Below are 56,181 nucleotides of genomic sequence, written 5' to 3'. Positions count from 1 at the left end.
TTGCGTGCCGTGTGGGTGTACTGAAGCTCGTACCTGCGGCTCAATCGTCGTTTCCCCACACCTCGTCATGAGTGAAGACCTGTTCCCGGCCTGCTCTGACGTCTGCCAAGATCTGGGCGGCTTCGGCGTCCTCGTGCTCTTCGAGAAGTCGTTCGTAGTGTTCGACCCATCTTGCAGGAACGAGCACGTATCCGCTGAGGTCGTGACCGACTCCGGGGCCGCTTCCAGATTCCGTGGGCATCGCGCTCATGACGTTCTCTCCCCGTCTGGTCTTGGACCATCCCCGCGTGCGCAGGGAGCCCTGTCGATCATGCTGTGGCCTCCGCGCAGTGGCGGGACCATCCCCGCGCGCGGGGAGCACCGGAGTGGGGCCAAGCCCGCCTCCTGGCCCGACGCGGGCACGTTCCTGCGCCAGGTGTTCACCGCCCGGCTGGCCCCGGCGGGCATCCCGGTCCTGGTGCTCCGGGGTTTCGTCAGCCAGTCCCATCCGGACCTTGTACGAGCCCTGGGTCAACCGACAGGCGGTCGGCCTGGTCAACGCGCTTGACACGGAAGGCGTCCAAGACTGCGTCGGCGATCAGCGCAGGCATCTCACCGACCGGGCGGCGCACCCCGAGTTGCGCCTCGATCTCATCCGCGATCACATCGGCGAGTTCACGGGCGACCGCGCGCTTGTCCATCGCGCCATCTTCCTCTGTGCCGGGTGGGTAGGGGGCCCGAAAGGAGCTGAGGTCGATGGCGGCGCGAGCGCGGTTCATTACGGCGTCGTAGCCGTGAGCGTCAAGTCCTGGAAGCATGAGCGGCGCGAGCGCGTGCTGTATGTCGGACAGCACCTTCTGCTCGACCGGTCTCTCCGATTCGATCGAGGTCAGGTCGTACGCGAACTCCGCAAAGGCGATCAGTTCGTGTAGAACCGTCGCCTCGGCCTGCGACATGCACAGGGTCACGGACCCATCGGGGGCGTCGGTTGCACGCATCGCATCGCTCCTACCTCCGCAGGTCAGTGTGTTCCGTCCTGTCCATCATCGGGCGATTCTCTCAGCTGCTACTGACGAGCCGTCCCCCCGTCCCGCGTGCGGGTAGGAGCAACAGGTCACGGCCATCGGTTGCGGCCGGTGAGAGGCAGGAGGGACTACCGCCAAAACCTGTAGCGATCCTCGGCCCCGTACCAGCCGTCACCGTGGTCGACCACTTCACCGCTGAGACCGGCCGGGCCGTCATCGCGGAGGACTACGCGGCCTACGTCGCCGAATACGGTCAGCCCGCGTAGTCACTCGTCGTCGGGCTGACAGAGAACCCGATGGGTCGGCGCCGTCAGAACGGCCAGTGGCGTTAGCGGGCTGGCACGGCGCGGCTTACCGCCACTGGCCGCTCGGTTGCTGCTCAAGCCCCGACGCCGGGCCGGACAGCCGATGGACACCCGCACGCTCGCCGGCCGGATGCGCGAGAACGGGCTCCCGACCTTCCGCGGCCGCACCGCCGCCATCCGCCAGCTCGTTCTCCAGGCCCCGTCACCGGTCATCGCTCGGATGCTCGGCTAGCACCCCGAACACACCACCGCGCTGGCCGCCGAGGCGGGAAGCCCGTGGTCCCGCTACGCCCCTGACGACCACGCAGAGTGACTACATGCGGCGGGCAGAGGCGAATACCGACTACTCGATCACCGGCCTCCACCAGAATCGCCCCCCGTCACCGCGTCCGGATCCTTGCCAGCGCGGGTACCGCTCGGCGGACCCCTGGGGGTGGCGGGAGGCGATCCCGACGCACCGGCAGCCCGGTCGAGGGCTTGCCGTACTACGGCAGACATAGTACGTTTGAGGCACTAAAGAGCCAAGGATGAACAGGAGCGTTCTCATGATCAGCGCCGACGCCATCCGCGGCTACGTCGACCTCATGGTGCTCTCCCTGCTGCGCCACGGCCCGTCCTACGCCTACAAGCTCGCGCAGCGCATCACCGCGATCAGTGGCGGCGACTACGCCATCAAGCAGACCACCCTCTACTCGGCGGTGAAGCGGCTCGAATCCAGCGGCCACGTCAGTTCATCCGCCGACATCGCGCCCTCCGGCAAAGCGCGCACCTACTACCGCATCACAGATATGGGCCTCGCCCACCTCGACGCCAAGATCGAGGAGTGGCACAGCACGAAGTCCGTCGTCGACAGATTCCTCGACATAGCCAACGAAGGAGACGCCCCGTGAACGTCGTCACCTCCTATCTGGACACGATGTTCAGCGCCTATCCGCAGACTCCGCGCCTGCTCGAAGCCAAGGCCGAGCTGCAGGGCATGATGGAAGACGCCTACACGACCCTCGTCGCCGAGGGCCACACCGAGAACGAGGCGGTCGGTCGCGTCATCCGCGACTTCGGCAGCCTCGAAGAGATCGCGCCGGTCCTCGGTATCACCTCCGACATCGCCCCGGCACCGGCCGCCGCTTCCGCGTCCGCCGCCGCTGACGCCGGAACGGCCCCCGCGCCCCCTCGGTACCCGCCCGTGACCCTCTCGGAAGCCCAGGACTACGCCGACGCACAGCGCCGTACCCGCTTCCATGCCAGCACAGCGGTCATGCTCTTCGTACTCTCACCCGCAGCATTGATCGCGTTTCCGGTCGCCGCGGAGTCCGGCGTACTCGCCCTTGGCAACGCCACCGGGATGTTCATCGGAATCCTGGCGCTGCTCGTACTGGTCGCTGTCGGGGTGATGCTGCTGGTCACCGCCTCGCGCGAGACGGCACCCCACAGACGCATCACGGAGGACCACTTCTCCGTCAACCCCGAAGTCACCCGCTGGGCCGAGGCGCTGGCCGGACGGAACAACCGCGGGCGCACCCGCGCCCTGCGGGTCGCGATCGCACTCTGGATCCTGGCCCCCCTGCCACTCATCGCCGTCGCGCTCTTCACGGACAGCTCACCCCAGGGCGACGCCTGGACCGTCATCGGCATCGTGGTCGTACTCGCCATCGTCGCGGCCGGACTCGGGATACTGCTGCCCCAGACCTGGGCGCACGCCGTCGCCGGGCAACTCACCCGCGGCAGCGGCGGAGAGCGCAGCGTCGTCGGCGTGATCGCGGTGTTCTACTGGCCGCTCCTCGCCGCGATCTACCTCGCCTGGAGCCTCATCGGCAACGCCTGGGACGACTCATGGGTCGTGTGGCCCATCGGGGCGGTGCTCTTCGCCGGGATCGCAGCGGGCAGCCATGCGATCGCGAGCTATCGCAGGGCACGCTGACCCACCCCTGGCGCACGACCGGCTGTGCGGGGAACGCCTGGACATGCTTCGTCTCCCCGGTCGGCACGGCCGTCGCACAGAGCGGAGTGCTCACCCGAGAACGCGGGGACCACTCACCGGAACACACCGATTCGACGACGGCAGGAAGGTCAGCGGAATGGCACAGCCCCTTGAGCGGATCCAGGACGCAGGAAACGACGGCCCTGCGGTCATGACGGGGGAAGGGCGCGTTTCCTGGCATCGGCGCGGGGCGGTGTGCATGGGGTTGCACCTTCCGTAGCGGAATGTGGTCTGGTGGACCCACGTCCCGGTCCCTTGAGGAAAGGTCCCCGCTCGTGTACTCGTCCTTCATTCCACCCCGCCAGGTCAAGATCGGTGACGCGGCGGCCTTCGCCGGCACCACGCCACGGGCGATCCGCCACTACCACGAGATCGGGCTGCTCCCCGAGCCTGAGCGGGGCAGTGACGGCCGCCGCCGCTACGGGTACGAGGACATGATCCGCCTGCTGTGGGTCCTCAGGATGGCCGACGCCGGGATCGCCCTGAACGACATCCGTGACGCCTTCACCACCGGCACGGCTTCCACCGGCGCCGGCAGCGGAGACGGTATCTCGGGCATCCTGGAGCGGTTGGAGGAAACCCTCGCCGAGCAGGAGGCGGAACTGGGGCGGCAACGGACCGCCGTGCAGCGGATGCGCACCGAAGGCAGCCGGATGGGCCTGCTCTCCGACTTCGTCACCGACCGTCTCAAGGACCTGCCCGAGGGCTCCCTGCGGCAGGCGGACCTGGACACTCTGCTGGTCACTGAGCGGATCTTCGGCCCGCTCGGCGCGGCAGTCCAGGCCACCCGCTTCATCGCCCTGGCCACGCATCCCACTCTGCGGGAGGGCTCCGACCGCATCGATGACGCCGAGGAGGCACTCGACGACAGTGTCGCCGTCGATGATCCACGGGTGGCTCACGTGGCCGCCGAGCGGCACGCCTTCGAAAGCGCCCTGCAGGCCGTCATCGAGGAGTCCGGCCTGGATAAGGACGACGATGCCCTCTTCGACGCCTGGGACATTCTGCACCCCCCTCCCACCGATGACGAGGGCAACTTCATCCCCGCCAAGCGGGAGGCAGGCTCCATGAGCATGGTCAAAGCCATCAGCAAGATGCCCTACGACTTCTCCCCGGCCCGCCAACGCTGCATGGAACTGTCCATAGAACTGTCCGTCCAGGACTCACCCGCTACCTGAAACACGGCTTAGAAGCGAACCTAGAGGCCGGAACCATCCCCGCGTGCGCGGGGAGCACCACCACATTCAGAAGCGCAGCACCTTTGTCCGGGGACCATCCCCGCGTGCGCGGGGAGCACGTGGCACGCACCGTGGCCAAGCGGGGTCGCCCGGGACCATCCCCGCGTGCGCGGGGAGCACTCGGTGGTGACGTTCTGGGGGGTGTACTCGGAGGGACCATCCCCGCGTGCGCGGGGAGCACCTGGTCTGCCACGAGTGCGGGGCTGAGCGGGCGGGACCATCCCCGCGTGCGCGGGGAGCACATGGTCTGCCACGAGTGCGGGGCTGAGCGGGCGGGACCATCCCCGCGTGCGCGGGGAGCACATGGTCTGCCACGAGTGCGGGGCTGAGCGGGCGGGACCATCCCCGCGTGCGCGGGGAGCACATGGACACCTGTCGGGCCAGCTGACGCATGGGGGGACCATCCCCGCGTGCGCGGGGAGCACGAGCAGGCCGGCGTCGCCCTGTTCGGCACGCAAGGACCATCCCCGCGTGCGCGGGGAGCACTGATGACCCGGCAACCGGTGTCTCCGGCGGCGGGGACCATCCCCGCGTGCGCGGGGAGCACCCAACCGAACTTCGGAAGAGGGTTCGGACGAAGGGACCATCCCCGCGTGCGCGGGGAGCACATCACCGCGTCCAACTTCCCGTACGGGATGTCGGGACCATCCCCGCGTGCGCGGGGAGCACATCCAAGCTTGGATCCCGGGTATGTGTCGCTGCGGACCATCCCCGCGTGCGCGGGGAGCACCGGATCATCGACGGCCGTCCGGCCAGCTACTCGGGACCATCCCCGCGTGCGCGGGGAGCACAGTCAACGACCTGCGAACTTACCAGTGGCAAGCAGCCGTTTTTCCAACTTCTTCAGAAGCAGACAAAACGGACGACGCACTCAGCCCTGGGAAGACCATGTCCGCAGAATACCGGCAGGAGCGCATCACGCCCCTGCCGGTAACCCCTCAGTTCACGGAAACCGGCTCCGCGAGGAGCAACAGCACCTCGGATTCGGAAACCTCAGTCAGTCCGACAGGCGAGGCCACCCAGTAGGACAGAGTCTGCTCACCGAACCAGATGAGCAGGTGCGGGTGATGCCGCTGGAGAACTGCGGCCCGGGCGTGCTCGCGAGTGAACTCAGAGCGGTGGCCGCCCAGGCGGGGCAGGCGCGCGGCCCGACGCCGACGGCACGAAGGGTGCTCGCAGGCCGGGCAGAAGGGGCCGACCAGCGGGCGACGACGAGGCAGCGGCGGAAGCGGTCGGTGCAGCAGGTCGCTGGAAGGCCGGGGCACAGGGATAGGATGCGTCACTGATCCTGCTTTCTGAACATGTGGAAGTGTGTGGATTTTGGGATCTGAGGGCCCGGAAAGCGTTGGCGCGCTTTCTGGGCCCGTTTCGCGCCTGAGGCGCGATGCCTACTGCTGGGTGTTCCAGAGGCTGCCGGTCAGGTCGTAGGCCAGGAAGAACCAGACCTGGCGGTAGTCGCAGATGCCGTTGTCGCCCCAGGAGGAGGCGAAGGCGTCAATCATGGCCAGACCGCGCCCGGACTCAGCAGCCAGGTCCAGCCCCTTGGGGTTGGGTACCAGGTGGCAGCACTGGCCGAGAACGGCCTTCCTACCGTCGCGCGAGCCCTGATCGCGGCAGGTCAGGCGCAGACCGGCGCGGGTGCGCTGGCAGGTGAGGGTGTAGACCCCGAAAGGCTGCCCGGAACGCGAGTGGCGCAGGGCGTTGTTGGCCAGCTCGCTACCCAAAAGGGTGAACAGGTAGCGGTAGTCGCGGTCGCGTTCGGCGGCACAGGTGTCCAGGAACGCGCGCACCAGCGGCATGAACTGGGTCGAGCCGCCGAAGTCGTAGCGGCGCATCTTGTAGTGGGCGCGGTCGGAGCGGCCGGTGAAGTAGTGGCGGCACCGGGGCGGAACCAGCTCGGCAAGAGGCACAGTCACCTCGGGCAGGGCGGGCATGGGTGCGGTTGCGGGCATGACGAACAGACTCCTTGCACGTGTGGAGCAACAACAGTGGTCGGCGTGCCCGCAGGTGTGAGACCTTCGCGTTTCCCCAGATGAGGGATGGGGCACGGCGTAGCCTGATCGACAACACTCTCTGTGAGATGACGATCACTGCATACGGATCCATAGTGGATCGCGCATCCACCAGTGTCAACCCAAAAAAGTGGTATCCACAAAAAATCTCAGCTAGGCTTCCCGCATGCCAACTCCATACAGCCCCAGCATCCGACGGCGTCGTCTCTCGTCCGAACTCCGTCGGCTTCGCACTGAAGCAGGCTTCACGCTGGCCGAAGCCGCCAAGCAGGCTGGCCTGGGCCGATCGAACCTCGGCAAGATGGAACAGGCTGAGTCCAGAACCGTCCCCACAGCGGCCCTGGACAAGCTGTTGGACCTCTACAACGTGCACGAAACGCAGACGCGAGAGGCCATGCACGCACTCGCCCAAGACGCCAAGCAACGTGGCTGGTGGTCGAAGTACAAGGGGCTCTTCGACGACGACCGTGCGCTTCCTGACTTCGAAGCGGAGGCCTCCACCATCCGGACCTTCGAGGCTCTGTGCATCCCGGGTCTACTACAGACACCCGAGTACGCTCATGCGCTGTTCGAGGGTGGGCGGTACACCTCTCTGCCCGCGATCGAACGGAGAGTCGCCTTCCGGATGGCTCGAAGGGAAATCCTGACCCGAGTACGACCTGCGCATTTCCGTGCCGTACTCGATGAGGCAGCCCTGCGACGGGTCATCGGCGGACCGGATGTCATGCATGCGCAACTCATGCACCTGTTGCACATGGCAGAGATGCCACACGTCGACGTGCAGGTCATTCCGTTCCAAGATGGCTCCCACGCAGGCCTCACGGCCCCATTCGCAATCCTGGACTTCCCAGATCCACGAGACAGTTCCATCGTCTACGTTGGGACGATCGCCGGCTCTGTCTTCTTCGAGCAGGAAGACGAAGTAGAGCGCTATAACGTGACCTACGGGGACCTACAGGGGTCCGCGTTGAGCACCAAACAGTCTGCCGCTCTCATCAAAACGGCAGCGGACTCACTGAGAGAGTGACCATTGACTTACCTGAAGTTCCGGAAGAGCAGCTGCAGCGGTGTCAACGGTGACTGTGTGGAAGTGGCCCACATCCCCACAGACTTCCGGAAGAGCAGCTACAGCGGCCACGACCAGAACTGTGTGGAGGTCGCCGACCTGCCCTGCGGCGCGGCCGTCCGGGACTCCAAGAACCCGACCAAGGGCCACCTCCCCTTCCCGGCCACCGAGTGGGACGCCTTCCTCACCATCGCCCGCACCGGACACCCGTAGCCCTCACAGCACCGCTTCTCATCCTCGGCGCCCCGTCCAGACCACCCAGGCCGGGGCGCCGAATCATCTGCGGGCCAGGCTGCGGTACTCCCCCGCGATGCGTTCCAGGTGCCCGACCGCCTCTTCCCCGAAGCAGGCCAGTTTCTCCAACTCCCCGAACAGCTCCACGTACGTCGCGATGTCGGCGGCGCCGGTGAGAGTGGCCGTGGCCGTCTCGGTCGCCACCACAACAGCGTCCTCGTCGTAGATGTCAAAAGCATGGCCTGGGAAAACATGGACCGGGGTCGTCCAGGGGACAAGGCCGACCACGGCGTTCCCTCCCCTGGCTGCGATCGCGGCGATCTCCTCGATCTGGTCCACCATGATCGAAGCCGAACCCACCTGCCAACGCAGAGCACCTTCGGGCATGATCAGTTCGTAGCGGGTCGTGCCTTCGGTCAGAGCCCTGTGCCGTTCCTGTCTGGCCTCAACGGACGCCGCGGCTTCCTCCTCGGACACCTTGTCTCGGGGGTCGTCGAAGACGCAGCGTGCGTACTCCCGGGTTTGCAATGCCCCAAGGACGAGGGCTGGCTCGAACGACCGGACCAGGGAAGCAGCAGCCTCCATCCGCGTGGCCCGGCGTTGGAACTGCGAGACGCCCCGGGCCATGATCACCCGGCTGGAAGCCTCCTCACGCAGGGCCTCGGCCTGGGCGAGCAGTTCCGCACGCTTATCAGCAGGAAGCTCGTACACCCGACACAGCGCCGCCACGTCGTCCACCGAGGGCAGCAACAGTCCGCGTTCGATCTTGGAGATCTTCGACTGGGACATGCCCGCCGCCCGGCCTGCCCGAACGCCGCTGATAGCAGCACGGGCCCGGCCTTCGCGCAGCGCACGGGCGAGTCGGTCGCGGCCTTCGGCACCGCGACCGACAGGACTGTTCTGCGGAACCGTCATACAGGCCGGTTCGCTCTCCATTCCTCGGGATGACGCGCCCACCACCGCTCGAAGGGTTCGGCGGCGGCCAGAGCGGCGTCCCTGGCCTTCTGGTATCGGTCCAGGCTACCGACGAGTTCGGCCCCGATGAATTCGCCCGCCTCGCCGTAGTGCATGCGCAGAGGGTACGTGTCGTCGATCAGCCAGAAGTCGTGGTCCACCACCTCCGCCGGAAGCTCACACTCGGCAAGGTCCAGGACGTGGATCTCCTCACCCGCCTCGGCATTGAGCACGTAACCCCACTCGCACTCGTACCGGAGGTAGTCGTTCAGGGGAGTCCTGAGGACCCGGACGCGGTACTCGCGGATACCGGCTTCCCTCTCCGCCCGCAGTACTTCCAGCCAGGCGTTCTTGCGTTCCCAGTCGGGGTCGGCCTCACCCGCCTTGAACCGGGCGAAATCGTCCCCGTCGGAATCGACTTCGTAGTGGTCCAGGGCCTCAAGGCGGAAGGCCGATGTGGTCAGGTGTTCGTCGAAGAACGCCTCCAGCTCAGTCTCCGTGAACACGCGCGGCCTCCTTCAGCAGAGACAGGGGGATCTCCACGGCGCTCTCCCCCTCGGGGAGGGTGATCTGGGCGAGGTCGCCAGCCGCGAGGGTGTAACCCTGCACGACGACCGTCCCGCGGTCGCTGGCGTAGACAGTGGGGCAGGTACGCCGGTTGTTGCACTCACCAGCGATCCGGGTCAGCTTCATGTGCTTCCTCCAGGGGGTCGAAGTGATTCCATCATGACAGGAATAATTCATACTGTCACCCCCTTGTCACGCCACGCTTATTCCAGTACCAATGGAATAGATGCTGTTGGCGCCATCGCCAGAGCACTCCCCGCCCCGAGGAGCGAACCCATGCGATCCACCGACCTCCATGCCAAGCACGAGGACAACTCCACTCATGACGGGCACAAACCCGACCGGCCCGTGCCACCGCCGACGCCCAACGACGGCGGGTCCGGCGGCGGCAAACACGAACGGGACGGCAAGTAGTGCTCCCCCAGCACGAGAAGCTGGTCGCCCGCCTCACCCAGGCGGGCGGCCTGGACCAACGCTGGCACGGTGCCTTCGCGGCGGTGGAGCGCCACCGGTTCCTGCCCGGCCGCATCACCGCTCCCGACGGCACCACCGTGGACCGGGACGGTGACCACGACGGCGATCGGGAACGGTGGCTCGAACTGGCCTATGACGACATCCCGGTCATCACGCAGGTGGACGACGGCACCGGGGAGGGATCCGGGTACCCGACCAGCTCCGCCTCGCAACCCTCGATCGTCGCCGACATGCTTCACCGGCTGGACGTGTTCCCGGGGATGCGCGTGTTGGAGGTCGGAACCGGCACGGGGTACAACGCGGGACTGCTCTCCCACCGGTTGGGCGGTGAGAACGTCACCACCGTCGAGATCGACGCCGACCTCGCCGAACAAGCCCGTGTACGACTGCTCGACGCGGGTTTCGCGGCACACGTCGTCACCGGCGACGGCACACGGGGATGGCCGAAGCGAGCACCCTATGACCGGGTGCTCAGCACCGCGGCGGTCCAGCGGGTGCCCTATGCCTGGGTCGCCCAGAGCAGGCCCGGCGGGCGGATCCTCACCCCCTGGGGAACCGCCTTCCACAACGGGGCCCTGGCTGAGCTGCGGGTGGGGCCGGACGGCTCCGCACGGGGTCACTTCGCAGGGGACGTGGCGTTCATGTGGGTGCGCGACCAGCGAATACCCAGGCGTGTCGTCGAGACCCACGTCCGCCCCGAGGAGCAGGAGTTCACGCTCAGCCGCACCGGACTACACCCCTACGAGCCGATCAGCGACTTCAGCGCGAGCTTCGCCATCGGGTTGCACATGCCCACCGTTCTGAACCGGGTCGAGTACACCGACGAGGAACAGCGTTTCACGGTCCACCTGGTGGATCCGGGCACCGGCTCCTGGGCGTCCTGGCACGTCGACCCCGACCGCGGGGAGACCGGTTACGAGGTCCACCAGCACGGGCCTCGACGCCTGTTCTCCGAACTGGAGGCCGCCTACACGTGGTGGCAGGAGGAGGGGCGGCCCGAGCACACGCGGTTCGGACTCACCGTTTCAGCAGAACGGCAGAGCGTATGGCTGGACCACGAGGGGCGTCCCGTTCTCACCGCACCCTGACTGGTTCTCTTCGTGCCCAGCGGCAACGTTTGTCGATGAGTTTGGGCGACACCCCTGCTCATCGCCCTAACGTGTCGATGAGTTCCAGCGACACCAGGCCCTGCGGTGGGAGCGTCGATGTGCCGCCCGCTGTGAAGGGGGCCCGAGGCCGTCGCAGTCCAAGACCGGGCTGTACGCAACCATCCGACGCGACGTGCGAACGGGCATGACCGTCCGCGGCGTGATGCGCAAGCACGGCGTCTCCACCACCGTCACCAAAGCGCTCGCCTCGGCCCGACCCGAGCCAGGAAAGAAGCTGCCTCCGCGCCCGTCCCGGCTCGACGCCTGCAAACCGCTGATCGATGCGATGCCGCGCGCTGTCCTGGACGCCCCCCGCAAACAGCGCCACACCTGCACAAGGGTCTTCGGCCCAGTGCCAGCGCCGCCCGATTGGAACCACAGGAATGGCACGTGATCTGCGCCACGAACTGGGGTGCTCGGCTTGAGTATGCCGCAGCGGCACGGATTCTAATTTGTCGCGCCGCCTCAGACACGGGGTTCGTGCGGGCCGTCGGAGGAAGAACGCCGTGCCGTCATCGACCTCGTGGCCGGGGCGCCCCGCAGGCTCGAACGTCGGGCTCGCCCGGCGAGCCGGGACAACGCCTGCCTCCACCTACTCCGACCGGGAAACGGTCGACCACGACGACAGGAATCGACATGCCCACGACGACACCCTCAACCCGACCCCGACCCCGACCCGTCGCCGGCACCGTCGCCCTCTGGGCGTTGCAGGTGCTGCTGGCCGTCGTGTTCGCGGTCGTCGCCCTCCCGAAGGCGATGGGCGACCCCATCGCCGTCGCGCCGTTCGAGCTGATCGGGCTCGGCATCCCCGGCATGGTCGTCGTCGGCTGGCTGGAGCTCGCCGGGGCGCTCGCGCTGCTCGTTCCCCGGCTGTGCGGCCTCGCCTTGCTCTGCCAGATCCCGCTGATGATCGGCGCGACGGCCCTGAGCGCCATCGTGACCCCGGACCTGGTCGCCATCCCTGCGGTCACCCTGGTCCTGGTCTGTGTCGCGGCCTGGTTCCGCCGACACGACACCGCCGCCCTGGTCCGGATGGTGCGTCGCTGATCGGCGTCACACCTGCGGGCCCGACCGGCGAAGCCGGGTGCCGCGGCACCCCTCGGCCTTGAAACGGCCCTCGTCGGCCTTCGACCAGACGCCATGGCAGGGCCAGCACCGTTGGCGCCCCTTGCCCGCGGCGTTGGCGGTGACGCTCACCGTGTGCCCGCTGACCGCGGCCGATGCTCACTGACAAGTTGGTGGCCGATCCACTGACATTTCCGAAGCCGCCAACACTCTCGCCCGTGGCGCCGTTGCTGAACCTCATCGACATTTCGGTGACGAGAAGGCTGATGGTGTTGCTCGAACCCGGGAACAAGCGTTCCTGTTACCGATCGACGCCATCACCTGACCATGGGCGGCCCGTTCGCGCTCGGGGACCATCCCCGCGTGCGCGGGGAGCACAGCGGGTGCAGGTAGGCGATGTAGCCGCCCCAGGGACCATCCCCGCGTGCGCGGGGAGCACGGCGGTCCTGCGGGCGACGGCGATGCGTGACCGGGACCATCCCCGCGTGCGCGGGGAGCACGAGGACGACGACCAGGTCCAGGCCGACGCCGAGGGACCATCCCCGCGTGCGCGGGGAGCACCACCACGCCCCACGTGGTGGGGTCGACGGCGTGGGACCATCCCCGCGTGCGCGGGGAGCACTTCTTCGACTTCCTCGCGAGGCAGGCCACCCCGGGACCATCCCCGCGTGCGCGGGGAGCACCTCAAGGCCGCCCGCGGTGCTGGGTTCCGAGCGGGACCATCCCCGCGTGCGCGGGGAGCACCCCGCCGAAAGCGTCGCCGACCGTGGCGGCGAGGGACCATCCCCGCGTGCGCGGGGAGCACTCCTGGGAGAAAAATGGGAGACGCCAGCGGCCGGGACCATCCCCGCGTGCGCGGGGAGCACCGCATCCCCGCAGCGCTCCGGCTGGCCACGTCGGGACCATCCCCGCGTGCGCGGGGAGCACCGTCAATGGCGTCCCCGGCCAGCTCAGGGTCGGGGACCATCCCCGCGTGCGCGGGGAGCACGCGCCCGCGGACACAACCGTTCCGCGGGCGCCGGGACCATCCCCGCGTGCGCGGGGAGCACACGACCGCGCGGCCCGCCTCGACGGGCGCGCTGGGACCATCCCCGCGTGCGCGGGGAGCACAGTCAACGACCTGCGAACTTACCAGTGGCAAGCAGCCGTTTTTCCAACTTCTTCAGAGACGGACACCCGCACCACAATCCATCAAAGCACCCAAAACAACTCACCTCCCACCAAAGCGCCGCCTCTTCGACGCCTTGCTCCACCCGCTCTTCGGAGGCCTTCTGTTCTCCTCCTGCACCTTCTTGGGGCGATGCATCAGGGTGAGCCCCTCATGGTCCACCGGCTCCCAGTGATGCTCGAAGGTCTGGAAGGTGAACCCCTGCTCGGAGTCGTCGCTGTACGCCAGCAACGCCCTCCCGTTCCCCGCGTACTCCTTCACCTCCGCCCACAGCGCCTCCCGGATCCGGCGCGACGGGTTGCCGATGAACACCCCCGCCGATATCTCCATGAGCCACCGGGTCAGGAACCCGCGCAGCCCGGCCGGACAGTTCGTGAGCACGACGACCGTCACCAGACCACCTCGTCGGCGTAGCTGTAACCCGACTCCAGCAGCTCACCCCGGTCGCCCACCAGGCCGACCGTGTCCGCCACATCGTCGTTCGCGCCCTCGCCCGCACCCTCGGCCTCGCCCTGAGCCCCAACCGATCCTTCACCGAGCAACAGAGCCTTGATGTCGCGCACGCACCGCTCCAGCAGCCCCTCCTCGTTGATCCGGTCCCGCAGCAGCCTGCGCGTCACCCCGTCCACGTCCTCGTCCCCCTGCGCCGCCGCGTCGAAGGCCACGGGGATCCCGATCTCCACCTTGTACAGATCGGCCACGTCCATCACGAACCCGCGCTCGTGCCCCGAGTGCACGAACCCCAGTCCCGGACTGCACCCGAGTGCGGCCGTCACCGCGTGCGCGACCCCGTAGAAGCACTGTGCCGCCGCGGTGATGGCCTTGTTCGGCGGGTCCGAGACGTCGTGGTCGCCCGGCACGTACCGCCTCCCGCGCCAGGTCACACCGGTCCGCGCCGCCTGCTCCCGGTAACACGCCTTGACCCGGTCGCCCTCCTTGCCCAGCAGCGCCTGACGGCTCAGCGCCTCCACGTCCAGGTCCGGGAAGCGCATCCGGTACATCGCCCGCGCCACGTCGAGCCTGCTCCGCCGGTTCGCCCACGCCGTCGCCTGCGCCTCCACCAACCGGGAGGAGCGCGTCAGCGCGCGCCCGGCCGCGTAGTAGCGCACCCCGTGCTCCCCCACCCACACCACCGTCGCCCCGCACTCGCCGAGCAGGCTCATCGCCGAGTGGGTCACGTTCGTCCCCGGGCCCAGCAGCAGCGTGCCGATGGTCGCGGACGGCAGGTAGCGCGTCCCGTCCCCGTCCTCGGCGGTGATGGCGTTGGAGTCGCGGTGCACGACGCACCGTTCCAGGTACAGGAACGACAGCCGCTCGCCCACCCTCGTCAGCTCGCGCGGGCCCGAGGTCCTGCGCCTTCCCACGGTCCCCACGGTTCAGCCCACCGGCGCCAGGGTCATCAGCCCGCAACCGTAGGCCTTGGCCCGGCCCAGTCCGGCGCACAGCGTGCGGCGCAGCGCGTCGGGGTCGGTGACGGTCAGCCTGCCGTCGAAGGTCGCCGTGACCACGGGCACCTTCATCCGCTTGCCCCGCCGGTCCGGACGCGGATCCGCCTTGTCGAAGCCGCGCGCGTCGCGGTCGTGCACGACCAGTTCGTGCTCGTCCTGGCCCGGAAGGAGCTGCTGCTCAGCGTCCTTGCGCACGACCTCGAAGCCGCACCGCTCCTGCCGCTGGAGCAGCCATCCCGCCTGGTGGCGCGGGGTGACGTGCGCGGTGAGCTTGGTGGGCTCGCCGTCCTTGCGGCGGATGCTGTGCACGGGGTTGGCGGTGAGCCGGAACGCCCACGTCTGCCCGGCCTCCAGCCTCTTCAGGAACCCGCTGTACTCGTGGGTCTGCCACGTGTTCGCGGGATCGGTCGGCCACCCCGCCTGTTCCACCACGTGCGTCAGGTCGGGCCGGTTCGGGCCCACCACGTACAGGAACACCTCCGCGCGGGCGTTGCGGTCCACCCGCCACAGCACCCGGGGGCCGCCGGTATCGCTGGGCAGCAGGTCGGCGTAGGAGCCCATCACGGCCGCGTGCAGGGCCTGCGGCGAGGACAGCAGCTTCCTCGCTCCGGGGCGGTGGGTGTTGAACCGGAATCGGGTGAGGTACATCAGCTTCCTCCCAGGGCGGCCATGGGGTCGTGGTCGGGGACCGGCCGGCGCCGCGCGAACGGATTCGGCGCGTCGACCGAACCGGAGCGCACCGCGCGCAGGGCGTAGCGGCGGTGCGCCGGATCGAAGCTCAGCGGCAGGTCGCGCAGCGAGTCCGCCCGGCCGTCCCCGGGCGCCGCGTCCACCAGCGTGGTCAGTGTGATCTGTGCGTCCTGGCGGCGCCCCGTGCGCCGCCAGTACCAGGGGGCCGCCTGCCAGGGCTGGTCACGCAGCACCTCCTCGACGGTGCCCGCCACGGGTTCACCCAGGTCGACGGGGCGGGAGGGCGGGCACGAACGCCTGCCGAGGTAGGGCAGGTAGACGGGGTCGCGGACCGCCCGGTACAGCTCGGCGACCAGGCCCTCGGGGCCCTCCACGGCCGCGACGAACACGGCGTCGGACAGGTAGAAGCGCTCCGACACCGGCATGGACGTGTCCGTGTCCAGGTGTTTGGCGGTCTGGTAGTCGCGCACGCGGATTCCGGGCTGGTCCACCCGCACGCCGAAGCGCAGCGCCGCCAGGTCGGACAGGTCGGCGGTGCGGTCCCGGCCCAGGGCGGCGGCGAGCAGCCCGAGCACACCGCTCTTGGTGGGGGCGTTCTCCGTGCCCCGGCGGGCGAACCGGGAGGCGGAGCCCCAGGCCTGGAGCGGGCCCGCCAGAACCAGGGGCAGGACGCTCACCGCACTCATGCCCGCGGCGCCTGGCGCTGGGCGACGGCCGCGCCGACCCGCTCGACCAGTTCGGGGAGGGTGACCTCCTCGCCCAGGCCGGAGAGCTTGGCGGTGCGCTCCCCCACCCGCACCACCCAGGTGTCGACGTCGTCGGCCGCCCCGAACGCCCGCTCCACCTGCGGCACGTACTCGGCCAGGCGCGCGCTGGCCTGGGCCACGTGTCCCGCGCCCGCTTCCACCGGCTCCTCGAAGGCTCCCACGAAGCTGATCGGGCGCGCGCCGCGCAGCTTGACCACGACCGCGTCGGGCAGGGTGTGGTTGCCGAAGGTGTTGACCTTGCCGGTGGGCATCGACTCCACGAACCCGCGCACGAACGCCTCCACTGCCCGGCGCAGCGGTTCGGTGACCGGCTCGTCCTCGCGCAGCCCCTCCCCCAGGTTCCTGCGGAGCAGGTCCACGTCCACGGCGGCGTAGCGGTACAGGGTGGCGGAGTTGAACTCGACGGTGCCGATCATGCCCGCGCCGGTCTCCTCCTCGGGGTTGCGGTCGTCCACGGCCGTGTAGTAGTCGGACTCGTTCTCCACGGCGTGCACGCTGAGGGCGTGCGCGACCTGGGCGGCGGCGTCCACGTTGACGTCGGCGCCGTCGGCGACCATGCGGCCGAACAGGGCGATGTCCACCGAGTGGCGGGTGTCGGCGACCGCCTTGGCGCGCGCCTTGTTCTCCTTGTCCTTGAGGAAGGCCTTGATGTCCTCACGGCCCTCCACCGCGAGTCGGGCGAGCCCGTCGCGCTGGCGGGCGCTGAGGAACATCAGGTAGGCGGACTCGGGGGCGGGTTCCTTGGTGCCGTTCTTCTTGGCCGCGTCGGCCTTGCGCTTGGGCACCTCGATCTTGGAGCCGGTGGCGACCTGGACGGTCTCGGCGGCCAGGGCCAGCGCCGCGGCCTCCTCGATGGCCGGGTCGATCTCACGGATACGGGAGGCGACCAGCTCGGCGACGCGCTTGGTGCGGGTGCCCAGCTCCCGGGGGTCGAGCAGGGCGTCGAAGGCCAGGCGGGTGGCGCGCTTCCAGGCCTGGCTGGAGACCCGGGAGCGGCGGACGCCGCCGTAGACGGCCGTCTTGGGTGCGCCGGTGTCGTCGCGGTTGAGGTTGCTGGGCGGCACGGTCTGCAACACGTGCACGTCGAGAATGGTGCGGCTCATGGTGTGTCCTTGTCTTGTCGGTGCCCGCCCGCGGGCGCACTCGGGCGGGGCGGGGGCGAAGCGGGCTGGTGGTGCCGGACCCCGGAAAGGGCTCCGGTGGCGGTGGGGGCCTTGTCAGTCGGAGACGCCGGTCGCGGTCTCCGTGCCCTGGGGGCCGGTGGCGCCGTCGGCCTCGGTGCCGCCCGCGTCGGTGCCCTCCGAGTGCCGGTAGGCCTGGAAGCCGCGCCCCCAGGCCCGGCGCACGCGTTCGGCCCCGGGGCGGGTGCGGGCGTCGTGGAGCTGGTCGGCCAGGAGTCCGTAGTCGAGCGGGACGTCCTCGGCGCGCAGGAGCTGGACGATCCCCCGGAGCCGGTCGAGGCGGGTGGCGTGGTGCACGGCGCTCCCCGCCTGCACGAACCTCCTGCGCAGCGGCTCGTCGATGTCCCCGGCGGGCATGAGTCGGCGGACGGCCCCGCCGAGGTCGCGTCCGCGCCGGTGCATGCCCCTCTCGCGCTTGGACTGCTGGTGCAGGGCGTAGAGGGTCAGCGCCTCGTGCGCGGCGGCCTCGGCGTCCTCGGTGCGGGGGTCGGAGACGGAGAAGCGCTCGTAGAAGCGGTGGTCCAGGGTCAGCCCCACCAGTTCGGGCACGGCCTCGATGGGCTTGCCCGCGCCCCGGCGCAGCTTGGCCAGGGTGGCGACGGCGTCGGGGAGGTCCTTGAGGTAGCCGCCCTGGAGCTGGCGGACGCGTTCGTCGACCAGCTTCCCGACGTCCCTGAGTTCGGGCACGAACCCGGCGGTGCTCGTGGTGGTCACTGCTCCTCCTGCGGGGAGTGGTCGGTGTTGGTCAGCGGGAGCGCCCTGCGCAGGGCGGAGCGGAAGCGCAGGTCGGCCCGGGAGGCGGTGAGCCAGGCCGAGCCGTTCTTGGTGGCCACGACCCGGCCCGTCCAGGCGGCCTCCCCGGCCGTGTCCATGAGTTCGTCGCCGAGCCGGGACACGATCCGGTGTGCCCTGAGCTGCCAGACGCGGCGCTGCTCGTCCGGGTAGAGGGGGTCCTCTGAGGGGCGCAGGTCGCGCAACCACTTGCGGAAGGGCTCGTCCAGCTCCGCGAAACCCCGGTCGCGGGCGGCGGCCCGGGGGGCCTCGGTCTCCGCGCCCGCCGCCTCGGCCAGGGCGGTGGCCAGGTCCCCGAGGACCATGACCGCCTCCTCGGCGTCGTTGACCGCGTCGACCGCGGTCTGACCAAGGGTGCTGTCCTGCTCGTGCAGCAGGACCACGGGCATGGCGACGGTGTCGTCCACGATCTCGTTGACGACGGACTGCTTGGTGCCGTAATCAACTCCGACCAGGCGTGCGCGGACGAGGAAGCCCTTGTCCAGGTGCTCCTCCACGGTCAGGCGCGCGATCCAGTCCAACACCCGGGGGCGCACGATCTTCGCGGCCTCGCGGCGCTGTTCGGCGCCCCGGACGCGGCCGGTGACCAGGGCGGCGAGGCCGCGCCAGGCGCTGCGGGCGGGGTCGTGGTCCCGGGGCAGGTAGACCTGCTCCTCACCGAGCTTCTTCTCCTGCTCGGGGCTGCGCCGCCAGGCGGTCATGGGCTCCCGGTCGTGCTTGTTGCGCGGGGTGAGCGGGTCCCCGTAGGCGAGCAGGACCCCGTGGACGCTTTCACCGTCGTGGTGCAGCCGAACGCGTCGGCTCTGCCAGGTGTAGAGGTCGCGCAGGCCGTGGGGGCGGGTCTGGGCCTCCGCTCCCCCGAGTGCCTCGGCGGTGGCCGGGGCCCGGCGCCAGGCCGGGCGGTCGTCGGGGCGCGAACGCAGGTTGTCGGTGTCGCGGGGCAGCAGGTTGAGCAGGAGGGTCGCGCGCAGGTCGTCGCCCTCCACGTGGATCCCGCCGAGGTTCCCGGACCACCCCACCCCCTGCGGGTAGACCTTGCCGCCCTTGACCCGGGGGTCGCCGACCACTCCGGACTTGATCCCGGAGGTGTCGTAGGCGTGGGCGTGCAGGAGCCAGCGGGCGGCCTCGGCGAAGCCCAGGCGTTCGGCCCCGTGCGCGCGCATGGTGAAGAAGCGCGCGTTGTTGGGGACGTCGGCCACGATCGGGTCGAGGGAGGAGTACTCGCCCTTGGCCGTGCGCAGGTCCGGCACCTGGAGGAAGGGCGCGGTCGGGTGCAGCAGGTCGAGGCGGTCGCGGTGCTCGCCGAGGTAGTCGCGGACCCGGTCAGCCGGAAGGTCGCCGTCACCGTCGTTCCACAGGTCCGCCCAGTCCTCGATGTCCTCCGGGCCGTCGATCGCGTCGTGCAGGATCGCCAGGAGCAGCCGCAGAAGGGCGAAGTCCTGGGTGGGCACGTCGCCGACCAGACGCCGGATCCGCGCGGCCTGCTCGAAGACCTCGGTGAGGGAGAGCTCGGCCTCCGTCCCGTCGAGCCGCTGGACGGGGACCCAGGGGCGGCTGGTCAGGTCGAAGGAGGGCGGGGGCGTCGGTGGGGGCGCGGGTCGCGGTGGGGGTGGCGTTGGCCCGGAGGCGTCAGTCGGCACGGTGGACCTCCAGTCCGTCGGTCGGGGTGTAGTGCAGTCGGAATCCGGCGAGTTCGGCGCGGTCGTCCTCGTCCAGGAAGAGGACGAGCTCCTCGGCGATCCAGTGGGCGTCCTTGGTCTGCCAGGCGAGGACGAGGTCGGTTTCGAGTTCGGTGATGGCCCGGTCCAGTTCCTTGGGGAAGGTGAACTGGTAGGGCAGCCGGAGCGCGGAGGCCGCCAGGGCCCGCGCGGAGGCGGGCGGCGGCGCGGTGCCGGTGGGCAGGTCCAGTCCGCCGCGCCCGTCCGCCAGCCAGGGAACGGTGGTCACGGTGCCGTCGGCGGCGCGGCGGGCGACCAGGACCTCCAGGCTGTCGCGGGTGTCGCGGACCTGGGCCCTGCCGGCCTGGGTGTCCTCGGCCTCGCCGACCCCGGCCTCGACCCAGCCGATGAGCGCGCGACCGTCCCGGGCCGCCGGTTTGAGCAGGAAGGTCTCGGCCTTCTCGCCCTTGCGCGCCTGTTCGGTCTCGTATGCGTCGAGGGCCTCGGCCATCGCCTCCTGCCAGGCGCCGGGGGCGGGGTCCTGGTCGCCGTAGGCGTCCTGGACGAGAGGGCTGATGTCCTCGGGGAGGCGGACCGTGCGGGCGGAGTCCCCGTCCGCGGCACCGGACTCCAGGCGGGTGCGGAGCACGGCCAGGGAGCGGAGCAGGGGGTACTGCCCGTAGACCGTCCGCGAACCCCGCACGGGCGCGGGCGGCGCCTCGTCCCAGTCCACGCCGGTGACCAGGCAGCGGGCCCGGCGCACGCGCTCGGGCCGGTCGGACTGGTCCCGGCCGCGCGGGTGGCGGTGCAGGCGGCCCATGCGCTGGAGCAGGAGGTCGACGGGGGCCAGGTCGGTGACCAGGAGGTCGAAGTCCACGTCCAGGGACTGCTCCACGACCTGACTGGCGACCACGATGTGGCGGGTGGGGCGCTCCCCGCCCAGTTCGGCGACCTTGGCGGGCGGCCCGTAGTCGGCCACCAGGGCGTCGTCGTTGGCGGCGCGGTCCAGGGCGAGGAAGCGCGAGTGCGTGACGGTGACCGTGTCGGCGCCGAAGCGGGCGCGCAGGTGCGCGGCGGCCTCGTGGACGCGCGCGACGGTGTTGCGCACGACCAGGGCGCAGCCGCCGTCGGCCAGGGCGTGCTCCAGGCGCGCGGTGAGCGCGTCGAGGTCGTCGGACAGGGGTTCCACGACCACGTCGGTGGCGCGGCCGGAGGCGGCGGGGGTGTGCAGGCGGGGCGCGGCGCCGACCTCGGCCGTGGTGATGAGGGGATAGGCGCGAGCCTTCCCGATCTCCTCGTACCCCTCCCCCGAGGCGCCGGTGTAGGCCTCGGCCAGCTCGCGCCTGCGCCCGGCGGGCAGGGTCGCGGAGAGGACGACCACGGGGACGCCGTACCTGCCCAGCCAGGACAGGGCGCGGTCGAGGTAGGCGTTCATGTAGGTGTCGTAGGCGTGGGCCTCGTCGATGACGACCACCTTGCCCGCCATGGCCAGGTGGCGCAGGGCCAGGTGTTTGCTCTTGAGGCCGGTGAAGAGGAGCTGGTCGACGGTGCCGACGGCGAAGGAGGAGAGCATGCCCTTCTTGCGGCCCCGGAGCCAGCGGTGGGCGGTGAGGGCGGCGGGGGTGCGGGGGGTGCGGCCCGCGCCGGATCCGCCGTCCCCGGCGTCGCGGTCGGTGTCGTCGGCCAGGCGGCGTCCGCCGCCCATGAGCTGTGTGAACTCCTCGTTCAGGTGTGCCTTGGAGTGGGCGAGGAACACGGAGGCGGCCTCCTCCGGCATTCCGGGGAGGCGGTCGAGCCAGGTGAGGTAGCGCCCGAACATGGCGTTGCTGGTGGCCATGGTGGGGAGGGCGACGAAGCAGCCGCCCGCGCCGGACCGGGCCGCGAAGATCTCGGCCACGGCCAGGGCCGCCTCGGTCTTGCCCTCCCCCATGGGGGCCTCGACGATCATCAGGCCGGGGCCGGACATCCGCCGCGCGGCCTCGACCGCCTGCTCCTGGACGGGGCGGACGGTCGCACCCTCGGGCAGGGCGAAGCGTTCCGAGAAGAGCTCCGCCGCGGTGCCGCCGGGCTCCTCGGCCTTCCACTGTCGGGGGAGGCCGAGGAGGCGCCAGGCCTCGCGGGTGCGTTCGGGGTCGGTGCTGCGCCCGCCCGCTCCCGGGAAGAGGGGGAACAGTTCGGGGTTGCTGGCGATCCAGTCCGCGACGATGACCAGGGCGGTGAGCAGGACCTGCACGGTCTGCGGGAGCTTGAGGGAGTTCCAGTCGGAGAGGCGTTCGGCCGCTCCGGTGACGCGGGCGGCGGTGTCGAGGAGTTCGGTCTGGACGGAGGTCCAGGCGCGCTCGTGGCCGGGGGTGCGGAGGAGCCGGGGGCGCCGGTCGAGTTCGTCGATGGCCGAGTAGCCGGGCGGAACTCCGTGGTGGCCTCCGGCGACGACGGTGAGCTGGTGGGTGTCGCGGGCCTTCCAGCCGTGGTTCGCGACGAGCCAGTCCCGGAGGATGAGCTGTCCCGCGAGGCCGTGGGGGGCGAGTTCGCGGTTGGCCATCTGCTTCTGGAGGGGCATCTCCAGACCCTCGCGGCGCATGTCGTCCGCGAGGTCTTCGACCTGGCAGGCGAAGGCGGGGGTTGCCTTGCCGATGTCGTGGGTGGCGGCGAGCCAGACGGCTAGGGTGCGGGCGTCGTCCTCGCCCTTGGGGAGTGCGCGGCTGACGTGGTCGCGGACCTGCGCGGGGAGCCACTCGTCCCAGAGCCTGGTGGCGACGGCGGCGCTGTCGGCCATGTGACGGTAGAGGGGAAGCCAGGCGTTGGAGTCGAAGTCGTGCTTGGCCCACGCGCGGCGAGCGGCCTCGGAGAGGCGGTCCTTCCAGGGCTGAGGGCGCCCTTCGTGCTTCATGGCGGCCATTGAACAGGTGTCCGACATGTCTTCGCAGCGAAACAGAGGGATTCGCCCTGTCCTCATCCGGCCAAGGAGGTTTGCCCGTCCGTGTAAACCAAGTGGCATGTGTGCCGGGTGTGCCCCGTGCGCACGGAAAGCACTACGCCGGGATCAACGACAAAGAGCTAAACCTGGGACCATCTCCGCGTGCGCGGGGAGCACACGACCACCTCGCCGGACGGCAGCGCCACCAGGGGACCACCCCCGTGTGCGCGGGGAGCACATGTACACGCCGTTGCAGCGGGCGCCCTTGGCGGGACCATCCCCGCGTGCGCGGGGAGCACTGGATCGACCGCCGCTTCACCGCCCAGGGTCTGGGACCATCCCCGCGTGCGCGGGGAGCACTCCGTGGAGGTGATGATCCACCGGCTTTGCTGGGGACCATCCCCGCGTGCGCGGGGAGCACGACAAAGCAGCGTAGGCGGTGTTCGCGCCCCGGGGACCATCCCCGCGTGCGCGGGGAGCACAGCAAGGCCACGCCGACGCGCACGTTCTTCTTGGGACCATCCCCGCGTGCGCGGGGAGCACCGACCCCGGCGACGGGCAACGCGATCGACGACGGGACCATCCCCGCGTGCGCGGGGAGCACTCCGTGGAGGTGATGATCCACCGGCTTTGCTGGGGACCATCCCCGCGTGCGCGGGGAGCACTGTGTGTGTGGGACCATCCCCGCGTGCGCGGGGAGCACTGTGTGTGTGGGACCATCCCCGCGTGCGCGGGGAGCACACGAGCACGGTCATGACCAACCTGCCGCCCGGGGGACCATCCCCGCGTGCGCGGGGAGCACAGTCAACGACCTGCGAACTTACCAATGGCAAGCAGCCGAATTTCCAACTTCCTGAAAAACAGACATGCACCACCAAAACCCCATAAGCAACAAAACCCCTCAATCGCCACCAGGCCACACGCCCCGAGACCACCTCGTCCCACAGCAACATAACCCGGCTCATCGGTTCCGACATCACCAACCAACAGAAGGGGATACCGCGGTCCCGAAGCTCCCGCAGACAACAGGTCCCGAAAACGCCCCGTCAAAGGCGCTTCCAGAACCGTCGGACCCCATCAAGATGCCTCGTGCTGGTCTCTCTCAGCGTCGACGGCGGGCGAACAGCGTGGAGTCGTGGGCGTCCACAGCGGTTCCGTCACGGGTCAGCTTCCGGGGCCGCTGCTCGACCACGAGGGCCTCGAAGTCGTCCGGCAGACCGGGCAGGAGTTCTTCGGCGAGGAACATGGCCCTGCGCTGCTTCTCGGTCATATGGGCGAACTCCTCGGACGGCGTGTGGCCGACGACGAGGAGATGTCCGCCGGGCGCGACGGCGTGAGCCAGCAGGCGGGTCACGTCCACCATCCCGCCGTCCGGCGCGTGCAGGTAGTGGCTGGTCACCAGGTCGTACGACCGCCCGTCCGCCGCGATGGTCCGCGCGTCGACCCTCCACCACTCGACCCGGTCGGCGACTCCGGCCTGCTCCGCGCGCCGGGCGGCCCGCGCCAGACCGTTGGCGGAGAAGTCCGCTCCGGTGACCATCCATCCCTGTCGGGCCAGCCAGACCACGTCGCCGCCCTCACCGCAGCCGACGTCGAGCGCGGTACCGGGGGTCAGCCCGGTCGCCGCCGCGACGAGCTGCGGGTTGGGGTTTCCGGTCCAGAACCTCTCCTGACCGGCGTACCTCTCGTCCCAGCCCTCGGGCTCGAACATGGCGGCTGCTTCTTCCTCCGTGAGTTGCGGGCGATGCTCGGTCACGGGGCTCCTTCCTGTCCGCGCTCCGGGTCGGGTCGCGGGCTCATCGGCATGTCCGGGTTCACGTCTCTTCAGGGCGTGGAGCCGTGTCGGTGTTCACCGAGTACGTGCTCGGCGGCTTGCGCCTCCGGCTCGGGGTGAACGGGTGCACGGGTGCACGGGTGCACGGCACAGGGTCAGCCCCGCGCCCAGCTCCGCCGGGCCGTCACCGGTGATCACCACGTCGCAGGGGTGCGTACCGCGATGGTGCACTCGCACCAAGGGGAGCGTCACGAAACTTTGCTGGAACAGCAAAACCCGGATCGTCGAAGGCGCCGAGCCAGGCGGAAACCGCCGGCACACCACGCTCCGGACAGCCGCCGGAAAAACCCGTCGCGCCCCGAGCGGTTTCCCCCGTAGCGTGCTCCTCGCCGAGCCGGACCGGTATTCCGGCGGGGGCTGTCACAGCTCTCCCGGGTCCGAGCGGGAAAGGCGAGGAGCCCGCAGGGTCGGCGACAGGATTTCCGCCGCTCGCGGGCCGTGGGTTTCCCGGGAGCGGCCCCGAAAGAGGTACCCGCGGTCGACCAGGAGGAAAGATGGCAGGCACCCAGGTCCGGGGCACGATCGCCCGTAACCCCGACGACGGGGAGCAGGCGTGAGCGCCGACACGAGCCGACTGTCTCCCTCGACGGCGCTGCCTCGCCCGGCGACGCGGTGGGTGCTTCCCTCCCTGGTCCGGTACTCCTTCTCCGTCGCACCGGGCACGGCCACCCTGACCACGGCGCTGGCCGTCCTCGCCGGTGCGGCCCCGGTCGGCATCACCATCGGCATCGGCGGACTGGTGGACGGGCTCACCTCGGCCATCGGCCAGGGGCTGGACACCCCGGCGGCACGGGAGTGCTACCGCTGGGTCGCCCTCATCGTCGTGCTGTTCCTCCTCACCCACATCGCCGAGTCGGCGCGCACGGCTCTGGGACGGGACCTCGGCCGCCGGGTCACCGGCCGACTGAGCGAGCGCGTGATGACGGCCGCCTCGGAGCCGACGACCATCGGCCACCTGGAGGACCCGGCCTACCTGGACCGGATCGGGCGGGCGCGGGGCGAGGGGACCATCGACATGCCGCCCGGGGAGGCGGTCTTCGGCCTCTCGGCCAAGGCCTCGCTGTGGGTGACCGGTGTGGGATCCGCGGTTCTGCTCACCCAGGTCACCTGGGGGTTGGGGCTCATCGTCTTCGCCGTCTTCGTCGTGCTCCACTCCCGGCTGGTCCGCAACTACCGGATCGCTGTCATCGAGACTGCGAACCAGACGGAGAAGCTGCGCCGCACCTCCTACCTGCGGGACGTGCCGACCACGCCGGGCGCGGCCCGGGAAGTGCGCCTCTTCGGCCTCACGGCCTTCTTCCGCGACGCCTACCACTCGGAGTGGCGCGTGAACATGGCGGAGGTCTGGAGGCGGCGGCGCGAGCACCGCGTGTTCGTCGTCGTGATCGTCGTGGTCACCGGCCTCACGGTCGCCTCGGTCCTCTACTACCTGGCGTACCGGGCCGCCACCGGAGGCACGACGGTGGGCGACCTGGCGCTCGGCGGCCTCGCCCTCCTGGCCCTTCTCCAGGTGCTCCGGACGGACGAGGACGACCTGCGCACCAGCTTCGGCTCCAAGGCGGCCGCCGAGGCGTTGGCCTTCCCGGTCGTGGCACCGCCGGGCGGGCCGGACACCGCTCGCTGGGCGGAGCCGGTCGCGACCGTCTCCTGTGAGGGGCTGCGCTTCCGCTACGGCGGAGCCGCGGGCGACGTGCTGCACGGCATCGACCTCGACATTCCCGCGGGTCAGTCGCTCGCCGTCGTCGGTCTCAACGGAGCCGGCAAGACGACGCTGGCCCGGCTCCTCGCCGGTCTGGACGCTCCGAGCGGGGGTCGTCTGCGCGTCGGTGGGACCACGGTCGAGGACGCCAACCGCCGCAGCTGGCAGCGTCAGGTGGTCGCTGTCTTCCAGGACTTCGGCCGCTACGAGCTGACCGTGCGGGACAACATCGCCTTCGGCTCCCTGGCTCACGCGGACGACGAGGAGGGCCTGCGGTCCGTGGCGCGGCAGGCCGGACTGCTGGAGTTCGTCGAGGGACTTCCGCACAGCTGGGACACGGTGATGTCCAGCGGGTACACGGGCGGGGTCGACGCGTCGGGCGGCGAGTGGCAGCGCATCGCCATCGCCCGGGCGCTGTTCGGCCTGCGGCACGGCGCACGGCTCCTGATCATGGACGAGCCGGCCGCGAGCCTGGACGCCCGCGCCGAGGCCCGGCTCTACGACACGTTCCACGAGCTCACCGCGGGGGCCACGACCGTCGCGATCTCCCACCGGTTCGCGACCGTGCGCAAGGCGGAGCGGGTGGTCGTGCTCGATCAGGGCCGGATCGTCGAGGACGGCAGGCACGAGGACCTGATCAGTGCCGGCGGCCGCTACGCCGAACTGTTCCACCTGCAGGCGAAGCGTTTCGAGGAGGCACCATCGTGATCAGCGCCCTGCGCTTCGTCCTCACGACCGGATACCGCACCGACCGGTTCCGTTCCCTGATCGTGGTGGCGGTGGCGCTTCTCGAACAGGCCACCGGGATCGGCCTCGCGGTGGCGATCGGACTGTTCAGCGAAGTGGCGAGCGGAGGCTCGGCCAGCGGCCTGGTGGTGCTCGCGCTGTGTGTGGCGGTCTTCGTCATGCTCACCCAGGGCACCTTCATCGCCGGTTACTTCACCCGCCTGCGCCTACAGGAGGAGATCCAGAACGAGGTCGAGCGCCGGTTCATCGACGTGGTCGGCACGACGCCGACGCTGGAGGTCCACGAGCGTTCGAGCCGCTCCGACAGGGCGGCGGTGGTCCGCGGTGCGCGGGGCGAGATCGGCCCGGGCTTCGACCGGCTGATGTGGCTGGCCGGAGCCGCGCTGGCCCTGATCACCTCGGCCGCCCTGATGGCCTCGGTCGTTCCGGTCCTGGCCCTGCTGCCGCTTTTCGCCGTCCCCGCGGTGCTGGCCACCCGAGCGGCGGACAGGAGGCGCGGTCGGGCCGTGGAGCGTGCCACGCCCCGGACCCGGCTGGCCGGTCACCTGTTCACGCTCGCCACGACGGCCGCACCCGGCCGCGAGACCCGCCTCTTCGGGCTGGCGGGTGAACTGCGGCGCAGGCACCGCGAGGAGTGGGACGCCGGAGGCCGGGACATCACCCGGACCGATCGGCTGGCCCGGGTACCGGTCGCGCTGGCCTGGCTGCTCTTCGTGCTGGCGTACGCGACCGCCGTCGCCCTGATGGTGCGGGCCGGGCTGTCCGGCGACGCCCCGCTCGGCCTCATCGTCGCGGCCGTCGCCGTCAGCAGCCAGATCACCGGCCAGGTTCAGAGCCTGCTGAACCTGTCCTTCTGGTCGCTGGAGTCGCTTCGGGCGACCCGGGCGTTCCTCGACGTGGTGGAGGAGGGCACCGCGGAGCGGGCGGCCCTCGTGCCGACCACGCCGGTGGCGGTGCCCGCCCGGCTGGAGAGCGGCATCAGGGTGGAGGGACTGGGTTTCCGGTACTGGAACCGCGATCAGCCCGCGCTGAGCGGCATCGACCTCGAACTCCCGGCTGGCGCCGTGGTGGCGCTGGTCGGCGAGAACGGCGCGGGCAAGTCGACGCTGGTCAAGATGCTCAGCGGCCTCTACCAGCCCGGTGAGGGGCGCGTCCTGGTGGACGGAACCGATCTCGCGCGGTTCGCCCCGGAAGAGTGGCGCGCACGGATCACGGCGGCCTTCCAGGACCCGGTGCACATCGAGATGTCCCTGCGGGACACGGTCGGGCTGGGCCGGATCGAGCATCGCGACGACCCTGAGCGGGTCATCGAGGCGCTGCGGACGGTCGGCGGCGACGCGCTGCTCGCCTCGCTGCCCGAGGGCCTGGACACCCGGCTCGGACGGAAGTCGTGGGAAGGCAAGGGACTGTCCGGCGGCCAGTGGCAGACGGTCGCCAACGCCCGGGCGGCGATGCGGCGGGCGCCGCTGCTGCGGATCCTGGACGAGCCCACCGCCAGCCTCGACGCACGGGCCGAGGAGCGGCTGTTCCAGCAGTACGCCGACCTGAGCCGCCAGGAGGGCGGTGTGACCGTCCTCGTCACGCACCGCCTCACGACCGCCCGGGCGGCTGATCTCATCGTGGTCCTGGACGGCGGTCGGGTCGTGGAGACCGGAACCCACGACACGTTGAGCCGGGCCGATGGGCTCTACGCCGAGTTGTTCCGCCTCCAGGCGCGGTACTTCGTCTGACCGGATCTGACCGGGTGTGCCGGGCCTGGAGTGACGAGGGAGGTAGCTGCCCCTGGTGCGATCGGGGCCATCCCCGCGTGCGCGGGGAGCACCCAACACCTGATGTGTCCACCCCCGAGGGCCGGGGACCATCCCCGCGTGCGCGGGGAGCACCTCTCTTCCTTCCGGGTCGAAGGGCTACCGGTGGGACCATCCCCGCGTGCGCGGGGAGCACGTCGGTGCCGGTGGTGACGCCGAGCTTGGGTGGGGACCATCCCCGCGTGCGCGGGGAGCACATGGACCAGCTGGTGAACCCCGCCGCGTGTACGGGACCATCCCCGCGTGCGCGGGGAGCACGCCTGGACAGGGGAAACAAAGGGCGGGTTGAAGGGACCATCCCCGCGTGCGCGGGGAGCACAGTCAACCACCTGCGAACTTACCAGTGGCAAGCGCCCGTTTTTCCAACTTCCTGAAAAGCAGACACCAACCCCATAAAACCCAAACGCCCCACAACTCCCCTAACGACCGTCAACCCCATACGCCGCGAGGAACACCCGCACTCCCTCCTCCGCATGCTGGCACAATTCCGCCTCCGTCGGAATGGCCTCGTCCCCCAGCAGCATCGCCCGGTTCACCGGCTCCGACATCACCAGCCAGTTGAAGTGGGACGCCGCACGCAGGGGATCCTCCACCGCCAGCAGCCCCCTCTCCCCCAACCGGGCGAAGCTCTCAGCGAGCCCGGCGATCGCCCTCTGCGGCCCGCACTCGTACAGCACCCGCGCCAGCTCCGGGAACCGCGCGACCTCGCCGATCACCATTCGCCTCAACTGCATCAACCGCGGCGTGAGCACCACCGTGAGCTGGCGGCGCGCGTAGTCCCGCAGGGAGGCCTCCACGTCCTCGACCCGGTCGGGATCGGGCGTCTCGTCGCGCACGGCGTCCCCCGCACCAGAGGTCATACTGGTGATGATCTCGACGAACAACCCCTCCTTGCTGCCGAAGTGCTTGTAGACCGTCTGCTTCGACACCTCCGACAGCGCGGCGATCTCGTCCATGTTCGTCCCGAGGTAACCGCCCCTGAGGAAGACCTCCTCCGCAGCGCCCAGGATGGCCCGGCGCTTGCGGGCCGAGCGACTCAACCCCTCCTCCGCTGGCGGGTTCACGCTGTTCAACACCTCTTCTTCGTCGTTCCAGATTTCGTTTCGACCCTTTTGTCCTATGGGTACTGTACGGTCTAGTCTCACACCACATGCAGTACTGGACGGTCCAGTGTGAAATCGGACCGAACGCGGTAGCACGTCAGAGGAAACGAGAAGCCACATGTACGTCAAGTTCGCCGAACTCCCCGTCTTCGACCAGGAGCGGGCCAAGGCCTTCTACACCGACCGCCTCGGCTGCACCGTGGCCGCCGACGCGCCCATGTCCGACGACGGGTGGCGGTGGATCGAGCTCGGCCTCCCCGGCTCGCGGACCCACCTGCACTTCCAGCGCCGCGCGGACGAGGACCCGTCCGCCGAGCCGGTCATGGTCCTGGTGACGGCGGACGTCGAGGGCACGGTCGAGGCCCTGCGGGCCGAGGGCGTGGAGATCGTCACCGAACCGCAGGAGGCGATGTGGCAGCCGGGGGTCACGGCCGCAGAGTTCCGCGACAGCGAGGGCAACCGCATCGTGCTCAGCGACAGCTGACCACCGGACACGGAAAAGGCAGGGAGACACAGACATGTCGCACCACCCGCACCACTCACCGGGAGCGCACACGCTGAAGGTTCCGGGCGCCAGGATCCACTACGAGGTCCGCGGTTCGGGCCCCGTGCTGCTGATGATCCCCGGCGGCCCGCAGGACGCGGGCGTCTACACCGCCCTGGCCGAGCGCCTGTCCGACCGCTACACGACCGTGGCCTACGACCCCCGCGGCAACTCGCGCAGCACGCTGGACGGAGAGCCCGAGGACCAGCGGGTGGAGGTGCACAGCGACGACGCCGCCAGGCTGATCGCCGAGCTGGACGCAGGCCCGGCCTACGTGTTCGGCAACAGCGGGGGCGCCCAGATCGGGCTCGACCTGGCCGTGCGCCACCCCGGGTCGGTGCGCGCGCTGCTCGCGCACGAGCCGCCCTGCCTCATGCTGCTCGACGACCCCTCCGAGGTGCTCGCCCGCGACCAGGACGTCTACGACACCTACCAGCGCGAGGGCGTGGAGGCGGCGATCGGCAAGTTCATGGCGATGAACGGCCTGGGCGAGGAGGCCGGGGGAACGCAGGAGGACGGCGGGCGCGAACCCGAGGGCGCGGCGGCGGAGGGGCCCATGCACGAGGACCCCGAGACCTTCGAGCGGGTCAGCGGCAACTTCGCGTACTTCCTGGCCCACGGGCTGATGCCGCTGTCGCTGTACCAGCCCGACGTGGAGGCGCTGCGGGAAGGGAGTGTTCCGGTGACGGTGGGCCTGGGCGACGCCTCCGCCGGGCAGCCCATCCACGACATCGGGCTCGCGCTGGTCCGGCGCCTGGGCACGGAACCGGTCGCCTTCCCGGGTGACCACGTGGGCTTCGGGACCCATCCCCGCGCCTTCGCCGAAGCCCTGCACGGCGCACTGGACGGCGCACCGAAGCAGCGCTGACCGGAAGTGGCCAGGGCCGGAAGTGGCCGGGACCGCCCGCGGTCCCGGCCACGCTCCCTTCCGACACCGGTCAGGGTTCCGGCCGCGCGGAACCGGGCCGGGGCCCGACCCGTCCGCTCCGGCCCGGTTCCCCGCCCCGCGCGGGGCAGGGCGCCGGGCCCCGTGTTCAGTCCCGTCGGGCTCCCTCCGGCCAGATGACCTCCACCGGCACGCCCCTCCCCCGCGCCGCCTCGACCGCGTCCCCGGTCCCGCCCCTGCCGTCGGCGGGCTGGCCGTCCCAGACCGCGAACAGCAGCTCCACCCAGTCCAGGACGGCCTCGTTGGCGTCCTCGTAGGCGGCGCGGTCCGCCCGCCGGTGCGGCATGTAGCGCACCAGCGAGGAGCTCACGAGCAGGTCGTCGAAACGGTCCAGGTTGGCGGGCTTGACCTTGGCCTCGCGGTAGTCGGCCGAGGGCAGCACGACCTCCAGTCTGCCCCCGACCTCCAGCACGGCCTCGGCGAAGAGCTGGTCTGCGCCGCGCGCCAGGCAGGAGACGCCGACGAGCCCGCCGTCGGCGTGGGGGCCGAGTGCCGCCACCAGAGCTTTGCGCACCAACGTCACGCTGTCACCGGAAAGATTCGAATGACCAGTGATTCCGATTCGAGTCACGTCATCCCTTTCACATTTCGCTGATGGTGCAGCAGCGTATGTGATAACTCGTCGCGGACCTCGGCCACGTGCGGGTTGCGGTGGTGCGTGGCGGACTCGGTGTACCAGTCGCGCAGGCGCCTGCGGACCCTGCCCGAACCCAGGGCGGGTTCGAGGGCCGCGGCCTGGCGGACCACCCGCGCGGCCTCGGCGGGCTCGTCGAGCAGCAGGTAGGTGCGGCCCAGCCCGATGAGGTCGAAGGCGCGGCCGCGCTTGCCCGAGGGGGCGCGCAGCTGGAGCGCCTTGGTGATGTAGGCGGCGGAGGACTCGGCGTGCCTGCGCCGGGCGCCCGGGTCCTCCTGGAGCACGGCGAGGTCGCGGTAGCGCGCGCCGACCACCCCGGCCAGTTCGGCGTGGTCGAAGCCGCCCACCCAGTCGGGCACGTCCTCCCCGTTCGCGCCCGCGAGGAGGTCCTCGGCCTGGATGACGGTGCGGCGGTAGGCCTCCGACCGTCCCATCCGGGCGTAGGACCAGCCCTCGCGCGTGCGCAGCATCGCCCGGACGAGCGCGGGCGCGCCGGTGGAGTCCGCGCTGTCGAGCGCGAGGCGGGAGATGTCCAGGGCGTCCTCGGGCCGGTGCAGGTCGAGCATCTGCCGGGCCATGTCGGCCAGGACCCCGACACCGTAGGGGCGGTGCTCGGGCCCGGCCTGGTGGAGCGCGCGCAGGGAGAGGGTGTAGTACCTCTGCGCGGTGGGGTGGTCCCCGGCGTCGAAGGACATCGAGGCCACGGTCTTGGACAGCTCGGCCATCACCGCGAACAGCCGCCCCTGCACGGAGGCGGGCTGGGGGGTCTCCACGAGTTCGGACACCTCCGAGAGCTGCCCGACGACGGCCTTGCGGCGCACGCCCAGGCGCCACCTGTCGTTCCAGTGCCGCAGTGCCACGGTGGCGGCCTCGATCCGCCCCAGCTCGGCCTCTCCGATGGTGCCGCGGACCAGGCCGGGGGCGGCCGGGCCGGGCAGCAGCCAGTGTTCCAGCGTCTCCGTCAGCGCGGCGCCCATCAGGAGCGCGCCGCCGACCGCGAATGCGTCTCTGCGTTTCATCAGGTCCTTCAGCGTGATGTCGACGATGTCCTGCGCCGTTCTGGACGCGGACCATAAATCGCCTTCGTGCACCGAGGATTCTGTCCAGGAAACGCCCTTCGAATACTCGTCGGCCGAATCCGCCAGGCCCAGGGTCCGGCGGGCCTCGGACGGCATGGCCAAGCCGTCGGCGATGCGCTGCCACGTGCTCAGCGCGGTGACCAGGCGTCTTCCCGCCATGATCGCACTCACGTGTGGCTGGGCCATGTCGACGGCGGAGCCGATCGTCTGCTGGCTGGCGCCGGTGTGCTGGCGGACGAGCCCGAACAGGGCCCCGGCGTCGTGCTCGGCCAGCGAGCGCAGGACGTCGGCACGGGCCCAGAAAGCCCGTGACGGGGAAAGACGTGGACCGACCAGGGATTTCGTCATCTATACCGCCGGTGTATATCGGCACGGAATTCCGCCCACGCGGACGAACGGCGTTACATCTTCCGTAGTAATCCTTACCCGGAAACCCCCGTCCCCGTAATGGACGCAAGACCCTGGTTCGTCCATGCCGGGGACACCCCCCGAGGAGAAGAGCGGTGACCTCCACCCCACAGGCAGGGCACGGCGGCGGCGCGGGCCACGAGTCCGGAGCCGGTGTCGGTGCTGTTCACACGAGTGATGCGCGCGTCCGGCGACGTGGAAAACCCGGCCGGACCGGGCGCCCCGGGTGCGTCAGGCGGTGCGGGAGATGCGTGAGGTGCGGCAGATGATCCCCCCGCACGAGAGGATGGTCGAACGCCTCGTCGAGGAGGGCGGCCTGGCCGCGGAGTGGCGCGGTGCCTTCGCTGCGGTTCCGCGGCACCTGTTCCTGCCCGACGAGATCGCCGACCCCGACACGGGCGTGCCCGTCGACCGCTACCGCGGCGAACTGCGGTGGCTGGAGGCCGCCTACGCCGACGTCCCCGTCGTCACCCAGGTCGACGACGGAGCCCGCTACGGCCCCGGAGAGCCCACGTCCTCGTCCCCGGCGCCGTCCTCGGTGGCCGAGACCCTGCAGCGGTTGCAGGTCGTGCCGGGGATGCGGGTGCTGGAGGTGGGCACCGGCAGCGGGTACACCGCCGCCCTGCTCGCGCGGTTCCTGGGCGACGACGCCGTCACCTCCGTGGAGATCGACTTCGAACTGGCCGAACAGGCGCGGGTGCGGCTGATGAGCGCGGGGCTCACGCCGCTGGTGGTCAGCGGCGACGGCATGCGCGGCTGGGCGGGACGCGCGCCCTACGACCGGGTGGTCAGCGCGGTGACGGTGCAGCGGGTCCCCTACGCCTGGGTGGCGCAGTGCCAGCCCGGCGGACGCGTCCTGACACCGTGGGGCACCGCCTTCCACCACGGGGTGACGGCCGACCTCGTGGTCGGCCCGCACGGGACCGCGCACGGGAGGTTCACCGGGCACACCGACCGCATGTGGGCGCGCGCGGACCGGACCCCGCGCCACCTGCTGGAGACCTACGTCCGTCCGGACGACGACGAGCACACCACGACGTGCTCCCGGCTGCACCCGGGAGAGGTGGTCGGCGACTCCGACGGGGCCTTCGCGGTGGGGTTGCAGATGCCCGACGTGCACCGGATCGTCCGGCTCGGGGGCGGACCCGAGGACCCGCGGTTCACGGTGTACCTGCTGGACTCCTCGACCTGGTCGTGGGCCTCCTGGCACATCGACCCCGGGCACCGGGACCGGGGCTACGAGGTGCGCCAGCACGGCCCCCGGAGGCTGTTCGACGAGTTGGAGGCGGCCCACCTGCTGTGGGTGGAGGCGGGGCGTCCCGCGCACACCCGGTTCGGGCTGACGGTGTCGGCCGAACACCAGCTGGTGTGGCTGGACGACGAGGCCACGATCTTCGCCGCCACGAGGTGACGGGGCGGGCGGAGCGCCGGGCGGCCGGGACCACGGTCTCCGGGGTCTTCGCCCCACGAGGACACGAAGGCACGCGGACACGAGAGAACACGAGGACCCGACGAACCGCGGAGGCCGTTCCGGTGGGAACCGCCCGTGCGGCCGTCGCACGAACCGAGGAGAAGACAGATGACCGTCCTGCCACGTCCGCGTCGACCGATCGACCTGGACAGGCGCTGGAAGCGCCGCAGCTACCCCGCGAGCCTGGCCGCCATCCGCAGAGCCCGGGCCGACCTGCGCGCCGACCTGTCGCGGATCTCGGGCACCGACGAGGAACTGGTCGCGGCCGTGGTGCTGTGCGCCAGCGAGATGCTGGCCAACACCATGGACCGGGCCCAGCCCTGCGGAAGCGGGGCGGAGGTGGTGCGCACGCTCGTCCTGCGCCACGACCCCGGCGGCCGCCGCGTCCTGCGGCTGTCGGTGGCGGACCGGTGGGTCCCGGGCGCCCTGGCGTGCGTGCCGGACCCGGCGAAGACCGGCCAGGACTGGCGGGAGCTCGCGCTGGGTCAGGGGCTGCTGCTCATCGGCCACTTCTCCGCGCGCTGGGGAACCCGTCGGGTCGGTGCGCCGGGCGGGGGCCGGGGCCGCGTGATCTGGGCGGAGTTCGACCTCGCGCCGCGGTGGAGCCCGCGCAGGGTGGCGGCGTAGGAGGGTTCGGGCCCCGGGTTGGAGCTGGGCCCGGGGCCGGGACAGGAGCGGCAGGGCCGGAAGCGGTCCGGAGGACGGGTCCCGGCGAAGGACCGGGGCGCGGTCGCGGACCGGTTCGGTGTCGGAGCGGGAACGAGCGCCGGCCCGGAGGGCCTGACCGGGGAAGGGTCGGTCGGGCCTGTCCGTCGCCCCTTGCGTACCCGCCGGCCCCTTGCGCACCTGCTGGCCGCCGACGCGTACCGGTGGTGTAGGAAGGACCCCGTGACGAATCCTGGGGCCGCCCCCCACCGCGCGTTCGCGGAGCGCATGATCGAGATCCCCGCCGGAGAGATCGCCTTGCGGGACGAGGGAACGAGGACGGACTGGAGGGTCGGGGTCGGCGCCTTCCGGCTGGCGCCCTGTCCCGTGACCCGCGATCTGTACGCCGCTGTCGTAGGAGGGGTGCTCGGGAGCGCTGGGGTTGGCGGGACGCGTGAGGTCGATGGAGCGTCCGCGGGTGTCGCAGGTGCGGCTGGTGCGGCTGGTGCCGTGGGCACAGCGGGTGTCGCAGGTGCGGCCGGTGCCGTGGGCGGGCCGGGTGTCGCGCACGAGGCGGACACCGAGGACGCCGCCGGTCCGAGGACACCGGTGACCGAGGTCTCCTGGCTGGACGCCGTCCGGTTCTGCAACCTGCTCTCGCGGGCGGAGGGGCTCCAACCCTGCTACTCCGGTGGCGACGACCCCGACGCGCTGGACGTGGCCTGCGACTGGGACGCCGGGGGCTACCGCCTGCCGTCCGAGGCGGAGTGGGAGTACGCGTGCCGGGCGGGGAGCTCCGGCGTGCGCTACGGAGAACTCGACGACATCGGTTGGCACCGGGCCAACTCCGGCGACGGGGCGCGTGACGTCGCGACGCGGGCGCCCAACGCCTGGGGGCTGTACGACACGATCGGCAACGTGTGGGAGTGGTGCTGGGACGTCTACGACCCGGCGGTCTACGGCCCGTACCGCGTGTTCCGCGGCGGGGGGTGGAACGACCACCCCCGGGGCTGCCGGGCGTCGTGCCGCCGCAAGAGCCACCCGACCCTGCGCGTAGACGACCTGGGGTTCCGGCTCGCCCGCTCGCTGTGAACCGGGCGGCGTGCCCGGTCGGTGCAGGCCGGGATCCGCGTGCCCGACCAGAAGTCCCACGGCCGGGCACGCGGTGAACGGTCACGCCCCGCGCAGGGGCTCGTCACCGCCGCCATCACCCTGGCTGTCGGCTGGCACTGACTTTGTCCCCCGACGAACACCGGGCGTCCTCCCCCCGACCCGGAAAGGTGTCTCCCGTCACACGCGCGGATCCTTGAGTGTGCCGTGTCGGCATGGTTTCTCCTGGTTCGCAGCTCGCCTGTCTCACCGAGCACGAACGAGAGGAACGACATGGCACTGCCCGACCTGATCCCGGTCGAGGACTTCTTCAGCCCACCGGAGCGCGCCGGTGCGACGATCTCGCCGGACGGCACCCGCATCGCCTACCTGGCGCCGTGGAGGGACCGGCTCAACGTCTGGGTCCAGGGCCTCCACCCCTCCGGAGACCTCGACGGCGAACCGCGCTGCGTGACCGCGGACGAGGCCCGCAGCGTGCAGAGCTACCAGTGGACCGACGATCCGCGCTGGCTGCTCTACCTCCAGGACAGCGGCGGCGACGAGAACTGGCACCTGTTCCGGGTCGACCTGGACGCCGCCGAGCCCACCGCGGTGGACCTGACTCCCTTCCCCGGCGCCCGGGTCGTCAGCTTCGAACCGTCCCGGGGTCGGCCGGGGAAGCTGGCCGTCTCGCTCAACGCCCGCGACGCCGCCGCGTTCGACCTGCACGAACTCGACGTGGCCACCGGCGAGCTCACCGTGCTGGCCGAGAGCCCCGGCGCCGCAAAGGTCTGGACACAGGGCCGCGAGGGCGAACTGATCGCCACCGCGCTCAACGCCGACAACGACTTCGAGATCTCCCGCCACGACTCCGCGACGGACACCACGAGCACCGTCCTGGTGTACGAGGGCGCCGACTACCCGCTGGGCGTCTTCCCTGCGCAGGTCACACCGGACGGCACCGGGATGTGGATCGGCTCCAGCCGGGGCACCGACCGCACCCGCCTGGTGCGCGTGGACCTGTCCACGGGTGAGGAGACCGAGGTCGACAGCCACGCGACCTTCGACATCGATACGCGCGCGCAGGTCTTCCCCACCTTTCCCTCACCGCTGATCCGGGACCGGCGGGGCGAGCTGCTGGGGGTGCGCTACCTGGGTGAGCGCCAGGTCGTCCACGCCCTGGACCCGGACTTCGCCGAGGTGCTGGCCAACCTGGAGAAGCTGTCCGAGGGCGACCTGGCCGCGGTCTCCTGTGACGACAGCGGGCAGCGATGGGTCGTGGGCTTCACCCACGACCGCGCCCCGGGCGCGACCTGGTTCTACGACCACTCCACCGGGGAGTCCCGGCTGCTGTTCCGCCCCCACCCGCACCTGGACCCCGACGCCATGGCCCCGATGCGGCCGGTCACCATCACCGCGCGCGACGGGCTGGAGCTGCCCTCCTACCTGACCCTGCCGGTGGGCGTCGAGCCGAGGAACCTGCCGATGGTGCTGCTGGTGCACGGCGGCCCGTGGGCGCGGGACGCCTGGGGCTTCGATCCGACCGTGCAGCTGCTGGCCAACCGGGGCTACGCGGTGCTCCAGGTCAACTTCCGCGGCTCCAACGGGTTCGGCAAGGCCCACATGAAGGCCGCGATCGGCGAGTTCGCCGGAAAGATGCACGACGACCTCATCGACGCCGTGGACTGGGCGGTGGAGCGGGGCTACGCCGACCCGGACCGGGTCGCGATCTTCGGAGGTTCCTACGGCGGCTACGCCGCGCTCGTGGGTGCGGCGTTCACCCCCGACCGCTTCGCCGCCGCCGTCGACTACGTCGGCATCTCCGACCTGGCCAACTTCATGCGCAACCAACCCGTCTTCGTGCGGCCCGCGCTGGCCAACAACTGGTACCGCTACGTCGGCGACCCGGACATCCCCGAACAGGAGGCCGACATGCTGGCCCGCTCGCCGATCAGCCGGGTGGACCGGATCACCGCGCCCTTGTTCGTGGCGCAGGGGGCCAACGACGCCCGCGTCGTCAAGGCCGAGTCCGACAACATCGTCGCCGCTCTGCGCGAGCGCGGCGTGGACGTGGAGTACCTGCTCAAGGAGGACGAGGGACACGGGTTCGTCAACCCGGAGAACCAGCTCGACCTCCACCGCGCGGCCGAGCGCTTCCTCGCCCGCCACCTCGACGAACGCCGGGACTGAGCCCCGCTGGGTCGCGGCCGCACGGGAGCGGCCTCGGCCCAGCGCCTCACCGCGCCTCCCGGCCGGGCGGGACCGGTGACCGCGGGCCCCGGCGGGCCACCCGGCCGTTCAGGGCCGCTGGTCGGCCTGCTGGTCGGTCTCCAGATCCGCCACCGCCGCGCGGGAGAGGCGGTTGAGGACGTCGAGCTGGGCGGGGTTGTACAACTCGTTCAGCGCTGTGGCGAAGGCCTGGGCGGCCTTGTGCCGGTCGATGGCCGTCGGGGCCTGGGTGATGCGCAGCTCCGGGCGGTCGGACAGCAGGGCGCGGGAGGTGCGCGACAGCCGTTCGGTGAGCTCGCGGCGTGTCCGCTCGTCGGCGTCGGCGGGCAGGTCGTTGAACTCCTCGTCGGCGGGGCAGGAACCGTGGGCCCGCACCAGCTCGGCGAAGGCCCGCTGGGTCTGCGGTGTGAACAGGCGCGTTATGACCGCGGTCAGGGAACGGTCGGCCTCGGTCATCGCGGTCTCGGCGGCGGCCTGGGCCACGTCGGGCGGCAGTTCGGTCGGCCCGGGCGCGCGCAGGGCCAGGGCCAGCTCCGCGCGCATCCCCTCCAGGCGCTCGATGGCCTGGGCGAGTTCGCCGTCCAGGGCCCGCAGCTCCTGTTCGGGGTAGGCGTCGGCCTCGCCCATCTGGGCGATCTGCACCAGGGAGAACCCCAGGTCCGAGAGGCGTTTGACGCGCATGACCCGCACCAGGTGCTCGACCTTGTAGCGCTTGTAGCCGTTGGCGCCGCGCTCGGGCTCGGCCAGCAGGCCGACGTCGTGGTAGTGCCGCACCGTGCGCAGGGTCGTTCCGGCCAACTCGGCCAGTTGACGGGTGCTCCACGCCATGACGGCCCCCTCCGCGCTCATGGTCTGACGACCGCTGCTCCACCCGGAACGCTAGTGCAGGCTCCGCGGTCCCCGGACCGCACCGCGCGTCCCGCGGCGGAGGGTGCCCCCCGAGGGGGCCGCTGGACGCCGTGCCGCCGCAGGAGCCACCCGACCCTGCGCGTCGACGGCCTGGGATTCCGGCTCGCCGGATCGCTGTGAACCGGGCGGCGCGCCCGTCCGGTACGGCCAGAGAGCCGTGTGCCCGGCCGTGGATCTCCACGACCGGGCACACGGGGACCGGACACCGGGAACCGGTGCCCGGGGCGCTTCCGAGGAATACGGGCTAGGCCGGGCGGCGGGGGCCGCGGCGGCGCGAGGCCGACCCGCCGCGCGAGGCCGAACCGCCGCGCGGGGCCGACCCGCCGCGCGAGGCCGATCCGCGGCCGCCCTGGCGGCGCGGCTCCTCCCGCGGGCCGCTGGGCAGGGACACCGGGACCCCGGAGGGCTCCCGGGCGCCGGTCACCCGAGCCAGCTCGGGGTCGCCGGCGCTCACCTGGGCGACCTGCGCGTCGATCCGCGCCCGCTGCATCAGCCTGGCCATGTCACGACGCTCGTTGGGCAGCACGAGCGTGACCACGCTGCCCGTCTCACCCGCGCGGGCGGTGCGCCCGCCCCGGTGCAGGTAGTCCTTGTGGTCCGTGGGCGGGTCGATGTTGACCACCAGGTCCAGCCCGTCCACGTGGATGCCGCGCGCGGCGACGTTGGTGGCGACCAGCGCGGTCACCGTGCCCTCCTTGAACTGCTTGAGGGTGCGGGTGCGCTGGGGCTGGGACCGGCCGCCGTGCAGCGGTGCCGCGCGGACGCCGCTGTTGAGCAGGTGCTTGGCCATCCGGTCCACGGCGTGCTTGGTGTCCAGGAACAGGATGACCTGTCCGTCGCGGGCCGCGATGTGGGTGGCGGTGGTCTGCTTGTCGATGTGCGACACGTGCAGGACGTGGTGCTCCATGGTGGAGACGGCGCCCTCGGACGGGTCGACCGAGTGGACCACCGGGTCGTTCAGGAACCGGCGGACCAGGGTGTCGACGTTGCGGTCCAGGGTGGCCGAGAACAGCATGCGCTGTCCCCCGGCGGGCACCTCCATCAGGATCGCGGTGACCTGCGGCATGAAGCCCATGTCGGTCATCTGGTCGGCCTCGTCCAGGACGGTGACGTCCACCTGGTCCAGGACGCAGTCGCCGCGCTCCATCAGGTCGCGCAGGCGGCCCGGGGTGGCCACAACCAGCTCCACGCCCTGACGCAGGGCGCGGGCCTGACGGCTGATGGGCATGCCGCCCACCACGGTCGTCGTGCGCACGCGCAGCGAACGGGCGTAGGGGGTGAGCGAGTCGTTCACCTGCTGGGCGAGTTCGCGGGTGGGGGCGAGCACCACGGCCAGGGGGCGGTGGGGGTCGGCCACGCGGCCCTCCAGCCGGGCGAGCAGGGCCAGCCCGAAGGCCAGCGTCTTGCCCGAACCGGTCTGGCTGCGGCCCAGGACGTCGCGCCCGGCCAGCGAGTTGGGCAGCGTCGCCGCCTGGATGGCCGACGGTGTGGTCAGGCCCTGGCGGGCCAGCGTCGACTTCAGCGGCGCGGGCATCTCCAGGTCCTGGAAGGCGTGGACCGGGTCGAGCGCGGGGGTGGTGGAGACGGGGAGCGCGAACTCTCCGGAGGAGCGTCCCGCCTGGCGTCCGCCGAAGCCGCTGCGCTGGGGGCGGCCGCTGGACTGGTGGGGGCGCTGACGGCCGTAGCTGCCGGAGGGACGGCCGCGACGCGCGTTGGTGCGAGGTTGGTTCATATGGGGCCTTTCGCCGCCGACGCGTGCCTGGCGGGAAGCCCGCGGGGGGCTTCGGCGTGTGACACCGGGTGTGCGCCGGAAAGAGTCTTGGATCCACGGCCCGCACGGAGAACCCGGGGTCGTGGCGGAGAACCGGACCCGCGCCTGTCGGAGAACGACGGCCAGAAGAGCGGTCCGGGAAAAGCAAAACCGGGGAGGGGCCACCGCCGCGAGGGCGGGCCCCTGCCCCGGAAGGAGTCTCAGCTCAGTCAGATCAGGGTGATGTTGTCGGCCTGAAGGCCCTTGGCACCCTGGGTGACGTCGAAGTCCACGGCCTGGCCCTCCGCGAGCTCGCGGTAGCCGTTGGCCTGGATGGCGGAGTAGTGGGCGAAGACGTCGGGGCCGCCGCCGTCCTGCTCGATGAAGCCGAAGCCCTTTTCACCGTTGAACCACTTGACCTTGCCGGTCGCCATGGGAGTTCCTCTCGTTCGGGAGTATGAAGAAAACCGCGGTCTGACGATTTTCCCGTCACTGCGGCAATAACCCGAAAAAGATGTACATCCAACGGGAATCACGACTGCAACTCCACTGAATCTAGCACAGATTTTTCCAGCTGCCCCAGAGTGACCATGTGTCACATGGCACCGAAAAACGTGGTAACGATCCGCCTGGAAAACGTGTTGGCTCCGACTCCCGTGCGTACGGCCGGGCCCCAAGCGCGCACCCCTCACGCGTGGGAATCATGCGTCTGACCAGCGGAAATACCAGCGGCGAACCCCCGGCCCTCCGGTCCTACCGCGTGCGCGGGAAGGAAAATCCCCTGACCGGCGAACCCACCGGCGCCAGACCCCCGGCCCCCGACTTTTCGCACTCCGGACACGGATCCGTCCTCTCTGCGACCGCCGACGGCCGCCCGCGTGTCGCGCCACCGCCTCAGCGGCGCGGGGACAGCACGGCGGGCAGTCCGAAATGCCGGAAGAGCGCGGTGTCGAAGAACATCACCGCGTGGGAGACCGCGCCTCCCCCGGCTGCCAGCTCCAGCACCTGGATCCCGAACGCCCGGTGGGCGCCGTCGCCGCCCCGCATGTACAGCGCGAAGGCGTGCTGCCCGTTGGCGGCGGTCGGCACCAGCGCCAGGTCGCCCGGGCCGCTGGCCGGGCAGTGGGCGGCGATGAGGCGGCCGACGTGCTCGGCGCCGCGCACCCACGTGGCGAAGGGCGGCATCTCGAACACCGCGTCGGCGGTGAACAGCTCGGTGATCGCCGAGATGTCGTAGGACTCGAACGCGTTGACGTACCGGGCCAGGACCTCGCGCTGCTCCGCCCGGGGCTCGGCGACCTCCTCCTCGGTGGGGGTCACCCGGGCCAGCTGGGCGCGGGCCCGCTGGAGCAGGCTGTTGACCGCGGGGACTGAGACACCGAGGGTGTCGGCGACCTCGGCCGCGCTGTAGCGCAGCACGTCGCGCAGGATCAGCACCGCCCGCTGCCTGGGTTGCAGGTACTGGAGCGCGGCGACCAGGGCCAGGCGCACGCTCTCGCGCGCGGCCACGACCGCGCCGGGGTCGTCCGCGCCGACCAGGACGTCGGGCACCGGCTCCAGCCAGGGCAGCTCCGGGCGGTCGGCGAGTTCGCCCTCGGGCTCGGCGGTGGGCCCGCCGAGCCCGGTGGGCAGGGGCCGCCGCTGACGCTTGTCCAGGGCGGTCAGGCAGGCCGTGGTGGCGATCCGGTGGAGCCAGGTGCGCAGGCTGGATCGGCCCTCGAACCGGTCGTAGGCCTTCCAGGCGCGCAGGTAGGTCTCCTGCACCAGGTCCTCGGCGTCGTGCACCGACCCCAGCATGCGGTAGCAGTGCGCGAACAGCTCGCGCCGGTAGGGGTCGGCGAGACTCATGAAGTCCTGGTCGGACGCGTGTTCCACCACGACCGTCACGTTACGCCTCCTGTATGACGGAACACACGTTCCCGAACGGGTCGGCGAACCACGCCACCGTCGGGACGCCCCGCGAGATCCCCTTCCCGTCCTGGTCGAAGCCCTCGTAGCGGAGCATCCCGACGCCGCGGCGGGAGAGCTCGTCCACGACGGCGTCGATGTCGTCCACGGGCAGGTTGAGGACGGTGAAGCCCGCGGGCTCGTGGTCGGGCTTGGGGTAGACGAGGATCGCCCGCCCCTCCCCCAGGTCGATGCTGAGCAGGCCGTGCTCCTCCATGCCCTCGACGGGCCCGACCGAGAGCCCGAGGGTGGTGCCGTAGAACTCCCGGGCCCGGTCGGGGTCGGGGACGGCGAAGGAGCCGAAGGCCCTGGTGGTGTCGAACACGGTCTTCCCCCTAGCTCTCGCGCGCCATGGCGGCGCGGTGCTCGTCGCTGAGCTGGATGATCTGGACGTGGTTGCCGTCGGGGTCGACGGCGGTGCCGAACAGGCTGCCGTCGCGGTCCTCCAGGGGCGCCAGCCACCCGGTGCCCCGCGCGTCCACGCGGGCGGCGACGGCGCGGGCGTCGTCCACGTCGACGTTGAGGATCATGCGCGTCGGGTCGCCCGCCTTGGGGGCGACGTCGTCCCGGCGGTCGATGAGCAGGTGGAAGGTCCCCAGGCGCAGGACGCGGTAGCCGTCCATGTCGACGTCGTCCTGCGGGGAGAGGACGTCGGCGTACCAGTCGTGCAGGCGGTCGGGGTCGGTGGTGGCGAGCAGCATGCCGTCGAGGTTGGGGCGTTCCATGGTGTCCTCCGGGTGGTGTGGTGTGCGGGTCCGCGGCGTCCGGTCCGGGTCGTCTCAGGTCCGGCGCTCGGTGCCGCTCACCCGTACCGACCCGTCGGCGTCCGCGGACTCATCGGCCAGCGGCGGTTCTCCTGCCACCGTTTTCTCGGCGGGGTCCGCCTCCGGTTCCCCTCCCGTCAGCCGCCCGTCCGCCGGGCCGGGCGCCGGGGCGCTCCCGGGCCCGGCCGCGGGTGTGTCCGCGGTCCCCTTCCCCGAGGCGTCCACCGGTTCCTCCGCCGGTTCGCGCTCCTGAGGCGTCCCCGACGGCGCCGAGCGCAGCAGGACCACGGCGGCCGTCCCGAACACGGCCATGGCCGCGCAGCCGATCACCCCGACCAGGTTGATGCCGGAGGTGAAGGCCTCGCGCGCCGGACCGAGCAGGCTCTCGGCCAGGCCCGCGGGCAGCTCCGCTGCCGCGGCCACGGCAGCGGGCAGGGTCTGGCCCGCCTCCTCGGGCACGCCCTCGGGCACGGTCATCCCGGCGCGGTAGACCGCCGAGGCCAGGCTGCCCAGCAGGGCCACGCCCATGGCGACGCCGAACTCCCCGCTGGTCTCGGACATGGACGCGGCGGCCCCGGCCCTCTCCCTGGGCGCCGAGCCCACCACGATGTCGGTGACCAGCGCCGCGCCGGGGCCCAGCCCCACCGAGGCCAGCAGCAGCCCGGCGACCACGAGCGGTGTCCCGCCCTCGACGGGGACCAGGAACAGCAGGGCGAACCCCGACGCGGTCACGAACATGCCGCCGCCGATGACGTTGGCCCGGCCCACGCGGGCGGCCAGCGGCCCTCCGGCCATGGTGGCGGCGATCATCGCCAGCGCCGGGGGCACCTGCCACATCCCCGCGACCAGCGAGGAGTGTCCGGCGACCATCTGGAGGTACTGGCTGATCAGGAGGAACGTGCCGCCCATGGTGACCGCGCCCGCCATCATCACGCCCAGCGCGACGCCGAAGGAGGGCTGGCGGAACAGTCCGAGGTCCAGCAGCGGGTCGGGCAGGCGCAGCTGGCGGCGGGCGAACACCGCGCCCATGGCCAGCCCGAAGGCGAGGCAGACGAGCGGGCCGAGGAGCGGTCCGCCCTCGGCGACGGCCTTGAGGCCGTAGACGATCGGCAGGATGGCGGCCAGGGACAGGGCGACGCTGACCAGGTCCAGCCGCCCGGGGTCGGGCGCGCGGTGCTCGGGGAGCAGCAGGGGCGCGCACACCAGGAGCAGCAGCATGACGGGGACGCCGAGCAGGAACACCGAACCCCACCAGAACCACTCCAGGAGGAGCCCGCCCACGACCGGGCCGATGGCGGTGCCGCCCATGAAGCAGCTCGTCCACACCGAGATGGCCACGGCGCGCTGCCGCGGGTTGACGAACATGTTGCTGATCAGGGCGAGGGTGGAGGGCATGAGGGTGGCCCCGGCCACGCCCATGAGTGCGCGGGTGGCGATGAGCGCGGCGGAGCTGGGAGCGAAGGCCGCGGCCACGGAGGCCACCCCGAAGGCGGCGGCGCCGATCATCAGCAGGCGCCTGCGGCCGATGCGGTCGCCGAGGGTGCCCATGGTGATGAGGAACCCGGCGATCATGAATCCGTAGACGTCCATGATCCACAGCAGCTGGCTGCCGGAGGGCCGCAGGTCGGCGGCCAGGTGGGGCAGCGCCAGGTAGAGCACGCTCATGTCCAGGGAGAGCAGCAGGGTGGGCAGGGCCAGCACCCCGAGCCCGAGCCACTCGCGCCCTCCCGCGCGTGCGGGGGTCGGCTTCGCGCCGTTCATCGTCGTCTTCCTCGTCCGTCGGATCCGCACGGTGCGGTTCGTTCGTGTGTACGGACTCGGAAGGCGTCGGGAACTCATCGGCCCGGACCGGAGGCGTTCCGGGCGGTGCCGTGTCAGTGCCTCATCGCTGCCTCAGCGGCTCAGCCTCCGGTAGCGCCGCAGCGCCAGCGGCACGAAGACCATCATCAGTACCAGCGGCCACACCACCGCCATGAGCAGCGCGTTCTGCGCGATCCAGGAGTCGTTGGCCGCCACAGGGTTGCCGAACAGCTCGCGGGCCGCGATCACCGTCGCCGACAGCGGGTTCCACTCGGCCACCGGCACCAGCCAGTCCGGCATGGTGTCGGTGGGCACGAAGGTGTCCGCGACCATGGCCAGCGGGAAGACCAGCGAGAAGAACTTCATCGCCGCCTCCGGACTGCGCACCACCAGCCCCAGGTAGATGCCGATCCAGGTGAAGGCCAGGCGCAGCAGCAACAGCAGCCCCAGTGCCGCCAGCGCGGAGAGCGGGCCCTCGTGCCACCGCCAGCCGACCAGCAGCCCCATCCCGGCCAGCACCGCCAGGTCCACCACCGCGGAGAGCACGTCGGCCAGGCTCCGCCCGGCCAGCAGCGAGGCGGGGGCCATCGGCAGCGTGCGGAACCGGTCGACCACGCCGCGTCCGGCGTCGGTGACCACAGCGATCGTGGTGTTGCCGATCCCGAAGGCCATGGTCAGCGCGAACAGCCCCGGCATCAGGAACTCGCGGTACTCCTCGCCGGGCGCGTCCATGACCGCGCCCATGGCCTCGCCGAAGACGAAGCCGAACAGCAGCACGGCCAGGACGGGCACCATCAGCGTGCCGACGAGTTCGTCGGGCTTGTACACCAGGTGCAGCAGGTAGCGGCGCGCCACCACCCAGGTGTCGGCCACCGCCCAGCGCATCCGCGCCAGGGCCCCGGGCTCCTCCGGGACCGGCCGTTCCACCTCGGTCACGGACATCATGACGCCTCCTCCTCCGTGCCCTGGCGGCCCGTCAGGCCCAGGAACACGTCGTCCAGTGTCGGGCGGCGCAGGGCGATGTCCTCCACGTCCAGCCCCGCCTCGTCCAGGGCGCGCACCACCTTGGCCAGTCCCGCGCCCCGGCCGTCGAAGGGCACGGACACCCGCAGGGCGTCGGCGTCCACCTCGGGCAGCGCCCCGGCCACGCGGCCCAGGACCTCCGCGACCCGCGGGAGCGCGTCGGCGTCGGTGACCACGGCCTCCACCCGGCCGCCCCCGACCCGGGTCTTGAGCTCCTCGGGGGTGCCCTCGGCGATGACCCGCCCGGAGTCGACCACCGAGATCCGGTCGGCCAGGCGGTCGGCCTCCTCCAGGTACTGGGTGGTCAGCAGGACGGTCGTGCCGCCCTCGGCCAGGTCGCGCACGGACCGCCAGACCTCGGCGCGGCTGCGCGGGTCCAGGCCCGTGGTGGGCTCGTCCAGGAACAGCACGGCGGGGTCGGGGATCAGGCTCGCGGCCAGGTCCAGGCGGCGGCGCATGCCGCCGGAGTACTCGCGCACCGGCCGGTGGGCGGCGTCGGTGAGGCCGAACCGCTCCAGGAGTTCGGCGGCCCGCGCCCGCGCCGCCCGCGCCCCCAGGTGGTGCAGGCGGGCGAACATCTCCAGGTTGCGCCGCCCGTCGAGGACCTCGTCGAGCGCCGCGTACTGACCGGCGAAGCCGATGCGCGAGCGCACCCGCGCGCTCTGGCGCGCCACGTCGAACCCGGCGACGCGCACCTGCCCGGAGTCGAAGCGCAGCAGGGTGGCCATGACCCGTACGGCGGTGGTCTTGCCCGCGCCGTTGGGCCCCAGCAGCGCGTGCACCGCGCCGGGGGGCACCTCCAGGTCGAAGCCGTCCAGGGCGGCGCGTCCGCGGGCTCCGGGATAGGACTTGCGCACGTCCCGGGCCAGGATCACCGGGTCGGCGGCGCGGTGGCCGGGGGAGAGTCCGCGGACGGCGCCCTGCTCGGGGGAGGGCCCGCGGACGGCGCGCCGGTCCTCGGCGGGGTCCTCGTCCGCGGGGCGCCCGGGGGCACGGCGGACGGCACCGGCGTCAGCGGCACGGGGGCCGGCGCCGGGGAGCGCGGGGTCGCGGCGGACGGCACCGTCGGCATGGTCGTCAGCGACGCGGTGACCGGTGACGCGACCGTCGACGGGGCCGTCGCCGACGGCGGGGGTGCGGGAGGGTCTCACGACGCGGCCTCCGTGACCGGGGCCCCGGGCGCCGTGCGCGGGCGGGTCCGCTGGACGGGCGCGTCCGGCCGGGTGACCTCGGCGTGGCGGCCCAGGCCGATACGGGCGATGTTGCGCACCGACTCGCTACCCTCGGTGTAGTAGGAGCAGTGGCCGGGGATGGGGCCGGTGGCGAAGGCGGTGGCGCCGAACCCGGGGCGCAGCGGCGAGGGCCCGTGGCCCAGGTCCCGCCAGCGGCCCCGGGGGAAGAAGCGGATCCAGTCCGCGGGGCCCAGCGCCGCCCACAGGTTCCCGGTGAAGCCCAGGTCGGCGACGGAGTTCCCGCCCATGCCGGGGCTGCCCAGGGCCACGCAGTCGTCCACGCGCCCGTGCCGCAGGGCCAGTCCGCACACGACGGTGCCGTAGCTGTGGCCCACCAGCGTGATGCGGGCGGTGCGGGGCAGGAAGGACGTCAGGCGGGCCAGGTCCTCGGCTCCGCGTTCGGCGGGGCCCCGGAAGGCGGCCTCCGCGAAGCCGCGCGGGGTGTCGTAGCCGACCCAGACCACGACGGCGGAGCGCTCGCCGGGGGCGAGGGCCTGCATGGTGCGCAGGACCGTCCCCCCGTTGACCCGGGGCCGGGTGGGGCGGTTGGCGTCGAAGTAGTTGCCCAGGTAGTTGTCGTTGCCCGGGACCAGGACCACGATGTGGTCGGCGGCCGCCACGTCCCCCAGCGCCTCGACGATGCGCCCGTCTCCGGTCTCGTCGTGGGCCAGGAGCCGCAGGCCGTGCCACTCGCGTTCCTCGTAGCGCAGGGGTGTGGAAGGCGAAGCGTGACGTGGGCCCGCCGCGATCATGACTCTCCAGGGGAAGTTCGGGTGCCGACAGGTGGGGGACGGTGCTCCTCACGCTAGGTCCGCGACGGGGTCGGCCTCCATGGCGCTGTCCCCCCGAACCGGGTCTGGCGTCGACCACCCGGCTCCGTGGTGGTGGCACTACTCCCAGCCGTACAGTGCACGACAGAATCCGGATGTAACCGACAAATAAGACCGGACGCTTTCGGGTAGATGCGTGGGCAGACAGCCGTGAACTGGACGGACAGCGTCGAGCGGCCATACGGACACCGGGAGTGCCGTCGTCGTGCGCGCCGGTGTCCGCTCTCCGCGAGAGCCTGGAGGTACTCCATGCGAGCCGTGGTCTTCGAGAACTACGAGCGGTTCCCGTCACTCACCGACGTTCCCGAGCCCGAGCCGGGTCCGGGCGAGGTGCTCCTGCGGGTGGCGGGAGCGGGCGCCTGCCACTCCGACGTCAGCGTGTACCGCCATTTCAAGGAGGGGCAGGTGGGGGCGCAGAAACCGCCGTTCGTCCTGGGGCACGAGAACTCCGGTTGGGTGGAGGCGCTCGGCCCCGGTGTGAGCGAGCGCGTGCGGATCGGCGAGGCCTACATGGTCTACGGCCCCATCGGCTGCGGGCACTGCCGCATGTGCGCGCAGGGGAAGGACACCTACTGTGAGAACGCCGCGACCATGCCCTACGCGGCGGTGGGGCTGGGGCGCGACGGCGGGATGGCCGAGTACGTGACCGTGCCCGCCCACCACCTGGTCCCCCTGGGCGACGCCGACCCCGTCGACGCCGCGCCGCTGTCGGACGCGGGCCTGACCCCGTACCACGCCATCAAGCAGGCGCTGCCGCACCTGGAGGGCGGCGGTCGGCACGCCCTGGTGATCGGTCTGGGCGGGCTGGGGCAGATCGGCGTGCAGATCCTGCGGGCGCTGACCGGCGCGACGGTGATCGCCACCGACGTCAAGGCCGAGCCGCGCGCCTGGGCCGAGCGCAACGGCGCGGTCACCGTGGGGACGGGCGAACGCCAGGTCGAGGAGATCCGCGAGATCACCGGGGGCCGGGGCGTGGACGCGGCCTTCGACTTCGTGGGCATCACGCCGACCATCGCGACCGCGGCGGCGTCGATGGCCCAGGGCGGGCGCCTGACCGTGGTGGGGATCGCGGGCGGCACGCACGAGTTCTCGTTCTTCACCAACGCCTACGAGTCCTACATCACCAACACCTACTGGGGGACGGTGGGAGAACTGTGGGAGGTGGTGGACATGTACCGGGCGGGGCAGATCCGGCCGGAGGTCGAGCGGTTCACCCTGGACGACGCCCTGGAGGCCTACCGGAGGCTGGAGGCCGGGGAGGTCTTCGGCCGCGCCGTGGTGGTCCCGCACCAGGGCTGACCGCCCCGGGCGCTCCCGGGGGTCCGGGGTGCCGAGGCGCCGGGCTGCCGGGATGCCGCGCCCCGGCGGCCCGTCCCGGTGCCCTCCCCCTTCCGTGAGGGCCCCGGGACGGGGGTCCGCTTCCCGGGGGCTCAGCCCCGGCCGGGCGGCGTCGGCACGAACGCGCTCGTGCGCCGGGCGTACTCCGCCCACCCGGGACGACCGGCCATGTGCTCGTCCAGCAGCCGCTGGCCCGAACCCCGGGTCAGCAGGTAGGTCATCACCACGGGCGCGGGCAGGGTGAGCAGCACCCACCACGACCCCGACAGCGCGACCAGGAACAGCCCCCACCACACGCACGCGTCGCCGAAGTAGTTGGGGTGGCGGGTCCACGCCCACAGGCCGCGGTCCATGATCCGCCCGCTGTTGGCGGGGTCGCGCCTGAACCGGGCCAGCTGGGCGTCTCCCACCGTCTCGAACACGAACCCCAGCAGCCACACGGCCGCACCGGCGGCGGCAAGCCACACCTGAGGGGACCCGAGGAGGGGCGCCCCGGTGTGCACCGCCGCCTGGACCGGCATGGCGACGAGCCACACCAGGAACCCCTGGAGCAGGTAGACCACGCGCAGGGCGTAGGCGTTCCGGTTGCCGGGAGCCCGGTCCAGCAGGCGCTCGTAGCGGGGGTCCTCGCCCCTGCCCCGGCTCCGCAGGCCGATGTGCACGGCCAGGCGCACCCCCCACACGGTGGTGAGCCCGGCCAGCAGCCAGACGCGGGCGGGGTCGCCCGAGGCGGTCAGGACGCCGACCACCGCCACGGCGGTGAACCCGAGCCCCCAGGCAGCGTCCACCACGCTGTGCCTGCCCAGGCGCAGCGCCAGGGCGAAGGTCGCGAGCATGAGCACCAGCACGGCCAGGGCGGACGACCCGAGGGTTGCGGCGAGCGCGAAGGTGCCCATCAGCGGCTCTCGGCGCGGTCCGGGCGCACGGCCAGGACCTGGTCCACTCCCATGCGCCCCTCCTCGAAGGCGAGCGCGCCCCCGGCCAGGTAGAGCCGCCACACGCGGGCGGTCTGCGGTCCGGCCAGGGCCACCAGCTCGTCGAAGCGGCGCTCCAGCACCTCCAGCCAGGCGCGGGCGGTGCGCACGTAGTGCTCGCGCATGGCCCGCACGCCGCGCACCTCCAGTCCGGCGCCCTCCAGCAGCCCGACCGTCTCGCCCAGGGGGCGCATGTGCATGTCGGGGGCGATGTAGCGCTCGATGAACGGGCCGCCGCCGGGCTGGGATCCGCGCCGCGACATCTGCTGGACGAGCAGGCGCCCGCCGGGGCGCAGCCGGTCGTGCAGGCGGCGGGCGAAGGGCGCGTACTCGTCGCGGCCCACGTGCTCGCCCATCTCGATGGTGGCCACGGCGTCGAAGCCGTCGTCGGTGACGTCGCGGTAGTGCTGGAGGCGCACCTCGACCAGGTCGGCCAGGCCCTCCTCGCGGACGCGGGCCGCGACGTGGTCGCGCTGGCGGGCGGAGAGGGTGACGGCGGTGACGCGCGCGCCGTGGCGGCGGGCGGCGTGCAGGGTGAGCGATCCCCAGCCGCACCCCACGTCGAGCAGGCGGTCGCCCCCGTCCAGGCGCAGTTCGCGGCAGACGAGGTCGAGCTTGTCGCGCTGGGCGTCGGCGAGGGTGTAGCCGGGGTCGTCGCTGGTCCAGTAGGCGCACGAGTAGGCCATGGACTCGTCCAGGAGCAGCTCGTACAGGTCGTTGCCGGCGTCGTAGTGGTGGGAGACGGCCGCGGCGTCGCGCTCGCTGGAGTGCGGGCGCCCGCGCAGGCGCGCCTCGGCCTGCGGGGCGGGCGGCGGGGTGCCCACCGCACCCAGGGCCAGGAGGGTGCGGGCCGCGCGGGCCCACTCGGCGGGGCCGGGCAGCGAGGTGCCGTTCTCGCGCACGCTCGCCCACACCCTGCTCAGGGCGTCGGTGAGGTCGCCCTCCACGTCCAGCGATCCGGTGACGTAGGCGCGGGCCAGGCCGAGCTCTCCGGGGCGGGCCAGGATGTGGCGCAGGGCGTCGCGGTCGCGCAGCACCGCCAGCGGGGCGTCGGCGGGACCGGCCTCGCTGCCGTCCCAGGCGCGCAGCCGGACGGGGAGCACGCCGTTGAACAGCCCGGCGGCCAGGGGGGCGAGGAAGTGGGCGGCCCCGCGGGGCGGGGCGGGGGTCGCGGTGGTGCTCAACGGGCCTTCTCCATGGTGATCTGCTCGACGTCGATGATTCCGGCCAGGAAACCGGCCTCGCAGTAGGCGAGGTAGAAGGACCACATGCGGCGGAAGGTGGCGTCGAAGCCGAGGGCCTCCACCTGTTCGGCGGCGTCGGTGAAGGCCTCGCGCCACACGCGCAGGGTGTCGGCGTAGTCGCGGCCGAAGGACAGCCGGTCGGTGATCCTCAGGGAGGTGTCCGCCCGCAACCGCTCCTCGACGGCGGTGACCGAGGGGATGAGTCCGCCGGGGAAGACGTACTTGTGCATCCAGGTGTAGGAGCCGCGCGAGGCGCGCATCATGGCGTGCTCCATGGTGATGCTCTGGAGGCCCACGCGTCCGCCGGGGCGCACGAGCCGGTCCAGGGCGGCGAAGTAGGCGGGCCAGTAGCGTTCGCCGACGGCCTCGACCATCTCCACGCTGACCACGGCGTCGTAGGTTCCGGTGACGTCGCGGTAGTCGCACAGCCGGACGTCGACCCCCTCGGAGAGCCCGGCGGCGGCGACGCGTTCGACGGCCAGGTCGCGCTGCTCGGCGGAGAGGGTGACGGTGGTGACGCGGGCGCCGCGGCGGGCGGCGCGCACGGCCAGCTCGCCCCAGCCGGTGCCGATCTCCAGCAGTTCGACGCCTTCGGCCACGCCCGCGGCGTCCAGGAGGCGGTCGATCTTGCGCTCCTGGGCGCGGGGCAGGGTGTCGCGGTCACGGGCCTCGCCGTCCTCGAACAGCGCGGAGGAGTAGGTCATCGTCCGGTCGAGGAAGAGGGCGAACAGGTCGTTGGACAGGTCGTAGTGGTGGCTGATGTGGCGTTTGGCCCCGGCGCGGGTGTTGCGGTCCGAGGCCGGTCTGCGGGGCAGGGTGACGTGGCGCAGGGGTTGGAGGGGGCGCGGCACGAGGTTGTCGTAGTCCGCGGCCAGGCGGGTGAGCAGGGCGACGACGTCGGGTGAGTCCCACTCCCCTGCCATGTAGGACTCGCCGAGGCCGATGAGACCGCCCGCGGCCAGGCGCCGGTGGAAGGCGGCGGGGTCGCGCAGCTCCAGCGTGGGCGCGCCGTCGTCGGCGCCGGGCGCGGCGGAGCCGGTGCGCACGCGCACGCCCGAGCGCGCGGTGGCGCGGCGGACGATGGCGCGGGCGACGGCCGCGCGCAGGCGGCCTCCGGGCACCCGGGCCACGTCGGGCCAGCGGCGCGCGTCCAGGGGCGGGCGGGTGTGGGGGCTGGTCGTGGTCATGGCCGTGTCCTGGCCTTCCGTTCGGTCGCTGGTGTGTGCGTGTCCCCGCGCGGTTGGACGGGCAGCCCGCGCAGGTAGAGGCCGATGCCCTGGCGCCGGATGCGCAGCGCGTCGACCAGCGGCGCGAGGGGGTGGCGCAGCGCCCTGCGCAGCAGGGACGCGGTGGTGGCGGGGCGTCGGAGGCCGTGCACCGAGGCGGTGAGGGGCGGGCGCCCGTCGCGGTGCAGGGCGACGGTGAGCGCGAGGCGTTCACCGGGTTCGGGGAGGCTGAGGCGGTAGCGGCCGTCCACCGCGTTGAACGGGGAGACGTACATGGCCTTGTCCGCCTCGGCCCGGCCGCGGCCGTCCACGTCGAGGACGTAGCGGTGGCGCTGGCCGTAGGTGTTGTGGACCTCGGCGACGACGCGGCGCAGGCGGCCGTCGCGGTGGTGGCACCAGTAGACGGTCAGGGGGTTGAACACGTGGCCCAGGACGCGGGCGTGGGCGAGCATGAGCACCCGGCCGCCGTCGAGGTCCACGCCGTGCGCGGCGAGGAGGGCGTCGATGTCGGCGCGCAGCTCCCGCGCCCAGCCGTCGGCGCGCTCGCGGCCGCGGCGCGCGGCGCGGGCCGGGACGCGGGCACCGTCCGCGGTGTGGTCTCCCGCGCGGAACCCGGCCAGGGCGCGCAGCGGCCAGCGCGGGCGCGGCGGGTCGTCGAGGTCGACCAGCCAGTAGTAGGTGCCGTAGGCGAAGGCGTTGCGGACGGGTTCGGAGCGCACGTGGCGGACGGTGGCCTCGTACAGTGCGGGCGCGGGGGAGGGCGTCACCAGTGCACTCCCAGGCTCGCGGCGGCGCGGGCCCCCGAGCGGCACCCGTCCTCGTGGAAGCCCCACCCGTGGTGGGCCCCGGCGAAGGCGACGACCCGGTCGTCGAGCTCGGGCAGCCGCCGCTGCGCGGCCAGGGAGGCGGGGGTGTAGACGGGGTGCGCGTAGTCCATGGCGGCCACGACCCGGTCGGGGTCGACCTCGTCGGCGCCGTTGAGGGTGACCACGTACTGTTCGTCGGCGTCCAGGCGCTGGAGGCGGTTCATGTGGTAGCTCACGCGCACGGGTCCGGTGTCGGGCTCGCAGGAGGCCAGGCGGTGGTTCCAGCTGGCCCAGACCTCCCGGTCGGCGGGCAGGACGGAGGCGTCGGTGTGCAGCAGGGTGCGGTTGCGCGAGTAGCCGAAGGCGCCGAGGACCTCGCGTTCGGCGTCGGTGGGGTCGGCGAGCAGGGCCAGGGCCTGGTCGGCGTGGGTGGCCACGACGGCGGCGTCGAAGTCCAGGGCCTCGCCCCCGGCGCGCAGCCGCACCCCCTGGCCCGTGCGGGCCAGGGAGGTGACCGGGGTGCCGGTGCGCACGGCGTGCAGGTTCTTGGCGACGCGCTCGACGTAGGCGTGCGAGCCGCCGGTGACGGTACGCCAGCGGGGCGAGCCCCACACGCTGAGCATGCCGTGGTTGGCCAGGAAGGAGAACAGGTAGCGGGCGGGGTAGTCGGCGGCGGTGCCCGGCGGGCAGGACCACACCGCCGACACCAGCGGGAGCAGGAAGTGCGCGACCGTGTAGGGCGTGAACCGGTGGCGGCGCACGAAGGCGCCGAGGGTGGGCTCGGCCGCGCCGGGGGGCGGGGTCGCGGCGAGCAGGCGCCGGGCGGCCCGGTGGAAGCGGGGGATCTCGGCGAGCATGCGCAGGTAGGCGGGGCTGCGCCGAGAACGGTGGGGGAGCATGGCCCGCACGCCGCGCGCGCCCGCGTACTCCAGGCCGCAGCCCCGGCAGCTGACCGACATGCTCATCTCGGTGGGCTGGGTGTGCACGCCGAGTTCGTCGAACAGGCGCAGCAGGTGGGGGTAGGTGCGCCTGTTGTGCACGATGAAGCCGCTGTCGATCCGCAGCTCGCCGCCCGGTCCGCCGTCGATCCGGTGGGTGTGGGCGTGCCCGCCCAGGCGGTCGTCGGCCTCGAACAGGGTGACGTCGTCGTCCCGGTGCAGGACGTGCGCCGCCGTCAGTCCGGCGACGCCGGAGCCGATGACCGCGACCCTGCGTCGGCGGAGGGTGTGCTGCCCTGTACCCAATGCGTCCTCTTCACTTCCGGGGGTTGTGTGGCGGAAGTGATTCGGTACCGGGAACCAGGCGGATTGGTCCACATGGTCACGAAAAGGTCTCGAAGGGGCGGAGGCGGGTGCGGGGGGCGGTCGCGCCGGAGGCCAGGGCCGCCGGGTACGGGCGCCCTGGTGCGCGGCCGGGGCGTTCGCCGGGGCCGGAAT

At 71.8% G+C, this 56,181-nt stretch carries 52 protein-coding genes and 4 CRISPR repeat arrays; of the genes, 19 read left to right on the top strand and 33 right to left on the bottom strand.

Annotated elements, in window-relative coordinates; translation table 11 throughout:
• Window positions 1–40: 40 nt before the first annotated feature.
• The gene (locus tag HGB44_RS24795) at window positions 41–250 is read right to left on the bottom strand and encodes a hypothetical protein (RefSeq protein ID WP_082768481.1); all 210 of its coding nucleotides are present in this window, start codon (window positions 248–250) and stop codon (window positions 41–43) included.
• Window positions 251–473: 223 nt separating this feature from the next.
• Window positions 474–977: a hypothetical protein gene (locus HGB44_RS24790; protein WP_061081857.1), complete on the bottom strand. Its 504-nt coding sequence runs from the start codon at window positions 975–977 to the stop codon at window positions 474–476.
• Window positions 978–1,412: 435 nt separating this feature from the next.
• Between HGB44_RS24790 and HGB44_RS32550 the strand changes: the two genes are divergently transcribed.
• From HGB44_RS32550 to HGB44_RS24775, 4 genes are all read left to right on the top strand, one after another.
• Window positions 1,413–1,541, top strand: coding sequence for a hypothetical protein (locus HGB44_RS32550; RefSeq protein ID WP_267909127.1), 129 nt, complete (start codon window positions 1,413–1,415; stop codon window positions 1,539–1,541).
• 295 nt (window positions 1,542–1,836) lie between these two features.
• Window positions 1,837–2,199 (top strand): PadR family transcriptional regulator, encoded by a 363-nt coding sequence (locus tag HGB44_RS24785; protein WP_210752119.1) that lies wholly within the window; start codon window positions 1,837–1,839, stop codon window positions 2,197–2,199.
• Window positions 2,196–3,227, top strand: a complete 1,032-nt coding sequence (locus tag HGB44_RS24780; protein WP_061081859.1) for a permease prefix domain 1-containing protein — start codon at window positions 2,196–2,198, stop codon at window positions 3,225–3,227. The genes HGB44_RS24785 and HGB44_RS24780 overlap by 4 nt, the downstream gene beginning before the upstream one ends.
• A 335-nt stretch (window positions 3,228–3,562) precedes the next feature.
• Window positions 3,563–4,465, top strand: coding sequence for a MerR family transcriptional regulator (locus HGB44_RS24775; protein WP_061081860.1), 903 nt, complete (start codon window positions 3,563–3,565; stop codon window positions 4,463–4,465).
• 29 nt (window positions 4,466–4,494) lie between these two features.
• Window positions 4,495–5,316: direct repeats of the CRISPR family, unit length 29 nt; unit sequence GGGACCATCCCCGCGTGCGCGGGGAGCAC.
• 597 nt (window positions 5,317–5,913) lie between these two features.
• Here HGB44_RS24775 and HGB44_RS24770 read toward each other — a convergent pair.
• Entirely contained in the window at window positions 5,914–6,477 is a 564-nt protein-coding gene (locus tag HGB44_RS24770; protein WP_061080056.1) for an ATP-binding protein, read from the bottom strand.
• Between the two features lie 226 nt (window positions 6,478–6,703).
• Here HGB44_RS24770 and HGB44_RS24765 point away from each other — a divergent pair, with 226 nt between their 5' ends.
• Window positions 6,704–7,564, top strand: coding sequence for a helix-turn-helix domain-containing protein (locus tag HGB44_RS24765; protein ID WP_013152341.1), 861 nt, complete (start codon window positions 6,704–6,706; stop codon window positions 7,562–7,564).
• Window positions 7,565–7,567: 3 nt separating this feature from the next.
• On the top strand, window positions 7,568–7,816 hold the full coding sequence (locus tag HGB44_RS24760; protein WP_061080057.1) for a DUF397 domain-containing protein: 249 nt from the start codon (window positions 7,568–7,570) through the stop codon (window positions 7,814–7,816).
• Window positions 7,817–7,879: 63 nt separating this feature from the next.
• On the opposite strand, the gene HGB44_RS24755 is transcribed toward HGB44_RS24760, so the two are convergent.
• From HGB44_RS24755 to HGB44_RS24745, 3 genes are read right to left on the bottom strand one after another with little or no spacing between them, the layout of a single operon-like run.
• Window positions 7,880–8,752: a Scr1 family TA system antitoxin-like transcriptional regulator gene (locus tag HGB44_RS24755; RefSeq protein ID WP_082768300.1), complete on the bottom strand. Its 873-nt coding sequence runs from the start codon at window positions 8,750–8,752 to the stop codon at window positions 7,880–7,882.
• Complete coding sequence (locus HGB44_RS24750; RefSeq protein ID WP_061080059.1) at window positions 8,749–9,297, bottom strand: DUF6879 family protein; 549 nt, start codon at window positions 9,295–9,297, stop codon at window positions 8,749–8,751. Before HGB44_RS24750 ends, HGB44_RS24755 begins: the two co-directional genes overlap by 4 nt.
• Window positions 9,281–9,484: a hypothetical protein gene (locus HGB44_RS24745; RefSeq protein WP_061080060.1), complete on the bottom strand. Its 204-nt coding sequence runs from the start codon at window positions 9,482–9,484 to the stop codon at window positions 9,281–9,283. Before HGB44_RS24745 ends, HGB44_RS24750 begins: the two co-directional genes overlap by 17 nt.
• A 150-nt stretch (window positions 9,485–9,634) precedes the next feature.
• On the opposite strand from HGB44_RS24745, the gene HGB44_RS24740 reads away from it, so the two are divergent.
• The 4 genes from HGB44_RS24740 (at window position 9,635) to HGB44_RS24725 (ending at window position 12,027) form a co-directional block, all read left to right on the top strand.
• Window positions 9,635–9,772: a hypothetical protein gene (locus HGB44_RS24740; RefSeq protein ID WP_013152336.1), complete on the top strand. Its 138-nt coding sequence runs from the start codon at window positions 9,635–9,637 to the stop codon at window positions 9,770–9,772.
• The gene (locus tag HGB44_RS24735; protein WP_061080061.1) at window positions 9,772–10,920 is read left to right on the top strand and encodes a methyltransferase domain-containing protein; all 1,149 of its coding nucleotides are present in this window, start codon (window positions 9,772–9,774) and stop codon (window positions 10,918–10,920) included. The genes HGB44_RS24740 and HGB44_RS24735 overlap by 1 nt, the downstream gene beginning before the upstream one ends.
• Window positions 10,921–11,140: 220 nt before the next feature.
• Window positions 11,141–11,374 (top strand): hypothetical protein, encoded by a 234-nt coding sequence (locus tag HGB44_RS24730; RefSeq protein ID WP_168444131.1) that lies wholly within the window; start codon window positions 11,141–11,143, stop codon window positions 11,372–11,374.
• A 242-nt stretch (window positions 11,375–11,616) separates the two neighbouring features.
• On the top strand, window positions 11,617–12,027 hold the full coding sequence (locus tag HGB44_RS24725) for a DoxX family protein (RefSeq protein WP_061080062.1): 411 nt from the start codon (window positions 11,617–11,619) through the stop codon (window positions 12,025–12,027).
• Window positions 12,028–12,394: 367 nt separating this feature from the next.
• A CRISPR array of direct repeats spans window positions 12,395–13,155; the repeat unit is 29 nt; unit sequence GGGACCATCCCCGCGTGCGCGGGGAGCAC.
• Between the two features lie 100 nt (window positions 13,156–13,255).
• On the opposite strand, the gene cas2e is transcribed toward HGB44_RS24725, so the two are convergent.
• From cas2e to HGB44_RS24680, 9 genes are all read right to left on the bottom strand, one after another.
• Entirely contained in the window at window positions 13,256–13,606 is a 351-nt protein-coding gene (gene cas2e / locus HGB44_RS24720) for a type I-E CRISPR-associated endoribonuclease Cas2e (protein WP_061080063.1), read from the bottom strand.
• A complete protein-coding gene (cas1e, locus tag HGB44_RS24715) occupies window positions 13,603–14,586 on the bottom strand; it encodes a type I-E CRISPR-associated endonuclease Cas1e (RefSeq protein ID WP_061080064.1) in 984 nt (327 codons plus the stop codon). The genes cas2e and cas1e overlap by 4 nt, the downstream gene beginning before the upstream one ends.
• Before the next feature lie 3 nt (window positions 14,587–14,589).
• On the bottom strand, window positions 14,590–15,309 hold the full coding sequence (gene cas6e / locus HGB44_RS24710) for a type I-E CRISPR-associated protein Cas6/Cse3/CasE (protein ID WP_061080065.1): 720 nt from the start codon (window positions 15,307–15,309) through the stop codon (window positions 14,590–14,592).
• The gene (gene cas5e, locus HGB44_RS24705) at window positions 15,309–16,037 is read right to left on the bottom strand and encodes a type I-E CRISPR-associated protein Cas5/CasD (protein ID WP_168444130.1); all 729 of its coding nucleotides are present in this window, start codon (window positions 16,035–16,037) and stop codon (window positions 15,309–15,311) included. The genes cas6e and cas5e overlap by 1 nt, the downstream gene beginning before the upstream one ends.
• Complete coding sequence (cas7e, locus tag HGB44_RS24700; RefSeq protein WP_061080066.1) at window positions 16,034–17,221, bottom strand: type I-E CRISPR-associated protein Cas7/Cse4/CasC; 1,188 nt, start codon at window positions 17,219–17,221, stop codon at window positions 16,034–16,036. The genes cas5e and cas7e overlap by 4 nt, the downstream gene beginning before the upstream one ends.
• 114 nt (window positions 17,222–17,335) lie before the next feature.
• On the bottom strand, window positions 17,336–18,013 hold the full coding sequence (gene casB / locus HGB44_RS24695; RefSeq protein WP_061080067.1) for a type I-E CRISPR-associated protein Cse2/CasB: 678 nt from the start codon (window positions 18,011–18,013) through the stop codon (window positions 17,336–17,338).
• Complete coding sequence (casA, locus tag HGB44_RS24690; protein ID WP_231972379.1) at window positions 18,010–19,731, bottom strand: type I-E CRISPR-associated protein Cse1/CasA; 1,722 nt, start codon at window positions 19,729–19,731, stop codon at window positions 18,010–18,012. Before casA ends, casB begins: the two co-directional genes overlap by 4 nt.
• Complete coding sequence (locus HGB44_RS24685; protein WP_061080068.1) at window positions 19,721–22,648, bottom strand: CRISPR-associated helicase/endonuclease Cas3; 2,928 nt, start codon at window positions 22,646–22,648, stop codon at window positions 19,721–19,723. The genes casA and HGB44_RS24685 overlap by 11 nt, the downstream gene beginning before the upstream one ends.
• A gap of 166 nt (window positions 22,649–22,814) precedes the next feature.
• A CRISPR array of direct repeats spans window positions 22,815–23,468; the repeat unit is 29 nt; unit sequence GGGACCATCCCCGCGTGCGCGGGGAGCAC.
• A gap of 300 nt (window positions 23,469–23,768) precedes the next feature.
• Window positions 23,769–24,422 (bottom strand): SAM-dependent methyltransferase, encoded by a 654-nt coding sequence (locus HGB44_RS24680; protein ID WP_231972380.1) that lies wholly within the window; start codon window positions 24,420–24,422, stop codon window positions 23,769–23,771.
• A gap of 631 nt (window positions 24,423–25,053) precedes the next feature.
• Between HGB44_RS24680 and HGB44_RS24675 the strand changes: the two genes are divergently transcribed.
• Window positions 25,054–26,907, top strand: a complete 1,854-nt coding sequence (locus HGB44_RS24675) for an ABC transporter ATP-binding protein (RefSeq protein WP_061080070.1) — start codon at window positions 25,054–25,056, stop codon at window positions 26,905–26,907.
• The gene (locus HGB44_RS24670) at window positions 26,904–28,676 is read left to right on the top strand and encodes an ABC transporter ATP-binding protein (RefSeq protein WP_061080071.1); all 1,773 of its coding nucleotides are present in this window, start codon (window positions 26,904–26,906) and stop codon (window positions 28,674–28,676) included. Before HGB44_RS24675 ends, HGB44_RS24670 begins: the two co-directional genes overlap by 4 nt.
• Window positions 28,677–28,739: 63 nt before the next feature.
• Window positions 28,740–29,073: direct repeats of the CRISPR family, unit length 29 nt; unit sequence GGGACCATCCCCGCGTGCGCGGGGAGCAC.
• 100 nt (window positions 29,074–29,173) lie between these two features.
• Here HGB44_RS24670 and HGB44_RS24665 read toward each other — a convergent pair.
• The gene (locus HGB44_RS24665; RefSeq protein ID WP_231972381.1) at window positions 29,174–29,818 is read right to left on the bottom strand and encodes a TetR/AcrR family transcriptional regulator; all 645 of its coding nucleotides are present in this window, start codon (window positions 29,816–29,818) and stop codon (window positions 29,174–29,176) included.
• Window positions 29,819–29,975: 157 nt separating this feature from the next.
• Between HGB44_RS24665 and HGB44_RS24660 the strand changes: the two genes are divergently transcribed.
• Both HGB44_RS24660 and HGB44_RS24655 read left to right on the top strand, forming a co-directional pair.
• Window positions 29,976–30,341: a VOC family protein gene (locus tag HGB44_RS24660; protein WP_061080073.1), complete on the top strand. Its 366-nt coding sequence runs from the start codon at window positions 29,976–29,978 to the stop codon at window positions 30,339–30,341.
• 34 nt (window positions 30,342–30,375) lie between these two features.
• Window positions 30,376–31,269, top strand: a complete 894-nt coding sequence (locus HGB44_RS24655; protein ID WP_061080074.1) for an alpha/beta fold hydrolase — start codon at window positions 30,376–30,378, stop codon at window positions 31,267–31,269.
• 166 nt (window positions 31,270–31,435) lie between these two features.
• Here the strand turns inward: HGB44_RS24655 and HGB44_RS24650 are convergent, their stop codons facing one another.
• Both HGB44_RS24650 and HGB44_RS24645 read right to left on the bottom strand, forming a co-directional pair.
• A complete protein-coding gene (locus HGB44_RS24650) occupies window positions 31,436–31,918 on the bottom strand; it encodes a hypothetical protein (protein WP_061080075.1) in 483 nt (160 codons plus the stop codon).
• Complete coding sequence (locus HGB44_RS24645; RefSeq protein WP_061080076.1) at window positions 31,915–33,408, bottom strand: helix-turn-helix domain-containing protein; 1,494 nt, start codon at window positions 33,406–33,408, stop codon at window positions 31,915–31,917. Before HGB44_RS24645 ends, HGB44_RS24650 begins: the two co-directional genes overlap by 4 nt.
• Before the next feature lie 325 nt (window positions 33,409–33,733).
• Between HGB44_RS24645 and HGB44_RS24640 the strand changes: the two genes are divergently transcribed.
• From HGB44_RS24640 to HGB44_RS24625, 4 genes are all read left to right on the top strand, one after another.
• Window positions 33,734–34,879, top strand: a complete 1,146-nt coding sequence (locus tag HGB44_RS24640) for a methyltransferase domain-containing protein (protein WP_061080121.1) — start codon at window positions 33,734–33,736, stop codon at window positions 34,877–34,879.
• Window positions 34,880–35,047: 168 nt separating this feature from the next.
• Window positions 35,048–35,566 carry an ATP-binding protein gene (locus tag HGB44_RS24635; protein ID WP_061080077.1) on the top strand — a complete coding sequence of 173 codons (519 nt, stop codon included), beginning with the start codon at window positions 35,048–35,050 and terminating at the stop codon, window positions 35,564–35,566.
• Between the two features lie 306 nt (window positions 35,567–35,872).
• Window positions 35,873–36,676: a formylglycine-generating enzyme family protein gene (locus HGB44_RS24630; RefSeq protein ID WP_061080078.1), complete on the top strand. Its 804-nt coding sequence runs from the start codon at window positions 35,873–35,875 to the stop codon at window positions 36,674–36,676.
• A 291-nt stretch (window positions 36,677–36,967) separates the two neighbouring features.
• On the top strand, window positions 36,968–38,863 hold the full coding sequence (locus HGB44_RS24625; RefSeq protein WP_061080079.1) for a S9 family peptidase: 1,896 nt from the start codon (window positions 36,968–36,970) through the stop codon (window positions 38,861–38,863).
• Between the two features lie 108 nt (window positions 38,864–38,971).
• Here the strand turns inward: HGB44_RS24625 and HGB44_RS24620 are convergent, their stop codons facing one another.
• The 10 genes from HGB44_RS24620 to HGB44_RS24575 form a co-directional block, all read right to left on the bottom strand.
• A complete protein-coding gene (locus HGB44_RS24620) occupies window positions 38,972–39,730 on the bottom strand; it encodes a MerR family transcriptional regulator (protein WP_013152311.1) in 759 nt (252 codons plus the stop codon).
• Window positions 39,731–40,055: 325 nt separating this feature from the next.
• Window positions 40,056–41,543 carry a DEAD/DEAH box helicase gene (locus HGB44_RS24615; RefSeq protein ID WP_061080080.1) on the bottom strand — a complete coding sequence of 496 codons (1,488 nt, stop codon included), beginning with the start codon at window positions 41,541–41,543 and terminating at the stop codon, window positions 40,056–40,058.
• A 248-nt stretch (window positions 41,544–41,791) separates the two neighbouring features.
• Window positions 41,792–41,995, bottom strand: a complete 204-nt coding sequence (locus HGB44_RS24610) for a cold-shock protein (RefSeq protein ID WP_061080081.1) — start codon at window positions 41,993–41,995, stop codon at window positions 41,792–41,794.
• A 460-nt stretch (window positions 41,996–42,455) separates the two neighbouring features.
• Window positions 42,456–43,448, bottom strand: coding sequence for a sigma-70 family RNA polymerase sigma factor (locus HGB44_RS24605; RefSeq protein ID WP_061080082.1), 993 nt, complete (start codon window positions 43,446–43,448; stop codon window positions 42,456–42,458).
• Between the two features lies 1 nt (window position 43,449).
• Complete coding sequence (locus HGB44_RS24600) at window positions 43,450–43,833, bottom strand: VOC family protein (protein WP_061080083.1); 384 nt, start codon at window positions 43,831–43,833, stop codon at window positions 43,450–43,452.
• Window positions 43,834–43,843: 10 nt separating this feature from the next.
• Entirely contained in the window at window positions 43,844–44,233 is a 390-nt protein-coding gene (locus HGB44_RS24595) for a VOC family protein (RefSeq protein WP_061080084.1), read from the bottom strand.
• 54 nt (window positions 44,234–44,287) lie between these two features.
• Window positions 44,288–46,033: an MFS transporter gene (locus HGB44_RS24590; RefSeq protein ID WP_061080085.1), complete on the bottom strand. Its 1,746-nt coding sequence runs from the start codon at window positions 46,031–46,033 to the stop codon at window positions 44,288–44,290.
• Window positions 46,034–46,165: 132 nt separating this feature from the next.
• Window positions 46,166–47,017, bottom strand: a complete 852-nt coding sequence (locus HGB44_RS24585; RefSeq protein ID WP_061080086.1) for an ABC transporter permease — start codon at window positions 47,015–47,017, stop codon at window positions 46,166–46,168.
• A complete protein-coding gene (locus tag HGB44_RS24580) occupies window positions 47,014–47,970 on the bottom strand; it encodes an ATP-binding cassette domain-containing protein (RefSeq protein WP_061080122.1) in 957 nt (318 codons plus the stop codon). The genes HGB44_RS24585 and HGB44_RS24580 overlap by 4 nt, the downstream gene beginning before the upstream one ends.
• A 272-nt stretch (window positions 47,971–48,242) precedes the next feature.
• Entirely contained in the window at window positions 48,243–49,079 is an 837-nt protein-coding gene (locus HGB44_RS24575; RefSeq protein ID WP_061080087.1) for an alpha/beta hydrolase, read from the bottom strand.
• A gap of 327 nt (window positions 49,080–49,406) precedes the next feature.
• On the opposite strand from HGB44_RS24575, the gene HGB44_RS24570 reads away from it, so the two are divergent.
• Entirely contained in the window at window positions 49,407–50,456 is a 1,050-nt protein-coding gene (locus HGB44_RS24570) for an NAD(P)-dependent alcohol dehydrogenase (protein ID WP_061080088.1), read from the top strand.
• A gap of 131 nt (window positions 50,457–50,587) precedes the next feature.
• Here the strand turns inward: HGB44_RS24570 and HGB44_RS24565 are convergent, their stop codons facing one another.
• The 5 genes from HGB44_RS24565 to HGB44_RS24545 are packed head-to-tail and all read right to left on the bottom strand — an operon-like array spanning window position 50,588 to window position 55,989.
• Window positions 50,588–51,391, bottom strand: coding sequence for a DUF1295 domain-containing protein (locus tag HGB44_RS24565; RefSeq protein ID WP_061080089.1), 804 nt, complete (start codon window positions 51,389–51,391; stop codon window positions 50,588–50,590).
• Window positions 51,391–52,653 carry an SAM-dependent methyltransferase gene (locus HGB44_RS24560; protein ID WP_061080090.1) on the bottom strand — a complete coding sequence of 421 codons (1,263 nt, stop codon included), beginning with the start codon at window positions 52,651–52,653 and terminating at the stop codon, window positions 51,391–51,393. The genes HGB44_RS24565 and HGB44_RS24560 overlap by 1 nt, the downstream gene beginning before the upstream one ends.
• Window positions 52,650–53,900, bottom strand: a complete 1,251-nt coding sequence (locus tag HGB44_RS24555) for an SAM-dependent methyltransferase (RefSeq protein WP_061080091.1) — start codon at window positions 53,898–53,900, stop codon at window positions 52,650–52,652. Before HGB44_RS24555 ends, HGB44_RS24560 begins: the two co-directional genes overlap by 4 nt.
• A complete protein-coding gene (locus tag HGB44_RS24550) occupies window positions 53,897–54,706 on the bottom strand; it encodes a DUF1365 domain-containing protein (RefSeq protein ID WP_231972382.1) in 810 nt (269 codons plus the stop codon). Before HGB44_RS24550 ends, HGB44_RS24555 begins: the two co-directional genes overlap by 4 nt.
• Window positions 54,703–55,989: an NAD(P)/FAD-dependent oxidoreductase gene (locus HGB44_RS24545; protein WP_061080093.1), complete on the bottom strand. Its 1,287-nt coding sequence runs from the start codon at window positions 55,987–55,989 to the stop codon at window positions 54,703–54,705. Before HGB44_RS24545 ends, HGB44_RS24550 begins: the two co-directional genes overlap by 4 nt.
• Window positions 55,990–56,181 lie beyond the last annotated feature (192 nt).

The organism is Nocardiopsis alborubida, assembly GCF_012396365.1.
GTDB lineage: Bacteria > Actinomycetota > Actinomycetes > Streptosporangiales > Streptosporangiaceae > Nocardiopsis > Nocardiopsis alborubida.
Note: the sequence above shows the minus strand (reverse complement) of the source record. Positions and strands in the feature narration are given on the sequence as shown.

What these genes read in the sequence shown, in the direction of transcription:
- HGB44_RS24795 (WP_082768481.1), bottom strand. Translation starts at nt 250, where the DNA reads ATGAGCGCGATGCCCACGGAATCTGGAAGCGGCCCCGGAGTCGGTCAC.
- HGB44_RS24790 (WP_061081857.1), bottom strand. Translation starts at nt 977, where the DNA reads ATGCGTGCAACCGACGCCCCCGATGGGTCCGTGACCCTGTGCATGTCG.
- HGB44_RS32550 (WP_267909127.1), top strand. Translation starts at nt 1,413, where the DNA reads ATGGACACCCGCACGCTCGCCGGCCGGATGCGCGAGAACGGGCTCCCG.
- HGB44_RS24785 (WP_210752119.1), top strand. Translation starts at nt 1,837, where the DNA reads ATGAACAGGAGCGTTCTCATGATCAGCGCCGACGCCATCCGCGGCTAC.
- HGB44_RS24770 (WP_061080056.1), bottom strand. Translation starts at nt 6,477, where the DNA reads ATGCCCGCAACCGCACCCATGCCCGCCCTGCCCGAGGTGACTGTGCCT.
- HGB44_RS24765 (WP_013152341.1), top strand. Translation starts at nt 6,704, where the DNA reads ATGCCAACTCCATACAGCCCCAGCATCCGACGGCGTCGTCTCTCGTCC.
- HGB44_RS24755 (WP_082768300.1), bottom strand. Translation starts at nt 8,752, where the DNA reads ATGACGGTTCCGCAGAACAGTCCTGTCGGTCGCGGTGCCGAAGGCCGC.
- HGB44_RS24745 (WP_061080060.1), bottom strand. Translation starts at nt 9,484, where the DNA reads ATGAAGCTGACCCGGATCGCTGGTGAGTGCAACAACCGGCGTACCTGC.
- HGB44_RS24740 (WP_013152336.1), top strand. Translation starts at nt 9,635, where the DNA reads ATGCGATCCACCGACCTCCATGCCAAGCACGAGGACAACTCCACTCAT.
- HGB44_RS24725 (WP_061080062.1), top strand. Translation starts at nt 11,617, where the DNA reads ATGCCCACGACGACACCCTCAACCCGACCCCGACCCCGACCCGTCGCC.
- cas6e (WP_061080065.1), bottom strand. Translation starts at nt 15,309, where the DNA reads ATGTACCTCACCCGATTCCGGTTCAACACCCACCGCCCCGGAGCGAGG.
- cas5e (WP_168444130.1), bottom strand. Translation starts at nt 16,037, where the DNA reads ATGAGTGCGGTGAGCGTCCTGCCCCTGGTTCTGGCGGGCCCGCTCCAG.
- cas7e (WP_061080066.1), bottom strand. Translation starts at nt 17,221, where the DNA reads ATGAGCCGCACCATTCTCGACGTGCACGTGTTGCAGACCGTGCCGCCC.
- HGB44_RS24685 (WP_061080068.1), bottom strand. Translation starts at nt 22,648, where the DNA reads ATGGCCGCCATGAAGCACGAAGGGCGCCCTCAGCCCTGGAAGGACCGC.
- HGB44_RS24660 (WP_061080073.1), top strand. Translation starts at nt 29,976, where the DNA reads ATGTACGTCAAGTTCGCCGAACTCCCCGTCTTCGACCAGGAGCGGGCC.
- HGB44_RS24655 (WP_061080074.1), top strand. Translation starts at nt 30,376, where the DNA reads ATGTCGCACCACCCGCACCACTCACCGGGAGCGCACACGCTGAAGGTT.
- HGB44_RS24645 (WP_061080076.1), bottom strand. Translation starts at nt 33,408, where the DNA reads ATGACGAAATCCCTGGTCGGTCCACGTCTTTCCCCGTCACGGGCTTTC.
- HGB44_RS24640 (WP_061080121.1), top strand. Translation starts at nt 33,734, where the DNA reads ATGATCCCCCCGCACGAGAGGATGGTCGAACGCCTCGTCGAGGAGGGC.
- HGB44_RS24635 (WP_061080077.1), top strand. Translation starts at nt 35,048, where the DNA reads ATGACCGTCCTGCCACGTCCGCGTCGACCGATCGACCTGGACAGGCGC.
- HGB44_RS24630 (WP_061080078.1), top strand. Translation starts at nt 35,873, where the DNA reads ATGATCGAGATCCCCGCCGGAGAGATCGCCTTGCGGGACGAGGGAACG.
- HGB44_RS24625 (WP_061080079.1), top strand. Translation starts at nt 36,968, where the DNA reads ATGGCACTGCCCGACCTGATCCCGGTCGAGGACTTCTTCAGCCCACCG.
- HGB44_RS24620 (WP_013152311.1), bottom strand. Translation starts at nt 39,730, where the DNA reads ATGGCGTGGAGCACCCGTCAACTGGCCGAGTTGGCCGGAACGACCCTG.
- HGB44_RS24615 (WP_061080080.1), bottom strand. Translation starts at nt 41,543, where the DNA reads ATGAACCAACCTCGCACCAACGCGCGTCGCGGCCGTCCCTCCGGCAGC.
- HGB44_RS24610 (WP_061080081.1), bottom strand. Translation starts at nt 41,995, where the DNA reads ATGGCGACCGGCAAGGTCAAGTGGTTCAACGGTGAAAAGGGCTTCGGC.
- HGB44_RS24595 (WP_061080084.1), bottom strand. Translation starts at nt 44,233, where the DNA reads ATGGAACGCCCCAACCTCGACGGCATGCTGCTCGCCACCACCGACCCC.
- HGB44_RS24590 (WP_061080085.1), bottom strand. Translation starts at nt 46,033, where the DNA reads ATGAACGGCGCGAAGCCGACCCCCGCACGCGCGGGAGGGCGCGAGTGG.
- HGB44_RS24585 (WP_061080086.1), bottom strand. Translation starts at nt 47,017, where the DNA reads ATGATGTCCGTGACCGAGGTGGAACGGCCGGTCCCGGAGGAGCCCGGG.
- HGB44_RS24575 (WP_061080087.1), bottom strand. Translation starts at nt 49,079, where the DNA reads ATGATCGCGGCGGGCCCACGTCACGCTTCGCCTTCCACACCCCTGCGC.
- HGB44_RS24570 (WP_061080088.1), top strand. Translation starts at nt 49,407, where the DNA reads ATGCGAGCCGTGGTCTTCGAGAACTACGAGCGGTTCCCGTCACTCACC.
- HGB44_RS24565 (WP_061080089.1), bottom strand. Translation starts at nt 51,391, where the DNA reads ATGGGCACCTTCGCGCTCGCCGCAACCCTCGGGTCGTCCGCCCTGGCC.
- HGB44_RS24555 (WP_061080091.1), bottom strand. Translation starts at nt 53,900, where the DNA reads ATGACCACGACCAGCCCCCACACCCGCCCGCCCCTGGACGCGCGCCGC.